Origin of the sequence: Tenacibaculum litoreum (assembly GCF_964513915.1) — a bacterium.
Classification (GTDB): Bacteria; Bacteroidota; Bacteroidia; order Flavobacteriales; family Flavobacteriaceae; genus Polaribacter; species Polaribacter litoreum.
Map to the genome: position 1 here is coordinate 230,255 of NZ_CAZEQS010000004.1, position 52,246 is coordinate 282,500.

Below are 52,246 nucleotides of genomic sequence, written 5' to 3' on the forward strand. Positions count from 1 at the left end.
GGTTTAATTCAATCTCTATTTCAGGATACCATATGCAAGAAGCTGGTGCTACTGCAGAAATTGAATTAGCTTATACTCTAGCTGACGGATTAGAATACATCAAAAAAGGGCTAGAAGCAGGAATGGATATTGACACCTTTGCTCCTCGCTTATCTTTCTTCTGGGCTATTGGAATGAATCATTTTATGGAAATTGCCAAAATGCGCGCAGGAAGAATGTTATGGGCAAAACTAGTAAAGCAATTCAACCCAAAAAACCCAAAATCATTAGCATTAAGAACCCACTGTCAAACCAGTGGATGGAGCTTAACTGAACAGGACCCTTTTAACAATGTAGCCCGTACTGCAATTGAAGCTATGGCCGCTGCTTTTGGAGGAACACAAAGTTTACATACCAATGCCTTAGACGAAGCAATTGCCTTACCTACCGACTTTTCAGCACGTATTGCTCGTAACACACAAATATACTTACAACAAGAAACCCATATTACAAAAACTGTAGATCCTTGGGCGGGTAGTTATCATGTAGAAAAACTTACTGAAGAAATTGCCAATAAAGCATGGGAGCTAATCCAAGAAGTTGAAGAATTAGGAGGAATGACTAAAGCCATTGAAAAAGGAATTCCTAAAATGCGTATAGAAGAAGCCGCTGCTAAAAAACAAGCAAAAATTGATAGTGGTCAAGATATTATTGTTGGTGTTAACAAATACCAATTAGATCAAGAGGATCCTTTACATATTTTAGAAGTAGATAACGAAGCCGTTCGTCAATCTCAAATCGACAGATTAAACGACTTAAAATCAAAAAGAAATCAAACTGAAGTAGATAAAACTTTACGTGATTTAACTGAATCTGCTAAAACGGGTGAAGGAAATTTATTAGATTTAGCTGTAAAAGCTGCAAGAAACAGAGCTACTTTAGGTGAAATTTCTGACGCTCTTGAAACCATTTTTGGACGTCATAAAGCAGTACATAAAACCATATCTGGCGTGTATAGTAAAGAAATAAAAGACGACGAATTATTTAAAAAAGCCACTGAATTAGCCGACAAGTTTGCTGAATTAGAAGGACGTCGTCCTCGTATTATGATTGCTAAATTAGGACAAGACGGTCACGATCGTGGGGCCAAAGTAGTTGCTACTGGTTATGCCGACTTAGGTTTTGATGTAGATATAGGACCTTTATTTCAAACACCACAAGAAGCTACCAAACAAGCTATAGAAAACGACGTACATATTTTAGGAATTTCCTCATTAGCTGCGGGACACAAAACCTTGGTTCCTCAAGTTATCGCCGAACTTAAAAAATATGGTCGTGAAGACATTATGGTGATTGTAGGAGGAGTAATTCCTGCACAGGATTACCAATTCTTATTTGATGCAGGCGCTGTAGGTGTTTTTGGCCCTGGAACTAAAATTGCACAAGCTGCTATTGATATGCTAACCATTTTAATTGATAGTACCGAAGAATAACGGTTATGAAAATAAAATTCATTGATAGAAAAACAGGTAAAATAATTACCGAAACCCCTCCTGGAGAAGGATATTTAAAATTGCTATACAACAATCCGTTTGGTAAAATGGCTTTATTGCCGTTAGTTAAACGTAAATTTTTATCATCTTGGTATGGTAAACTCATGAACAAACCCAGTTCTATTAATAAAATAAATAGTTTTGTTAGAGAGCTTCAAATTGACATGAATGAGGCAGAAAGACCTTCTGAGGACTATATTTCTTTCAATGATTTTTTCTATCGAAAATTAAAGTCAGATGCTCGCCCTATTGAAGAAGGCTTCGTTTCTCCTGGTGACGGAAAAATGTTAGCATTTAAAAACATTTCTGACATTCATAACTTCTTTATTAAAGGAAGAAAATTCACCTTAGAAGAATTTTTAGGTAATAAAGAACTAGCCACAAAACATAAAGACGATTCTTTAATTATACTTCGATTAGCCCCTAACGATTATCATAGATATCATTTTCCATACGACGGAACTCCTTCCGATGTAACAAAAATTAAAGGACGCTATTTTTCAGTATCTCCTTACGCTTTAGCTGCTAACTTTACTAAAGTATTTTGTGAAAACAAGAGAGAATACTGCACTTTAAAAACACACGATAAGGGAGATATTATTATTGCTCCAGTAGGCGCCACCATGGTTGGAAGTATTATTGAAACTTACACACCAAACACTGAAGTAAAAAAAGGCGACGAAATGGGTTACTTTGCTTTTGGAGGTTCAACTATTGTATTGTTAGTTAATAGTTCTAAAATCACTATTGATGAAGATATTTTAACCAACACCAAAAACAAGATGGAAACCTTTGTTAAAATGGGAGAGCGAATTGGAAATTAACCTTCATAAATTTAACATTTTACCTTTTAAAAATGATTGATTTCATAAGGTGATTAGAGCTTTAATCCGTAAATTTGCGTCGTTTTATACTTAGCAGATTTACTGATGAAAAAAATCTTAGATACCCTCTACTCTACCCGTTTAATGGCTGTTTTATTTTTTGCTTTTGCCATTGCCATGGGAGTTGCCACTTTTATTGAAAACGATTACGGAACACAAACTTCTAAAGCACTAGTCTACAACACTTGGTGGTTTGAGTTAATAATGGTGTTTTTTGTTATCAATTTTTTCGGAAATATTTTTAGGTATAGGTTGTATAAAAAAGAAAAATGGTCTGTATTATTATTTCACGTATCCTTTCTTTTAATCTTAATTGGCGCTGGTATCACTCGTTACATTAGCTATGAAGGTTTAATGGTTATTGATGAAGGAGAAACAACCAATCAATTCTACTCAGAACATACTTATTTAAATGTAATTATTGATAATAGTAAATTTCAAAAAAACACTGCTAACAAATTACTTTTATCTGCTTGGGGTAAAAACTCAGTAACTTTTGAAGAAAACTTCCAACCTGAAAAAGGAGGTAAAAACCATGAAGTTACTTTTAATTTAGTAGACTATATTCCTTGGTCTGAAACAAAAATGGTTTTAGACGAAAACGGAACAGAACATTTATTCTTTGTAGAAAGTTCTGACGGAAGCAGACATGAGCACTACATTAAAAAAGGGACTATAGAAAACATTCACAACATTTTAGTAGGTTTTGAAGCCCCTAATAAAGAAGCAGCTTCAATTAACTTCTTTTACGAAGACGGTAGCCTAAAAATGATTTCTAAAAATGATGGAGATTGGTTTAGAATGGCTGATCAAAAGAAAGGCTTAATAGTTAAAGATAGCGCCCAACATTTTCAACTCTTAACACTTCATAACGTAAACGGATTACAATTTGTAGTTCCAAAATCTCCAGAAAAAGGAGAAATAAAAACTGTACGAGGTGAAAAAGATGATAAAAAATATGACACTGTAGTTTTTGATGTTACTACAAACGGAGAAACTAAGCGTGTTGAGTTTTACGGTGGGAAATTTAACGTTGACAACCAACAACAATTTAGTATTGGTGACTTAAACTTTAGAGCTTGGTATGGTTCAAAATTGCTGCAAGCTCCTTTTAGCATAAAACTAAATGACTTTCAGTTAGAAAAATACCCTGGTTCGGAAAGTGCTGCTGCTTACGCTAGTGAAGTTACTGTAATAGCACCTGATGAAACTTTTGACTACAGGATTTTTATGAATCATATTTTAGATTATCAAGGATATAAATTTTTCCAATCAAGTTATAAAATTGAAGGAGAGCATGAACAAACACATCTATCTGTAAACCATGATTTTTGGGGAACTTGGATTACCTATATCGGTTACTTTTTATTATTCTTTGGTTTAACCGCTGCTTTGTTTGTAAAAGGCACTCGTTTTTATGATTTAAAACAATCATTAGTCAAAATTCGAAATAAAAAAGCCAAATTATCAGTAATCGCTTTATTTATTTCTTTAGCGGGCTTTAGTCAACACAAACAACATGAACCTAAACAAATTACTGAAGCTCAAATTGACTCTATTTTAATCGCTAACAAAGTAGACAATAAACACGCTGATTTATTCAGTTCTTTAGTTATACAAGATGCTGGCGGACGTATGAAACCTGCTCATACCTTTGCTTCGGAATTAGTTAGAAAAGTGGCACATGTGGATAAATTTAAAGACATGGATCCTAGCCAAATTTTACTTTCTATTACAGAAAACCCAATGCTTTGGCTTAATGTTCCTTTTGTTTATCTAGAGGATGGGAATACACAAGTTAGAGAAATTCTGGGAGTTCCTGAAGATGCTGAATATGCTCGCTTTATCGATTTCTATAATAAAGATGGCTCTTCAAAAATTAGCAAATTAGTAGTTGAAGCTGAAAAGAAAAAAATTCAAAACAAGTTTGAAAAAGACATTATAAAAATTGAACGTAGAGTATGGTTGTTATCTCAAGCTTTAGGAGGCGGTATGTTACGTATCTACCCTATTCCAAATGATGAAAACAACAAATGGGTATCTCAACCTGAAACATTACAAGCTAATTTCAAAGGGACTGATTCTGTATTTGTGCGTCAATCATTACCTGTGTATTTACAATTATTACAAGCTTCAAAGAAATCAGGAAACTATACAGAAACTAATAAAGTTTTAGACGGAATTAAGAAGTTTCAACGAAAATTTGGATCAGAAGTTATTCCTGCAAAAGACAAAATTGATTTAGAAATAGCATATAATAAATTAAACATTTTTGTTAAGCTTTCTAAATACTATGGATATGTAAGCTTACTTTTAATTGTATTCGTATTCTTACAGATTTTCAACAACAAAACATGGGTTAACAATATTGTAAAAGTCTTAATAGGAATTGTAATTTTCTTATTTGTCTTTCACGTCCTTGGGCTAACTGCTCGTTGGTATATTAGTGGAAATGCTCCTTGGAGTAATGCTTATGAGTCTATTATTTTTGTTGGCTTAGCTACCATGTTATTTGGGTTAATTCTTGGAAAGAAATCGTCTTTAACTATTGCTGCAACAACATTTTTAGTTTCTGTTATATTAATGTTTGCACATCAAAACTGGTTAGACCCTGAAATTGCCAACTTACAGCCTGTACTAAACTCTTGGTGGTTATATGTTCATGTATCTGTAATTGTTGCTAGTTATGGTCCATTCGCGATGGGAATGATTTTAGGTATTTTCTCTTTATTCTTAATCATATTCACCAATAAAAAGAATAAAAAGAAAATGGACTTACATATTAAAGAGTTAACTGTTATTAATGAAATGGCTTTAACCGTTGGTTTGGTAATGCTTACCATTGGCAACTTTTTAGGTGGTATGTGGGCTAATGAAAGTTGGGGTCGCTACTGGGGTTGGGATCCTAAAGAAACTTGGGCATTAATTTCTATTATGATATATGCTTTTGTGTTACACATGCGTTTGATTCCAGGTTTAAGAGGACGTTTTACTTTTAATTTATGGTCAATCTTAGCTTTCGCATCAATTATGATGACATATTTTGGAGTAAACTTCTACTTATCAGGATTACACTCTTACGCTAGTGGCGATAAAGTAATTACACCTACTTCAGTATATTATTCTATAGCTTTTGTTGCTCTTTTAGGAACACTAGCTTGGATAAAGAACAAAAAGTATTACAAAAAATAAGTTGACAGTTTTTCTGTTAAAAAAATGTATTTTTGCAAACCGATAAAAAGAAAAGACAATTATGTTCAATAAAAATATAAAATTAGTTTTAGCAGCTTTAGTAACTATATGGTCTGTGTATGAGTTTACACAAGGACACATCATGAATGGAATATCAATACTACTACTTGCTGGACTATTTGTTTTATTTTATTTTAAAAACGAGTTTATTCTTTTGGCTTTTTTACAACTTCGTAAACAAAACTTTGCAGGAGCTCAAAAGTGGTTAGGGTATATTAAAAATCCTTCTGCTGCATTAACAAAAAAGCAAGAAGGTTATTATAACTACTTACACGGAATTATGTTATCTCAAACGAACATAACTCAGGCTGAAAAGTATTTGAAAAAAGCTGTTAAGTTAGGCTTAGCTATGGACCATGATTTAGCCATGGCTAAATTACAATTAGCAGGGATAGCTATGACTAAACGTAGAAAAAGAGAAGCTACAAATTTAATGGCAGAAGCTAAAAAGCTAGATAAACATGGAATGCTTAAAGAGCAGATGCAGATGATGAAACAACAAATGAAGAAGATTTAACACTTCTATTTAAAATTTCTTTAATATCATTTAATCCTATATTTGGCTTATAAAAAACAAAAAATGATTTTAATTGCCGATGGTGGCTCTACTAAAGCTGATTGGATTGCTCTTGACAATACTAAAAAAGAACTTTTTAGAACAACTACACTTGGATTAAACCCATCGGTTCTTACTGAAGACGAAATGCTTAGCACAATTAATAGTGCTAATGATTTATTAAAAGTACAAAACAATGCTTTACAGGTTCATTTTTATGGAGCTGGTTGTGGAAGTCCTAAAGCTGCAGAAAGTTTACAAAATGTTCTAAAATCCGTCTTCAAAAAAGCTACAGTCTCTGTTTCAGAAGATACTTTAGCTGCTATTTATGCTAGTACTGGTAAAAACCCTGGAATTGTCTGTATTTTAGGAACAGGCTCTAACAGTTGTTATTATGATGGAAAAAATATGATTACTACAGCCCCGTCATTAGGCTACACTATTATGGATGAAGCAAGTGGTAATTATTTTGGCAAACTGTTGTTGCGTGATTTTTACTACAAAAAAATGCCTAAAAAAATAGCTTCAGCATTCAAAACTTCTTTTGATCTTGATACTGATGTTGTAAAAATGAATTTGTATAAAAAACCTTATCCTAATATGTATTTGGCTTCTTTTGCTAAATTCATGTTAGAGTATAAAGATGAGAAGTATGTTAGAAAAATAATAAAAAAAGGAATCCAAGATTTTTTTAAATACCGCATTCTTCCTTTTAAAAAGGATAACCAAACACCAATTTATTTTATTGGATCAATTGCTTATTACTTTCAAGATATATTAGACAAAGTCGCCTCAAAAAACAATTTATCTATTACTGATGTAATTAAACGTCCTATTGATAATTTAGTTGACTTTCATCGAAATAATTCTTTTTAAAAAAACTCTACAACTCTTTCTAAAGCCATACCTCTAGAGCCTTTTACTAAAATTGTACTACTCTCTATTTGGTTGTTCTTTATATATTCTTCAAACTCATAAAAGTCCTTAAACTTTTTATGCTTGGTAATTGTTTTATGAAAATTCTCACCTATAAGGAAAGCTTGGTCTAAATCTAATTCTTCTATCAAATTTACGATACTCTGATGCTCTTTTGAGCTATATTCTCCTAGCTCAAACATATCCCCTAGAATTACTGTTTTATTGTTAGCTTGTAGCTTACTAAAGCTCTCTAAGGCTGCTTTCATACTTGTAGGATTAGCATTGTACGCATCTAGAATTATTTTATTAGTATATGTATTAATTACCTGAGACCTGTTGTTAGAAGGAATGTAACTCTCAATTGCCCTTTTTATTTGCTCTGATGATATATTAAAATAACTCCCAATTGTTATTGCTGCAGATATGTTAGCATAATTATAGACTCCTATTAAATTACTTAATATCTCTATATTATTATATGACAACTTTACAAATGGATTAGCCTCTATAAACGTTATACTTTCTTCAAAAGTAATTTTTTCAATCCCTTTTGTTTTAGTTATCTGCTTTTCATCATTAGGATTAACAAATACTTTTTTGTTTTGAGTTCTTAGATAATCATATAATTCTGATTTAGCCTTTACCACACCTTCTAAAGAACCAAAACCTTCTAAATGAGCACTTCCGAAATTTGTTATATATCCATAATCAGGGTTTGCTATTTCAGACAAAAGCTCTATTTCTTTTGCATGATTAGCTCCCATTTCAACAATACCTATTTCTGTATCTTTACTCATCGAAAGCAAAGTCAATGGTACCCCAATATGATTATTCAGGTTACCTTGAGTGGCAGTAGTCTTATACTTTGTTGAAAGAACAGCATTTATTAATTCTTTTGTCGTCGTTTTTCCATTGCTACCTGTCAAAGCGATAACTGGTATTTGTAACTGGTTCCTATGATAATTTGCTAATTCTTGAAGTGTTTCTAGAACATCTTCAACCAAAATTAGTTTTCCTGAAGTTTTATACTCCGCTTCATCAATTACTGCATAACTAGCGCCTTTATCAACAGCTTCTTCAGCAAATTTATTTCCATTAAAGTTTTCTCCTTTTAAAGCAAAAAAAAGTGTGTTTTTTCTAATATTTCTAGTATCTGTATCTACTAAACCATGAGTGATATACAGTTTGTATAAATCTTCTATCTTCATATTGTAAAAATAAAAAACCTCATTGAGATTCAATGAGGTTCTAATATAATTTTAAGTTCAATTATTATTTCACTTTATCTGGTGTAGCAGTTTTTCTTTTGTTTAAAACCATTGGTCCCATTTTATCAGTAGCACATCTAAACCCTATATAGTTAGTTGCCATATATTCTGGGAAATACCTTCTTTGTGCAGGGTCTAACCAGTACTCTCTATCTGCCCAAGAACCACCTTTATAAACTCTCGACTTATCACTAATTAATGTAGTTCTTCTCTTGTCATCATATTTATAGTTATTGACAACGTTTCCTAAAGTATCAACCTCTGCTTCAGGTTTTTGAGGTGAATTATACATTCTCGTAGTACGATCTAATTGGTCTTTATCTAATCCGTAGAACTTAGAAGAAGCTTGATCACCATCACCTAAACTTGAATTATTCGCCAAGTTATAGTTTCTTCTCATGTAAGTATCTTCTTTTGTAATTGGAATATACTTAACACTTCCTGGTAAATCTTTAGGCACTATTCTACCATTTTCTAAAGTATCATACTGAACTTCTCCATCACCTACTATAACAACTTTACCTTCTTCGTTAATTAGTTTTTTAGTAAAAATATTACCTCTAAAATAATTAAAATCATTAGCTTCTGAATCGATAATTGGTCTATATACATCCTGCACCCATTCAGATACATTACCTGACATATCATATAATCCAAAGGCATTTGGAGGATAACTTCTTACAGCATTAGGAATATCTGATCCATCACTACTCCATCCAGCAATACCACTATAATCTCCTTTACCTTGCTTAAAGTTAGCTAACTGATCTCCTCTTCTTCTCTTGTCTCTATCACGAGTATATTTTCCACTCCACGCATATTTTTTTCTACCTCTAATGTTATTATACTCACGGTTTTCAAAAATAGATTTTGCAGCATATTCCCACTCTACCTCTGTTGGCAATCTAAACTTTTGAGATAAAATACCATCAGAAGAGGTTACCTGTCTTCCTGTAAAAGCCCCTTTTTCTGGTTTAGGCTCTCCTTTAGATCTTGGTACTGGGATACCTTTTTTATAGATTGTAGAATCTCCATCAAAAATGGCATAAGGGTCTGTTAAATATGTATCAGTATCAAAGTTATTTTCACCTTTAAAGCTTATTGAATCTTCCTTAAAGATATTTTTAATAACTCCTTTGTCCATTAATATCTTTAAGTTAACAGCATTAGTACGCCACTTACAATATTTGTTGGCTTGTATCCAACTAACTCCAACAACAGGATATTCTGCATATGAAGGATGTCTTAAATAACTTTCAGACAACAAGTTTGTATTACCTAAACCTTTTCTCCATACTAGTGTATCTGGTAATACTGATGGATAAATATTTTTAAACTGTGGGTCTTCTGGAGGGAATACATCTTTAGTATATTGCATAAACAATCCATATTCTGCATTGGTCACCTCTGTTTCATCCATGTAAAAAGTACGAACATGCATTTTTTGTGGAGTTGTATTCCAATCAAACATAACATCATCTTGCACTAATCCCATAGTAAAGGTACCTCCTTCAATATGAACCATTCCTGGCGGCACATTTTTTCCTTCTTTGTACTCTCCCTTCAAATAACCTCCATAATTAGGATCATTAAAGTTCCAACCAGTTAATGAAGACTTACCCGATCTAGCTCCATTACTCTTACAAGAAGTAATTAATAAACCAGTGATCGCTAATAAACTAAATAATTTCAACGTACTTTTCATGTATTTTTAACTGTTTTTTAAGGGTGTCGCAATTTACAATATTTCTAATTTCTTACAACTAATTTATCTATAAATTCACATTTAGTAACCTTGTCTATGCAAGATTACAAACGACAGTTTTTGTACTTTATTATTACGAATCTAAGAAAAAGATTAAAATATAGGCTGTTAAAGTTTAATATTTTTAGTGTGTAAAATAATTTTCTCCTTAATTCTGAGAACACATATAATATTATCTTAGTAATACCGTTACCTTATTAAACTAATAAAGTTAGTATTACAAAGAAGTCTAAAAAAAGCTGTTAGTTATAAACTCCCCCAAGAAAAATTATATATTTGCTAAACAATTAATCAAATTTTACATGAAAAAATTATCAATCGTATTATTTTTTGTGTGCTTTACCCTTCAAAATAAAGCGCAAGCCCAAACATCAATAAATACCACGGCAATGCCTTTTTTATTGATTACACCTGATGCTCGTGCTGGTGGTATGGGAGATATCGGAGTTGCTACGTCTTCAGACGCCTTTTCTATCTTTCACAACCCTGCAAAAACTGCATTTAATCAAAACAAAATAAGCATAGGACTTAACTATACGCCTTGGCTTAGAAACTTAACTGACGATATTTTTGTTGGTGGAGGTTCTTATGTTAATAGGTATAGTGAAAAATCAGCTTGGGGAGTTGATTTAAAGTATTTCTCTCTTGGAGAAGTAGCTTTAACTAATGACAGTGGTGTTTCTAACGGTACAGAAAACCCTAATGAATTAGCTATTACTGGTATTTATTCATTAAAGTTAAGTGAAACTTTTTCTATGGGGATTGGTTTAAAGTACATCCACTCTAATTACAAAATAAGAAGTAACGATTCCAATTTAGAAGCTGTTAATTCTTTTGCTGTTGATGTTTCTGGTTATTACCAATCTAAGGAGAAAAACTTTGGAAGCTTTAACGGACGCTACAGATTAGGTTTTAACATCGCTAACATAGGTCCAAAAGTAGAGTATAGCCCTGGTGTTCCAAATTTTATTCCTACCAATGCTAAAATTGGTGGTGGTTTTGATTTTATCTTTGATGACAAAAACATTTTAGGGCTTAACTTAGAATTTACAAAATTATTAATTCCATCTAGCCCTAACTCAGAAAGAGGTTGGTTTGAAGGAATGTTTACATCTTTAGGAGACAGAAGTTTCAGTGAAGAATTACAAGAAACCACATGGGCTTTAGGCGCTGAATATTTATATAACAATGCCTTTGCTTTAAGAGCTGGTTATTTTCACGAAAGTGAAGAAAAAGGTCAACGCCAGTACTTTACTTTAGGTACAGGATTTACTGCTAGAGCCTTTACTTTAGATTTATCATATTTAATAAACACAGCGGCTGTAAATAACCCGTTAGAAAATACATTACGTTTTTCTTTATCATTTGATTTGGGAGAACTATATGAAGTATATTAAAAAATAGTATTTTTTTTTATAAATTCGTATCAGAATATAAAAGCAGTCTTACCGACTGCTTTTTTTGACTAATTTATTTACGATGAAGAAAATTGACGTAACCACTACAGCAACTCTATTTGATAATATTTCACAATTATCAACCGAAGATGCTTTTTTAATAGAAAAAGCTGTTGAAGCAAGACAAAAAGCTTACGCTCCTTACTCTAAATTCAATGTTGGAGCTGCTGTATTACTTGATAATGGTGAGATTGTCTTAGGCAACAATCAAGAAAGTGCTGCCTACCCTTCTGGTATGTGTGCAGAACGAGTTGCCATTTGGAAAGCTGGTTCTGATTTCCCAAATATGAAGGTAAAAAAAATAGCTATAACTGCAGCTTCTGAAAACTCCACAGTAGATAAACCTGTTGGTCCTTGTGGTGCATGCCGTCAAACATTATCAGAATACGAAATAAACCAACAACAACCTATTGAGATTATTTTTATGGGTGAAGTTGGCAAAATTATAAAAACTGAATCACTGCTTTCTTTATTACCTTTTTCTTTTGATAGTTCTTATTTATAACACTAACAACATAAAAACTAAAAAAAAGGCTTTATTTTTGAAATACTCCAAAATAACCTTTATTTTTTAAGAATATCATAATTTTACAAAATTGACTATAAATAAAGAGGTTATAGTCAATAAAAATGTTTTATTTGTAATTATTCAACCCTAAAAAATTAGCACAGCCAATGAAGTCATCAGTAATTACAGGAACAGGTTCTTTCATCCCGTCAATCACAAAAGAGAATTATAAATTTGACGAAAATGTATTTTTAAATGCAGATGGAACTACTATTAACAACACCAATCCTGTTATTATTGAAAAGTTTAAATCGATAACTGGTATTGAAGAGCGCCGCTACGCTAAGCCAGAATATAAAGCGTCTGACCTTGGCTATTTTGCGGCTAAAAAAGCAATTGAAGATGCTAATATTAATCCAGAAGAATTAGATTACATCATTTTTGCTCATAATTTTGGAGATGTTAAAAAAGATGCTATTCAAAGTGACATTCTTCCAAGTTTAGCTACTCGTGTAAAACATTTACTCCAAATTGAAAACCCAAATTGTGTAGCATACGATATTTTATTTGGTTGCCCAGGTTGGATTGAAGGAGTCATTCAAGCTCAAGCTTTTATAAAAGCAGGTATTGCTAAAAAATGTTTAGTAATAGGTGGTGAAACTCTATCAAGAGTTATAGATATAAATGATCGTGACTCTATGATTTATAGTGACGGTGCTGGTGCTTCTATCGTTGAAGCTACTGATAAAAGAGACAGTGGAATTTTGAGCCATGCTTCACAAACTTTCACTAAAGAAGAAGCTTATTATCTATTCTTCGGAAATTCTAATGATAAAAGTAAGGATAATGATGTACGTTATATAAAAATGCATGGGCGAAAAATTTATGAATTTGCGCTAAATAATGTTCCAAAAGCAATGCAAAATGCTTTAGATAAAAGTGGTGTAGCTATTGATGATGTAAAAAAAATATTTATTCATCAGGCCAATGAAAAAATGGATGAAGCCATTATTAAACGCTTTTATCGTTTGTACAAAAAACCAATTCCTGAAGGTGTGATGCCTATGAGTATTCATAAATTAGGAAATAGCTCAGTAGCAACAGTACCTACTCTACTCGATTTAGTTTTAAAAGGTAATATTGAAAACCAAGAAGTAAAAAAAGGCGATGTTATTATACTTGCCTCTGTTGGTGCAGGAATGAACATCAATGCAATTGTGTACAAGTATTAATAGTTTGTTAAGCAGAAGAATTTCTTGCTAAATATTCTCGCAAATCTAAAATGTAAGTACTATTTTTGCGCATGCAACAACACAACGTACTTATATTAGATTTCGGATCGCAATACACACAGTTAATTGCGCGCCGCGTAAGAGAATTAAACATTTATTGTGAAATTCACCCTTACAACAAAATACCACAAAACTTAAACGATTTCAAAGCTGTAATCCTTTCTGGAAGTCCATCATCGGTTCGTTCAGAAAAGGCTCCTCATCCAGATTTATCTGAAATAAGAGGTAAGAAACCATTATTAGCAGTGTGCTATGGTGCACAATATCTAGCTCATTTTTCTGGTGGTTTAGTAGCTCCTTCCAACACTCGTGAATATGGTAGAGCTAACCTTTCTTTTATTAAAGAAGGAGAGGAATTCTTTAAAAATATTTCAGAAGGAAGTCAAGTTTGGATGAGTCATTCTGATACAATTAAAGAGTTACCAACTAACGGAACTTTGTTAGCAAGTACTCATGATGTAGAAAATGCAGCATATAAAATTGAGGGCGAAACTACCTATGCTATTCAATTTCACCCAGAAGTATATCATTCTACTGATGGGAAACAATTATTACAAAACTTTTTAGTTAATATAGCAGGAGTAGCCCAAACTTGGACACCAGATTCATTCGTTGACGAAACGGTTGCTGAGTTAAAAGCAAAAATAGGTAATGATAAAGTTGTTTTAGGATTATCAGGAGGAGTAGATTCTACTGTAGCTGCAGTTTTACTACACAAAGCTATAGGAAGTAATTTACACTGTATTTTTGTTAACAACGGATTGTTACGTAAAAATGAGTTTACTGACGTATTAAAGCAATACGAAGGTATGGGATTAAACGTTAAAGGTGTAGATGCTTCGGCACGTTTTTTGGGAGAATTAGCGGGATTAAGTGACCCAGAAGCGAAACGTAAAGCTATTGGTAAAGTTTTTATTGATGTTTTTGATGATGAAGCACATCAAATAGAAGATGCTAAATGGCTAGCTCAAGGAACGATTTATCCTGATGTGATTGAATCAGTTTCTGTAAACGGTGGCCCTTCAGCTACTATAAAAAGTCATCACAACGTAGGTGGATTACCTGATTTTATGAAATTGAAAGTAGTAGAGCCTTTACGTATGATTTTTAAAGATGAAGTACGTCGTGTAGGTGCTTCTATGGGGATCGATAAAGAGTTATTAGGTCGTCACCCATTTCCAGGCCCTGGTTTAGCTATTAGGATTTTAGGAGATATCACCGCAGAAAAAGTTCGTATTTTACAAGAAGTGGATGCTGTATTCATCAACGGATTAAAAGAAAGCGGATTATACGATAAAGTATGGCAAGCAGGTGCTATTTTGTTGCCTGTAAACTCTGTTGGAGTTATGGGAGATGAAAGAACTTATGAAAAGGTAGTTGCCTTGAGAGCAGTAGAAAGTACTGATGGTATGACTGCTGATTGGGTTAATTTACCTTATGAGTTTTTACAAAAAACATCTAATAAAATAATAAATAATGTAAAAGGTGTAAATAGAGTTGTATATGACATTAGCTCTAAACCACCAGCAACAATTGAATGGGAATAAAAATCCATCATTAATATAAAAAAAGAGTAGATGAAGAAATTACAATTTTTACTATTAGTTTGTATTTTAACTTTTACCGTTTCTTGCGGTCAGCAAAAACGTTACGTTTCGTACAAAACCCAAGAAGGTGAGACGATGCGAGACATTGCAGACCGTTTGGACATGAGAACGAAAGATTTATTACGCTTAAATCCTGATGTTGGAAGACGTCCTGAAGCTAACACAGTAATTGTTATACCTAATCCTAAAATTAAAAATAGTACTTCTCCATCTACTACTTCTTCTCCTGAAGAAGAAACCGTAGATACTACTGACACTGATAAGGATAAAGACACAACTCCTGAAACTGAAGATGACAATACTGAATTTCAACAAACAATTATTGAATATGAAACTCACGAAGTTCAAAAAGGAGAAACTGTTTATCGTATTACAAAACAATATGGTATTACCAAAGATGACTTAATCAGATTCAATCCTGAATACACTAATATTCAAAGTAATAATTTAAGTATTGGTCAAATATTAAAGGTTAAAGAGATCAAGAAAACCATTACCATTGATAAAGAGGAAGTCTTAGAAAAGTTCTTAACACATACTGTAAAGAGCAAAGAAACTATGTACAGTTTAACTCGTTTTTACAATGTATCTAAAGAGGATTTATTGCGTTTGAACCCTGAATATCCAGATTTAGCTGATAACAAATTATCAATAGGCCAATTATTAAAAATCAAGCCTATTGAAGAGGTTAGTAAAAAAGAGAACTATACTTTTTATAAAGACTCTATTGAAATTGACACCTCTATAAACCTTGCTATTTTGCTTCCGTTTAAAACGGATGAATACAATACTAAATCGAGTAAAGATATTTTTGAAGGAAACCAATTAGCAAACATGGTTACTGATTTTTATTTAGGAGCTGAAATCGCTATTGACTCTATTAAAAAACAAGGGGTATTAGTAAATGTTAATGTTTTTGACACAGGAAATAGAGGGAAAGATATCGCCACCATTTTAAAGAATAAAAAACTAGAAAATACTGATGTTGTTATTGGTCCTTTTTACTCTGACAAAGCAGAAGTTGTTGCTCGTGATGTAAATGCTCCTGTTGTTTTCCCTCATTACTCTAATAAACAAAGTAAATTTTCTTCATCTAAATTAGTAAAAACTTCTCCTGAAAAAGACAATTACACTGGATATTTAGCATCTTATTTAAAAGATAGTTATAAAGATCAAGAAATTTTTATTGTAAGTGATGAAAAAAAGGATACTAACATAAGTGTTTCGAAAATTATTTCTGAGCTAAAAAAACATGATAGTATTAATAACATACATGTTTTGAAACCAGAAAAAGGCTATATAAAAAGAGAACGTTTTACAAGTAAAATGTCTTCTAAAAGACATAACTGGGTAATCCTAGCTTCAGAAGACAATGTAGTAGTTGCTGATGCATTAAATAGTATGATTAGCTTACCTGACGAAACTAAAGTTCAAGTATTTGCTACTAGCAAAGGTGACGCTTATGATAAGATTGATAATAATAAGCTTGCCAGTATCAATTTCACTTATGTTTCTAACACTTATTCAGACGAAGATGCCATAGAAACGAAGGATTTCAACAACAAATATTTACAAAAAAACAATACTATTCCTTCAGACTATGCTATTAAAGGTTTTGATATAACATATGATGTTTTAATGCGTTTAGCTTCAGGAAATGAACTTACAGACACCTTTAAAAAAGGAGTTTCTTTACGTGTTGAAAATAAATTTGATTATCATAAAAAAATGTTTGGAAGCAGTGGAAATCAAGGTTTATTTATTGTTAAATACAATAAAGATTTAAGTTTAAGTAGACTTAGATAAATCTTAATCCTATAATAAAAAAAGCCAAAACTAAAAGTTTTGGCTTTTTTTATTACTCATACATTTCTTTATAATATTTTTGGTATTCTCCACTTGTAACATTATTAACCCAATCTTTATTTTCTAAATACCATTTAACAGTTTTTTCTATTCCTTCTTCAAACTGCAAAGAAGGTTCCCATCCTAACTCATTTTTAAGCTTTGATGCGTCTATTGCATAACGAAAATCATGACCTGCTCTGTCTTTTACATAAGTAATTAGTTTTTCTGATGCTCCTTCTTCTCTCCCTAACAATCTATCTACTACTTTTATCAAAACTTTAATCAAATCAATATTTTTCCATTCATTAAAACCTCCAATGTTATACGTATCCCCAGTTATCCCTTTATGAAAAATAATATCAATTGCCTTGGCATGATCTTCTACATACAACCAATCTCTTACATTTTGTCCTTTACCATACACAGGTAAAGGTTTATTATTAGAAATATTATTGATAAATAACGGAATTAATTTTTCAGGAAACTGATGTGATCCATAATTATTTGAACAGTTAGAAACTACGATTGGTAATCCATAGGTATTATGATATGCCCTTACAAAATGATCTGAAGAAGCTTTTGATGCTGAATAAGGAGAATTCGGATCATACGCTGTTGTTTCTATAAAGAAGCCTTCTTTTCCTAAAGAACCATATACCTCATCTGTAGAAATATGATAAAATAATTTTTCTTCAAAATTACCTTTCCAACTATCTTTAGCTGCTTCTAATAAATTTAAAGTTCCATAAACATTTGTTTTAACAAACGATAAGGGATCAGTGATAGAACGATCCACATGTGATTCTGCCGCTAAATGAATAACTCCATCAATTCTATAAGTTGAAAACAATTCTTTTACCAAGTCTTCATCACAAATATTCCCCTTAATAAAGGTATAATTCGGTTGACCTTCAACATCTTTTAAGTTCTCTAGATTCCCTGCATAGGTTAATGCATCTAAATTTAAAATATGATAATCAGAATAGTTATTCACAAACAGACGAACAACGTGTGAACCAATAAAACCAGCTCCACCAGTAATTAATATATGCTTCATAAAAGTTTACACTTATAAACCTTTCAAAGTTACTAATAAATAAACGGAGTATCTAAATCTTTAAAAGTAGATAGTAGTTTGTCTTTAGAAGAAAGTATCGCTTCTTCAGGAGCTATCTTCCAATCAATATTTAATGTAGTATCATTCCATATAATTCCTGAATCATATTCAGGGGCGTACCAATTATCAACTTTGTAAGCAAAAATAGCATCCTTAGATAGGGTTACGAATCCATGTGCAAAACCTCTTGGTATAAATAACTGTTTTTTATTCTCTTCGGATAATTCAACAGTAACATGCTTACCGTATGTAGGAGACTTTTTTCTGGTATCTACCACTACATCCAGCACTTTTCCTTGAATACAGCGTACTAATTTTGCTTGTGCAAAGGGAGGTTGTTGAAAATGCAAACCTCGTAAAACTCCATAAGTTGATTTTGACTCATTGTCTTGAACAAAATTTATGTGCCCAATATTATTTTCAAATTCTTTTTGATTGAAAGATTCAAAAAAATACCCTCTTTGATCTCCAAAAACTTTTGGTTCAATAACAACGACTTCAGGAATTTCAGTCTTCTTAAAAATCATTATTTCTCTTTTGCTAAGTTTAATAAGTATTCTCCGTAGCTATTTTTTTTCAAAGGTTCTGCTAAATTTCTAACTTGTTCTTTATTAATATACCCCATATAGAGCGCTATTTCTTCTATACATGCTACTTTTAAACCTTGACGTTTTTCAATAGTTTCAATAAATTGACTTGCTTCTAATAAAGAATCATGCGTCCCGGTATCTAACCAAGCAAAACCACGTCCCATCAATTCAACTTTTAGTTGTTCGTTATCTAAATAATACTGGTTTACAGAAGTAATTTCCAACTCTCCTCTTCCTGAAGGCTTTACATTTTTGGCTACTTGAATTACATCATTGGGATAAAAATACAAACCAACTACCGCATAATTAGATTTTGGAATCTCAGGTTTTTCTATAATAGAAATAGCATTTCCATTAACATCAAAATCTACCACTCCATAGCGTTCTGGGTCTTTTACATTGTAGCCAAAAACAGTGGCTTTTTTTTCTTCTTTTATATTATCAATTGCGGATTGTAACATTTCAGGTAATCCATGACCATAAAAAATATTATCTCCTAAAACAAGACAAACATCATCACCTCCAATGAATTCTTCACCAATGATGAACGCTTGCGCTAATCCGTCTGGAGAAGATTGTTCGGCATAACTTAAATGAATCCCCAAGTCATTACCATCTCCTAATAACTTTCGAAAACTTGGTATATCATCTGGGGTAGAAATAATCAAAATATCTCGAATGCCAGCCAACATCAATACTGATAACGGATAATAAATCATCGGTTTATCATATACCGGTAGTAATTGTTTAGATACTCCTTTCGTTATTGGATATAATCGTGTTCCCGAACCTCCTGCTAATATGATACCTTTCATTTATTAAACGTTTATAAGTACGCTAATTTATAGAAAAAATAAAGCTCAGGAAAACCTGAGCTTTGAATTCTAAATTATTACTGTTTTTGCTGCCATTTCCATGCGGAAAGTAATGTTTCTTCTAGTTTTTCTTGAGGCTCCCATCCTAAAACTTCATTAGCTTTAGTTGTATCTGCATACGCTGCTGTGATATCTCCTTCTCTTCTTGCTACTATTTTGTAATTCAACGATTGTTTAGTAACCTCTTCAAAAGTTTTTATAATCTCCATCACAGAACTTCCTTTACCAGTTCCCACATTGAAAAACTCAAAATTTTCTTCATTTTGTTTTTTCAACAATCGTTGTAAAGCTTTTACATGCGCTTTTGCTAAATCTACAACATGAATATAATCACGAATGGCAGTTCCATCTAGTGTTGGATAATCATCTCCAAAAACTGATAGTTCTTTTCTAATTCCAGCTGCTGTTTGTGTGATAAATGGAATTAAATTTTGAGGAACTCCCAATGGTAACTCTCCTATTTTTATAGACTCATGAGCTCCTATAGGATTAAAATATCGTAAAGCTATGGCATTCATATCATAAGCCTTACAACTATCTTTAATAATCTCTTCTCCTATTTGCTTAGTATTACCATAAGGAGATTCAGCAATCTTTACGGGGGCATCTTCTGTAATAGGTAATTCATCTGCTTGTCCATAAACCGTACATGACGAACTAAAAATAAAATGATCAATACTCCTTTCTTTCATTTCTTGTAATAAGTAAACTAGAGCATTGATATTATTCTCGTAATAGTCTAGAGGCTTTTGAACACTTTCTCCTACAGCCTTAAAAGCCGCAAAATGTATTACTCCATCAATTACATTCTCATTAAAAAAGCTATGCACTGCTTTTTTATCTCGTAAGTCTATCTGATAAAAGTCTGGTTTAACATTGGAAATCTCAGTAATTTGCTCTAATACTTCTATTTTAGAGTTTGATAAATCATCTATAATTATCACCTCAAAACCTGCATTTTGCAGTTCTACCACTACATGTGAACCGATAAACCCTAAACCTCCTGTTACTAGTATTTTTTTCATTAATCCTACTTAGATTACAATATATAGTTTGTCAACTTATTTGATATTTTCTACCTTTTGTTTTAATGCATATTTAAAACAAATACAAATTTTTAACCATATAATATTACTAATGACTATTCATAGTTAAAACAATCTTTATTGTCTTTATTAAAATCTGAATATCTAACCTCCAAGAATACTTCTTTATGTAATATAAGTCATACTCTAATTTTTCAAGGTTTTCTTCAGGAGTTGCTTTGGGTAAATGTATTTGAGCCCAACCTGAAACACCAGGCCGTATCATATGTCTTAAGTTAAAAAAAGGATTTTCTTCACTATATTCTTCAACATATTTAGGTTGTTCTGGTCTTGGACCTATTAAACTCATATCTCCTTTTAAAATATTAAATAACTGAGGTAATTCATCTATTTTAGAAAATCGTAAAAACTTACCTACTGGAGTAATTCTATTATCGTTAGCTACCGTATACCCTCCATTGTTGGTCTTCATGGTTCTTATTTTATAAATTTTAAAAGGTCTCCCTCCTCTACCTACTCTTATCTGAGAGTAAAGCATCGTTCCTCTTGAAGTAAACTTGGTAAGAAAACAACCAATTATTGTTAGCGGTAAAGCAATAGGAAAAAGCAATAGGAAAAATAAAATATCAAAGCCCCTTTTAAAAAACAATAATCTACGCTTACGCTTTAAACTAAAAATCTCATCGGAAAAATATTGGTTGTCCTGTGTCTTTATAATTGGTACCCTTTTATTTATGCATTCATAAAAGTCTTCTGAATCGTGAATTTCAACACCTGATAACCTCAATTTAATTAATTCATTAACTTGTTTCTTAGAAAGTTCATTTAATTGTGAATTTTCAAAAACTACAACTTTTATATAGTTTTCTTTTATATAGTTTGTGAATGTTATTTCAGATGCTTCTAACTCTTTATAAAAAACAATCTCATATTTATCTGCAATTTTACTGCTAGACAACAGCTTATCTAGTGACTTGCTAACATTAACAAACAGACATTTTTCCTTTTTTCTTTTTATCATTATTTCATCTTAACAAGTGAACACTTAAAAAGAGAGGTGTTAAACCTCTAATATGTAATCACCTTTTCAATTCACTACGCAATATTAAGGATTTTTTAAGAAAAACACACCTTTTTTACACCTCTACAATCTGATTTACTTCAAATATTTTTACAAAAGCTAATAACTGAATAGTGAAGAAAATAATACAATAATTTAATTAGATTAATTTCACTACTCTCTCTTACCTTCCTTTTTCTTGATAATTTTTAAAAACTCAAAACATCGTTTGGTACAGGAATAATCAAAACATCTTGAATCCCATCTAACATTAACACCTATAACAGATAATAAATCATAAGATTTCCTTATACAAAAGTAGCAATTTAAATTCTCCTTTAATTAACAAACGGTATCTAATATTATTCCTCATTAACCAGCCAGTATAATTTTTTTTACAGGTTTAATTTCTAACTTTATTGTAGAAATATGCTCCTATTACTGGTGGCATTAGCCTTATTAATAATTTTGTTAATATTTTAGGAAGCTGTATATACTTCCTGTAATGATTCATCAAGGATATAGACACCTTAAATTCATTAAAAAAATTAGAAACTGAATTCCTTTTTGTTAAATAGTCTTTAGTTATTCTAAAGTACAGTAAAGGAGAACTTATATTAGCTATAACAATTTCTTTTTTTAAAGCTCTTGCCCATAATTCATAATCTTGAGCTTTGATAAACGACTCATTATAGACTCCTACTTTATCAAAAAAAACCTTTTTAAAAGCTACTGTAGGGTGATTTAAAGGACTTCTGGATATCGAATAGTTTACTATCTCTTTATTGCTAATAGGCATTTTTTTTTCTCGAATCTTTGATCCATTTTCATCTATTTCTATTAAGTTACTACCTACGATAAGAGCTTCACTAGAAGCTAAAAAATTAACTTGTTCGGTTACTCTGTTAACTGTACAAACATCATCGCTATCCATCCTAAAAACGTATACCTCGTCTTCTAAAACTTCAATAAGACGATTTAATGTAAATGCTAATCCTTTATTTTCAGTATTACGAACAATTTTATAAAATTTTGACTGATTTTTCAGGATATATTCATTCAGCTCGTCAGTGAGTTCACCGTCAACTCCTAAATAAATATTAATATTATCAAACCCATAATTTTGATTAATAATAGAATCTATAGATTCTTTAAAAAAAACAGGATTATCTTTTTTATACACTGTTATTATGAACGCTATTTTTTCCATTTTATAATTCCATCATATATAAATGTCTTTTTCCTTCATGAACACTGTCAAAAAAAACTTTTTTACCATCAAAACTAAATCTAGGGTGTAAATCACAACGTGTTTCACCATAGTAATTAAAACTTTCGACAAACTCACCTAACTGCTCTAATTGACTAGTTTCGTAATCAAATAAATAAAGTGATTTCATCCTTGATTTATCAGGATAAGTATCGAAAATAATTTTTGAGCCGTAACAATGAGGATGTCCATCACCAAACTTGTCAATAACATTTTCTCCCACTATTTCTTTTTTGGTTGTTAATATGTCTATCTTATAATATTTATCTCCCGATGTTTTATCCCGAAGATAAGCTAAAATATGTGTATTATCATACCAAAAGCAATGACTAACCATATCATCATCGGCAACTAGCTGAATTTCTGAACCATCGACATTAGCTATATAAAGAGAGTCAAATCGTCTACCATCCTTTAAAAACCATCGGTGCATAAACATTATCTTTTTACCGTTTGGGGAAATCATTATATGATTAAACTTATGCTTTGCTCCTTTCATTGTTTCTTTAAAATTCAACTGAATAATGGTTTCAATCGAAAGGATTAACTTTGAAGTATTAGTTATTAAATCAATAAAACACAAACCATCACTTGTATTATTAGCCCAATCTATTTTACTTCCTAAATTGCTATAACTATAATCTGCTCTTGCAATATTTAAACGTTCAAAATTTAAACTAATAGCAAATTTATCTTCGTAACAATCATAAATAGGATAATTAATAACCTTTGTTTCTTTTGTTTTTATATCGTAAATTTTAGCGATATACTTTTTTTGACTATTATCAAAATCATTATAAATAAATTTATAATCTCCTATCCACATCAACTTTGTACCTTGTTGCCAATTATAAGTACTACTTTTACCAACTTCTTTATAACAGTCTTTATTAACATCATACACAACTATATCAACAGGAAATTTTATATTTGGCATTGATGTAGTCTCACTATTTGTACTTTGAAAAATAATATATTCATTTGTTTTATTTATGGGCGACTTATCATAGTACCCAAAATAAGATTCTTTATTTTCTAAGTTTAATTTTCTAATAGATTTATTAGTCTTAAATGTATATGGTTTCTTGTATCTTAAAAAATTAATTTTTTGATACATTTTTTTCACACCAGTCTTTATATCTGGAAACTTAGTTAAAAAAAGTGCTATTTTTCTTTCAAATCCACTGTATTGAGCCATAAACTAACTATCCTTTTAAATATTTTCTTAATAGAAAAATGTTCTTTGCACTTAAAAAAGACATTAAGTAAAAAACTAAATTTTTTAATGAAAATTTGAGTTTTAGTACTTCTAAATACTTCTCTCTAGCTATTTTTGTATTATTAACTTTAATTGCTTGAGCTGCTAAAAACCTCAATTGAAGAATCTTCCTATTTAACTGCTCTGATTCTGTCAATAATTTCTCAACTTCTTTTTGATATTTATTGTTAAGCAATGAAATACCTTCTTCATAATTCTTTATATCCGAACTTATTCTTTTCTCATCAAAATCATTATAAGCAACAGCCAATACATCATCTACAAAATCAACCTTGTGTTTTCTTGATAACCTAATCCATAAATCATATTCTTCTCTTGCAGGAAACTTTGTATCAAAATAACATTCTTCTTTGGATACAAGATTTAGATTTATCATTGGAATTATAGTCCCTCCTACATAGTTTTCAATTATTAAATCCTTATAAATATTCCCTTTTATAGAAGGTGCTGTAATATAATCAATATTCAGTGATGAAATTTCAATCTTTAATTTTCCATATACCAACCCTATTTCCTTATCTGAATAAAACTTTTCTAACTGAAGTTCTAGTTTTTTTTCATACCATTCATCATCGTCATCTAAAAAAACAATATAGTTACCCCTTGATTTTTTTATACCAAGATTTCTCGAATACGTTGCTCCTTGATGTTCTTCATTATGAATATATTGAAAGCGGCCATCAGCAAAGGAATCTACCAATTCTTTAGTGCTTTCATTCCCAATGTCATCAACAACTAATACTTCAAAATTCTTATAAGTTTGATTTTTGATAGAACCTAAAGCTCTTCCTAACAAATTATCTCTATTATGAGTTGGTACAATTACAGAAATTAATTCATTTTTCATAACTATCATACTTAAAACTTTTATACTTTTTTTCATAAATCCAAGCTATAAGATACGCTACTAATATTATAAACGCATACTTATTATAGCCCAAAGACATTGCCTTAGCTTCTAAAGCTAACATATAAAGAAGTAAAAAAACTATAAACAATTTATTGTTAAAATCTACTTTTTTATTAAACAAGATACTTACCGAGCTGATATAAAAATGATAACCTACAACTAAAAGTACCCAAAACACGCCACCAAATAACAGGTTTCGAAGATACCCTACATCTGTTAACATATAATATTTTCCACTTATAGGGTCAGTGAACAAGCCATCGCCTACAAAAAAAGTTGTAGGTGAAATTGGAATCGACCACATTTCCATTAGCTTATTAGTAGAGCCTGTTTGTGCAACACCTGATGATTCATATTTATAGTAAAACTCAAACACAAAAGGAAAGACACGCTCTACTAATAATTCTGAAAAATCAGGAAATAAAAAATAAACAATTATTAAACAAAAAATTAATATGGCAATAGCAAAAAAACAGTTTCTTATTTTATTCAATATCTTTCCTTGTGAAAAAAGATAGTAAACTACTCCTAAAACTGCTCCTAAAAAAGCAGATCTACCCGCAAAAAAAGTGCCAAGTACTAGGGTTAAACCTAATATTATTGCAAAAAAAGTTACTCTCTTGTTTACGATATACAACTTAACAAAAAACAAAAATGCCAAACCAAACCCTACGGCTAGTCCCCAACCTGGAGAACCTGTAAGCGCTAAACCTCTCACTCCCTCATAACCTTCATACATTAATTCTTTTACCTCTGGTTTATACGTTAAATGTACCAGTGCAGCAAAAGCTGGAACAATAAATGCAACTATTTCTACTATAGATTGTAAAAAAAAAGCCCATACAATTAAATACCCAATATATTCAGTATAGTTCTCTCCTTGATATTCGTAAAAAATATAGCTAATAACAAAAATAATCATCACTATTTGTATCATTTGTGATATGAGGTTCTTAATATAAGAAAGATCATAAGTAGAGTGAATTAAAGAAATAATCATATTAACGGTAATCAATACAAAAATCCACACAAAAATCAGTGCTATTTTCTTATTTACAAATAATTTGAAGCTATCATTTATAAATTTGGGTTTTAAAAAAGCTCCTAAAAACAGGACTATCACTACTGCTAACACAGAACTATTAATAGGTGGTACTATATAAAATCCGTGTAGCAATAAAAACATCAAAAAGACATCTATATTTTTTATAGAATATAAACTTTTCATAATGATTTATACCCTTTTAATTTGTGTAAAATATATTGTGATTCATTGAATAATTTTCTCGCTACTATTTTGAATATATCTTTACTTAACAACTTCTCGTAAAATGTCTTGCTTTTTAAATATGCCCTATCTTGTTCTATATGGCTATTTACTAACTCCTTTGGATGCGACAAGATATTCTTATAATAAATTTTTATATCAGTACCTTTAAAAAACACATCCCATTTATCAGCCAACGTTAGATTTTTTCCCTGATGATCTACAATCGCCTTTGCGCTTTTTTTTGTAACTAAATAACAACAAGTTCTAAAAACATGACGATAAGAAAAGGGACTTACTTCTACTAAACCATCCATTTTAGATATTCTCCCAAACTGATATTTTCGCCCACTCAACCCTTCTTGTCCTCCACAAATTAGCAAAGTGTTAGAAGAAATATTCTGTGCTAAAGAAAAAATCTTATCAATATTATTATCGTTTCCCATTACATCATCTTCCAAAATTAACGCATATTCATTATCACTCTCTAAAAATTCTTTTAACGCCTTAATATGGCTCAGTGTACAACCAAGCTCTGCTGGCGATAGTAATTTATTTGTTGTATGGTAAGTATTAATAATTGAATTATAATAAGATTTAGCCGTAATTTTACGACCATCAACAGCAGAAACCTTAATAATTTTAGGGTAATATAGTGGGAAAGACTTTTCCAAAGTCTCTCTTCGTTGGATATCTTCATCCAATGAAACTAAATATATGGATGTTTTATTTTTTTCTTTAAATTTTTGCATTCATTTCTTTTTTCTTACTTTTTTATATATACGTCTAGCCAATGCTTCTAATTTTAGAATCTTCAATAGATTCTTAACTCTTGGTTTTAATCTTACTTTTTCATAATATAAAGTTTGCTTAATATGATAAAAAAGTTCCTTAACAGTATTTTTTTCTATCATCGCATCCATTATTTTACAATCATTTTGATCTTTTTCTTCATCCCTATTTATTTTCATCTTATAAAGTTGGTAAAAAGATAAAAACTTCAACTCTTTAAAATAAAAATAATTTTTTGGGTTATAGATAAGACTAAGTTTATCTTCTTCATGGTATTTTAGAGAACCTTCATGATAATCAAATTCAGAAACATCATGTTTAATTTTATTATTATCATTTATTAAATAATCAACATCACTACATTCCCTTAAACCATATATAGACATAATAATTCCAGAGTCCAAGACAACATCTGTAGGAGTTAAATTATTCTTATACAAAAAGTTCTTAAATTTATCTATTTTTTTATGTGTTAAAATGTATCTATTAGGCTTTGCATAATTTAAAAAATGTATACTGTTATCATTTAAAACCATTCTAGCAGCTGCAACTGCTTCTTCTTTTGTGTCGGTTATATGAATTGAATGCTTCCCTACATTAAAAATATTTCTTATACTATCTTTTATTTTTAATACCTCTTTCAGGTTTTCTGCCTGAAATACTATAATTCTGACAGGGTTAAAATTTGGAAAACATTCCTTTAATTTTCCTTGAGAGCCGCTAAAATTATTCTCTATATTCCCCAACCATTTTTCTCCAAAATATACCTTAGAAATTAAATTATGCGCACCGTTTCGGGTAAGTGTTATTTTTTTTCTATAAACAATATTAGGTATTACTTTTTCTATTTCCTTTTCAAATCCTTCTGCTATAGGCCACAAAAAAGCAATAAAAGTATTTTCTGCATATTCTACAAACTTTGTAGCTGCTATATCAAGCATTTTTTTAGAAACATTTCTATTATAAAAGAATTTATAGTCATACACTTGATTAGGTAAATCTATATTTATACACTCAACATCTTTATCTAAAAAAATAGAACTTGCAACTCTATGTGCTCCATTTAAAATAGAACCATTTTCAGATAAAGGAATAAGTGACTTTGATCCATCATACCCATTTTCTTTGATATCTTTAAATGTTTTATCAAAATCAGATATAAACCTGTCTATACCTATTTTATCTTCATTTCCATATTCTGTATATTTACCAAGGCTAAAAGCTCGAATATGTTCCTTATAAACTTCTTTAGAAAAATCTAAATCATTACTCAACATTTCAAGATATAGTAGCTTAAACCCTAAATCAAACCTCGTATACGTCAATAAATCTTTAGCTCTTATTTTTTTTATATGAAAATAGTCTTCAACTAAATCATCTATAAAATGCTTTTCAATCAAATTAGTTAAATCTAATTTCTTAATTATTTTACTCATAATTTTTATCTTTTAAAAAAACACTTAACACCCAATAAAAACAAAGAGATTTGGTTTTCTGTATAAATATTAGTCTAGTAGATTTACTAAAATAATCAAACAAATAATTTGAAAATGCGAGAGAAATCAAACTTGCAATTGCTGCTCCGTTAATTCCATAAATCGGGATCAATACATAATTTAAAGGGAAATTAAACATCACTCCTAAAATATGTCTTTTCATGGTAATCTTTTGTTGTCCTGAATTCACAAGATATTTACCACTTACAATTGCTAAACCAATAGCAACCACAATCCAAAATTGCACAACTAAAACCGAAGATGCGGACGTATAAAGCTTCCCATAAACTATTAGTATAATAGGAGAGGCAAATGATGTAACTATAATAGCTAATAATACCATTAATGAAGTAACAATATAGTATATTTGTTGAAATCTTCTATTATACAAATCTTCATTAGAAGTTCTTAATTTTATTATTGACGGAACAATAGAAAACGTAATAATTGTTGGCAAAAAACTTGCTATTTCACTTAACCTTGAGGCTGCTGCATAATAACCAACCTCACTATTTCCTAAAAATTGCCCAATCATAATTTGATCTGTTTTTGTGTAAACAATCCAAGCAAAACTTGAAATTATTAAAGGCCAACTTTGAGATAGTAAGGATTTAGCTTTAACTAAATCAAATTTTGAATTATTAAAAGATTTCCCTGTCTTTTTGAAAACATAAAGCATACCAAAAAAAACAAAAACAGACTCCAACGTAAATAAATATACAAATATTTCAAATCTTGCTTTGTTATAGATTAGAATGATTTTTAATATAGAGAAAAGTAAAAAAACGCTATTCTCGACTATTACAGTATATTTTGAGTTAATTTGTGATTCAAACCAATATTTAATTATATCACTTGAGGTGAAGAATAATCTCAAACCAAGTATAGCTACCAAATATTTACTCAATTCATCATTAGGCTTTAACATGAAGATAGTAACAACCAGTAAGATATATGAAATAAGGCCACCAAATAATCTCAAATAAAATGACGTTGTTAAGGTTTCTAATTTATTATTATTTTCAACCAACTCCTTAACAACTATTGCATTTAACCCTAAAGAAGCCAAAGCTAAAAAAAGGGCAACCAATGATGTTATATAATTATATAATCCAAAATTACTGGGACCTAAATACCTCGCTAGTAAGACAATTACAATTACACCAACTCCCATTCTGAATAATTTATCAAAAAATAACCATAAGATATTTTTTACGATTTTTGATACTAAAGGATTATTTATAGATTGGTATATATTTTTTATTTTACTAATCACTTATTATTACTCTTATTTTTTCTATTAAAACATTTATTTCATTCAACACTAAAATTTGTAGTTCTTTTCCATCAATAACAATTAGTCTTCAGCTAGATCTTTCTATTTATAAATACCCTGCATTGCTTAAAAATGTTTTTACTCCATAAATTAAAACACTATAAAGTAAATGAATATATCCTTTTGTAACATTTCCTTTTTTAGTGTTAACAAAGCTTTTATCACTATTTTTTTAAGTACTTTTTTAACTGTATCGATTTCCTCTTGTCTTATTATGTAATATTAGACATAGTAACCATTTATATTAGCTAGTTCACTTTTATCTACACGTTGTAAAATATTCTTTCTTTCATTTTGCTTATTATATTATTTAGGTGTGTGCTTTATGAAATTCATAAACGTGTTAGCATATATTATTACTATAATTTCTCTCTAATTTTTTTAATCCATTTTCTAAAAAAAACTATAGCTATACCGACAAACACTCCTAATATTCCCCAAACAACTATAATTAAAATACGTTTAGGTTTTGATTTTTCTACAGGTACACTCACAGGCTCTATCACAGTAAATACTGGAGTATTTTCTTTTACTTTAATTTTTTGAGTTTCTAGTTGTTTAGATAGTTCTGAATATAAATTAAAAGCTAAATTATAATCTGACTCTATTCTTCTAAGGTACGATTGAGATCGTGAGGTAATTAACCCTTGGTTTCTATCTTTATAACTAGCTAATGCGGCTTGTTTATTCTCAAAATCTAACTTCACCTCATTATATCGTTGTTGGATAAAATTAAGCTCTTGCTCTGCTTTTTCTATCTTAAAGTTTGTAATAGCTTCTTGTAAAATCGCTTGTGCTTTTTTAGTCATTTGCGCAGCTGCTAAGGCTTCTGGCATTGAAAACGATATTTTAACAAAACCATCTTTTTTATTATTATCAATTACTAACTGTTCTTGTATTTTATTAAATAGTATACTTTCATTTTTAGTAATCCGGTATATTGAATCGTTACCAACTTCTGTTATTCCTTCATTATCACTTTTAATAAATGTAATAATCTTCCCTGGCAACCCTATAGTATATTCTTTAATAGTTTTTAGTAAATTAAATTTTGTGTGTTTGTCATAGTATTCTTGATAGGTAACTATCTTTTCAACATTCGAAAGTTTTAATCGTGTATTTAAAAGGTCTCTTTGGAAGGTCACACTTTGAGCTATTTTTGGATATAAAGTAGGGGGTATACTTTCTGTTCCTCCTCCACCTAAATTAATTCCTGCTATGGCAGCTAAACCACCTAAACTACCTCCAACTTTTGAGTCACTCGTTTGAGGTACTAAGGTAGTATAGGCCGTATATTCTTTAGCTGAAAAAACTGCTATGAATAAACCTATTAGTCCAAAAACTATAAGAAATTTGGCTACTATCTTTCTACCTTCCCAAACGGTTTTAAATACCTCTAATAAATCTATCTCCTCTTGAGAATCTTGTTTAACTTTACTTTCCATAATTTTAAAAAATTATTTCTTCTCTGTTAACGTTTTCACCAACACTCCTAATGTTGCTAACCCTGTTGTAATAGCTATTACTTGCTGAGTAGTTACTTTACTTTTAACTTCTGGCTTTTTGGGCACTAGTATAACAGCCCCAGGTTTAACATCTGGGTATGATTTAAAAAACAAAAACTTTTTTGTTGTTCTAATATCTCCATTTGCATACACTATATATGTCCTACTCTTTTTTGCATTTGCAGAAAATCCTCCTGAGTTTTCTATGTAATGTTTAAATGATTTACCTTTTTCATATCTCACCAATGATGGTGACAATACCTCTCCTTCAACCTTTACAGTTTGTCTTTCAGAAGGAATAAACAACTCATCTCCTTCTTCTAAAATTATATCATATTTTGATTTTTTCCCTCCTGATGCTAAGATTTTTTGTAACTCTATTCCAATCTTAAAATCTTTCTTCTTCTTTAAACGCTCTTCAACATTACCAGATAATGAATCTCTTTGGGCAAAGTCAGCTATAAAGTCTGATTGCTTTTCATCTTCCTCTTCGTTGTTCTTTCTAGTTAAAAAGGCTCCTTCTTCATAAGCATATTTTGTTAAACCTCCAGCTTGTTCTATTAAATCAGAAATTCTTTGATTTTTTTGACCAATTGAATACTCTCCTTCAAAATTAACTTCTCCAGTAATAGTTACTCTTTTTTGTTCTGTATATCCTTTTAAATATCTTACAGAAACAATATCAAACGGTTTTAACACAAAATTATCTAAATGATCGGTACCTAGATTTTTACTTGCACTTAAATCAAAATTTTCACTAACAGTTTCAAAACTTCCATCTTTCAATCTTCTAGATACATCAATCATACTTGCATCTGCTCCATCTTTTAATCCTCCCGCCAATACTATTAAATCCTCAACACGCATTCCTTTCATATAGTCAAACTCTCCTTCTTTATTCACTGCTCCGTTAATAGTAATAAATTCTTTTTCTTTCAACTCTTCTTTCGTGAAAATGTAAATACTATCACTTTCCTTTAAAAGTATATGCTCTTTATTTTCCATTGCCTTTCTCGGAGAAAAGGATAATGTTTCCTTATCACTCTTATCGTGTGTTCTTACAATTATTCCTCTATCTAAAAAGGCTTCTTTGGTTACCCCTTCAGCTTTAAGTAACAAGTTAGAAGCTGTCATTCCTTCTTTGTATTCATAGTTACCAGGTTGAAAAACAGCCCCACCTACACTTACTCTATTCAAAAACTCATCTACTATTTCGTTTACTTTGATATAATCTCCATCTTTAATTTTCACTGAATCAAAATTATCTTGTGAAACCTCCACAATCTCTTTTTGAACCCCTTTAATTCTCTCTATAACAATTTTTTGTCTATATGCATTTGAGGTGAAACCACTACAATAATTTAATAAGTCTTTTACACTTTCTTCTGCTTTCATCTCAAAAATACCAGGTCTTTTGATAGCTCCTTCAATAGTAATTTTACTTTCATAAGGTCTTACTATTATCACATCCTGATCTTGAACCGTTATATTGCCTTCTTCTGAACCATTTACTAGAAACTGATAAAAATCAAAGTCAGCTTCCTTCACTCCTCTCCTAAAAAGTTGAATTCTTCTAAAAGTACCATTCTTTGTTGGTCCTCCTGCAGCATACAAGGCATTTAATACCGTAGACAAAGCACTAACAGAATATGATCCAGGCACCTTTACTTCTCCTACAATATTTACTTGTACGTTTCTTACTTCTTTTATAGAAACAGCAATATTGACCTTATTATAACTATTTGAAGAAGCTCCTATTCCCGCATAGATTCTTTTCAAGTAATTTTTTATTTTAGATTTTGCAGCACTAACAGGCAACCCTATTAATTGAATATAGCCAACACCTTCTACATTTATAGCTCCTTGTTTGTTTACTTTTTTCTCATAATTTACCTCTGCTGCTCCCCAAAGATCAATTGAAATTACATCTCCCGCTCCTATTATATAGTTTTCTGGTGTAGCTATATTTAAATTTGGTGTAAACGAAATATTTGGATTATTAAAAAAACCATATCCGAAGAGTTCTTCTTTATTTTCTTCATTATTTTCTTCTCCTGTCAATCCAAAAAGAAGTTGAGTACTGTCAGCTTCTTCCAAACTATCTTCTTGACTCTCTTCCTCTTTATTTAGTGGTTTACTTTTAAGCTTTTTTATTCTTTCTCTAAGCTTTTGAGCTTGTAATTCGGACATTCCTCTAGTTTTTGCTATTGCTAAAGCTTGATCTAAAGTATATCCTTCTTGTTTTATTTTCTCCCAGTATTTAGCTACTTGGTCATCAGATAAATCATCAACTTGTATTTGACTCATTTGATTCTGAATATTTTGGGCTTGTCCCTCAGTACTAGCTAACACCAAAAAAGTGGCTAGAAATATTTGCAGTAAAACTCTTTTAAATAACATTTTAACTTTCAATGTAAAAATCTTTAAACCAATTAATAAATTCTTTTATTCCTGTACTTAAACTTGTATTAGGACTGTAATTATAATCTTTAATTAACCCATCAACATTTGCCCAAGTTTTTTTCACATCCCCCATCTGCATGGGTAACATTTCTTTAGTAGCTTCTTTTCCTATACTCGTTTCTATCTGAGTAATAAACTCTAATAATTTTACAGAATCATTATTTCCTATGTTATAAACTTTATACAAGTCTCTTTCTTCAACAGGCTTTTCTATTACTCTTTTGACTCCTTCAACTATATCATCTATATAAGTAAAATCGCGCTCCATATCACCATTGTTGAACACTTTAATTGGACGATCATTTGAAATGGCATCTGCAAATAGTATCGGTGCCATATCTGGTCTTCCCCAAGGCCCGTATACCGTAAAAAAACGTAATCCTGTTGTTGGTATTTTATATAAATGACTGTAGGTATGTGCCATCAATTCGTTACTCTTTTTTGTTGCAGCGTACAAACTCACAGGATTATCGACTATATCTTCTTCTGAAAAAGGCACCTTTTTATTCATTCCATAAACACTTGAACTACTTGCATACACTAAATGTTTAATCTCATGATGCCTACAACATTCCAAAATATTCAGGAAACCAACAATGTTACTTTGAATATAAGCATTAGGGTTTTCAATACTATAACGAACCCCTGCTTGTGCAGCTAGATTACATACAACATCAAAGCTTTCAGTAGTAAATAACTGAAACAATTCTTTTTTATCTTCTAAGTTTAGTCTGATAAACTTGAATTTTTCATTAGTACTACTAGTTATTTCTTTGTAGTATATCTCAGCGCTTTTTCTTTCAACTCCTAACTTTTTTAATCGAGCATACTTTAAATTGACATCATAATAATCGTTGATATTATCTATCCCTACAACTACGTGTCCTAATTCTAATAGTTTTTGACTTAAATGAAATCCAATAAAGCCTGCTGCTCCTGTAACTAAAATTTTCATTAGTTTTTTCCTATTTGATAATATTCAAATCCTTTTTCTTCCAATCCATAGGTAGTATATTGATTTCTTCCATCAAAAATAACTGGTGCTTTCAGTTGTTTTTCAATCTCAGAGAAATCTGGTGAACGGAACTCTTTCCATTCTGTCAATAAAATCAACGCATCTGCATTATCTAGTACCTCGTACTTTGCATTTTTATAGTCAATATTCTCTACATCTTTTAAATAAAAGTGTTGTGCCTCTTCCATAGCCTTAGGATCATATGCTTGTACTTTAGCCCCTCTCTTTACTAGTTCTTTTACCACATAAATTGCTGGTGCTTCACGCATATCATCCGTCCCTGGCTTAAATGCCAATCCCCAAAGACCAAAAGTTTTTCCTGATAAATCTTCTCCAAATTTATTGATGATTTTATCAGCTATCACAAACTTCTGACGATTGTTAACTTCTTCAACTGACGTAATCAATTTTGCTTCATACCCATTTTCTTCAGCTATCTTCTTTAAGGCCTTTACATCTTTTGGGAAGCAAGAACCTCCATACCCTGCTCCTGGGTAAATAAAACTATAACCAATTCTTGAGTCTGAACCAATTCCTGCTCGAACATTATTTACGTCAGCTCCAACTCGCTCGCAGATATTTGCCATTTCGTTCATGAAGGATATCTTTGTTGCCAGCATTGCATTTGCTGCATATTTTGTCATTTCTGCTGAACGAACATCCATAGCAATAAAACGTTCATGTGACATAGTAAAAGGTGTATACAATTGACGCATTTTGTCAAAAGCATAATCAGATTCTGCTCCTATTACCACTCTATCAGGTTTCATAAAATCATTGATAGCATCTCCTTCTTTTAAAAACTCAGGATTAGACACTACATCGAATTCAAGCGTTGCGTTTCTTTTATCTAACTCTGCTTGTATTGTTGCTTTCACTTTATCAGCTGTTCCTACTGGTACAGTAGACTTATCAACAACAATCAATCTGTTATTCATCTTCTGACCTATCTCTTTAGCTACAGCTAACACATACTGTAAATCTGCAGACCCATCTTCCCCCATTGGAGTTCCAACTGCTATAAAAACTATTTCAGATTCATTAATTGCTCCTTCTAATTCATTAGTAAAGAATAAGTTCTGCTTTTCTACATTTTTCAACACCATTTTTTCTAAGCCTGGTTCATAGATGGGAATGATTCCTTGATGAAGCTTATTTATTTTTTCTTGATCAATATCAACACAAATCACCTTGTTCCCCATCTCTGAAAAACATGTTCCTGATACTAATCCTACATATCCTGTTCCAATAACAGTTACTTTCATTTCTTTTTATTTTTTGTACAAATATATATATTACAAAAGATAATGCTTCTCTCCAGTATTTATTAATTTAGAATTACGAATATCATGTACTATTTCAATTGATTGTCTTGCTTCTCGTAAACCAAAACCATTACCCTTTAATATCTCTTGATAGCTTGTAGTATGAAGATCTGTAAAACCTGAACTAAATTCAATTTCTTCTCCGTTCACAGTTATAGAACGATAGGTGCGCTGCCCCTTTTCTCGAATTTGCTTTGGCAAGGTGGTTTCATCAATTGATAAAAACCAACGCACACGTGCTTTTTCAAATTCTAAATAACCAGAAGCTTTATGTTTTTCTCTGAGATGTACTTTATTCTCTTGTATATTTCCAAAAATCAATGAGAGCATATCAAAAAAGTGAACTCCAATGTTTGTTGCAATCCCTCCTGACTTACTTTCGTCCCCTTTCCAAGAAATATCATACCAATTTCCTCTTGAGGTTATATAAGTTAGGTCTACATCGTACTTTTCTTCCTTTTTCTCTCTTTCAATTTTATTTTTTAATGCTATAATACTAGGATGTAATCGTAACTGAAGTATCGTATTTATTTTATTACCCGTTTCTTTTTCAATCGCTTCTAAGGCATCTACATTCCAAGGGTTTAACACCAAAGGTTTTTCACAAATGGCATCTGCACCTCTACGTAATGCCATACGTATATGTGAATCGTGTAAATAATTCGGCGTACAAATACTTACATAATCCAACTGAATATTCTGTTGTCGTTTTAACTTTTCAATATGTCGATCAAAACGTTCAAATTCCACAAAAAAATCTGCTTGAGGAAAATAACTATCTATAATTCCTACACTATCATTTTTATCTAATGCAGCAATCAACATATTACTAGTATCTTTGATGGCTTTTAAGTGGCGTGGAGCAATATAACCAGCTGCCCCTATGAGTGCAAAATTCTTCACTATAAACTTTTATCTACTACTTTTTTTGACAATATCCCTTTAACATCATACACCACAGCCTCCTTTTTCTTTAAAGAAATAACATCTAACTTTTTATATTCATCATGCGCTACTGTTAATACAATAGCGTCATACTTTTTCCTTGGTAATTCATTTATTGATTGTAATCCATATTCTTTTTGAACTTCATCAACATTTGCCCAAGGATCATAAACTGTCACTTTTGCTCCATACTCTTTTAGCGAACGGACCACATCTACCACTTTAGTATTACGAACATCTGGGCAATTTTCTTTAAACGTAATACCTAAAACTAAGACATCGGCACTTTTTATTTTGATATCATGACTTATCATTAATTTAATCACTTGGGAAGCTACATACTCGCCCATCCCGTCATTCATCCTTCTTCCTGCTAAAATAATCCCAGGGTGGTACCCTAATTCTTCAGCTCTCTGCACTAGATAATATGGATCTACTCCTATACAATGCCCCCCTACTAACCCTGGTTTAAATGGTAAAAAGTTCCATTTGGTTCCAGCAGCTTCTAGAACTTCCTGAGTATCAATATTCATAAAACCAAAAATCTTTGCTAATTCATTCATAAAAGCAATATTGATATCTCTCTGAGAGTTTTCAATTACCTTTGAAGCTTCCGCTACTTTTATACTAGAAACTAAATGAGTACCTGCTATAACAACCGAACCATATAAATCATCAACAAACTTAGCTACTTTGGGAGTTGAACCAGAAGTTACTTTTAAAATCTTTTCAATGGTATTCTTTTTATCTCCAGGATTAATTCTCTCTGGAGAATACCCTGCAAAAAAATCTTTATTAAACTCTAGACCTGAAGTCTCCATCAACACAGGAACACACACTTCTTCTGTAACTCCTGGATACACTGTCGACTCATATATAACAACATCATTCTTCTTTAAAACCCTTCCTACAGTTTCACTTGCATGTATCAACGGCGTCAATACAGCTCTATTGTTTTTATCCACAGGTGTAGGAACTGTTACTATGAAAACAGTACAATCTTTAATATCATCAACCTCATAAGTACAAAACAAACCTTTCTCTTCTGTTTTTTCACTTTGTATTACAGATAACAACTCTTCTGAATCTACTTCCTTAGTAATATCAATGCTTTTATTAAGCTCTTGTACTCTTGTTTTATTTATATCAAAACCAACCACAGAATACTTTGTCGCAAATAACCTCGCTAATGGCAATCCTACATACCCTAATCCAATTATTGCTATTTTCTTATCCACTACGTAGTCTTTTAAAGATTTTTCAAGTTCACAAAACTACAAAAAATAGTATGAACAAGAGAGTATAAAACAAAAAAGTCTCATCTAAAAAGATGAGACTTTACAGTGGGCGCGAAGGGATTCGAACCCCTGACCCCTTGGGTGTAAACCAAGTGCTCTGAACCAACTGAGCTACGCGCCCGTTTGCAATTAAACTTCTGTAAGAGTTGTGGGCGCGAAGGGATTCGAACCCCTGACCCCTTGGGTGTAAACCAAGTGCTCTGAACCAACTGAGCTACGCGCCCTTACTTGTTAATTGCGGGTGCAAATATATAACAGTTTTAGAGATTGACAATAACTTTTTTTATTTTTTTTCTATAAAATTTCTGCTACTACAAATGTGCTCCCTCCTACATAAATCACATCTTCTTTAGAAGCAAGTGCTCTTGATTTTTCAAAAGCCTCATTTACAGAACAAAACACTTCTCCTCTCAAACCAAACACTTTTGCTTGTTCTTGTAATTCTTCTGCTGATAACCCTCGAGGAATATTTGGTTTACAGAAGTAATATTTTGCTTTTTCAGGAAACATTGGTAAAATTTCATTCAAATCCTTGTCTGAAACAACCCCTAAAACAATATGTAATTGCTTATAATTTTCTTTTTTTAATTGTTTCAATGTATAAAATAGCCCCTCTTTATTATGTGCTGTATCACAAACCACTTTGGGATATTCTTGCAACACCTGCCAACGCCCTTTTAAATTGGTGTTTTTTACCACATTCAACACCCCCCTTTTAATATTTTCTTCAGTAATTGTAAATCCTTTTAATTGCTGAATAGCTATTACCGCCGTTGTTACATTGTTTTTTTGATAGTCTCCTAATAAATCAGTTCTATAATTTTTTTCTTCATCAGAAGCAAAAACAATTGGAGCATTACACTCTTCCGCTTTAGTAATAAAAACTTTTTCCGTTTCTTTTTGACGTTCGCCTATGACAACTGAAATATTCTTTTTAATTATTCCAGCTTTTTCAAATGCTATTTCAGGTAATGTTTCTCCTAAAAACTGTGTATGATCTAATCCTATATTAGTAATTACAGAAACTTCTGGCATAATAATATTTGTCGAATCTAATCTTCCTCCCAAACCGACTTCAATGATAGCAATATCTACTTTTTGGTTCGCAAATTCTTCTAACGCCATCCCTACAGTCATTTCAAAAAAAGATAAACCTTGTTCCTCTAGAAAAACCTTATTCTTTTCTATAAATGTAACTACCGACTCTTTTGTTATCTCTTCTCCATTGATTCGAATTCGTTCAGTAAAGTTTTTTAAATGAGGTGAGGTATACAATCCTACTTTATAACCTGCTTCTTGTAATATCGAGGCAATCATATGACTAGTAGACCCCTTACCATTAGTTCCTCCAACATGAATGGTTTTAAACTTTTTTTGTGGATTATCTAGCTCATCACATAATGCAATGATATTGGTTAGATCTTTTTTAAATGCTGTTTGTCCTTGACGTTGATACATTGGTAACTGGGCAAACATCCAATCTAATACTTGTTGATAAGTCATCTTTATATCTTAGTGTAAAAAATAGGTGTATTTACTTTGAAAGAGAAAACTTGTAGATAATTGTTCCTCGTTGTTTTGATGGTGCGTTTCCGTCTGCATTCCATTTTGTTTTTAAAGCTGCTTTTTTTGCTGCATCGTATAAACATGATGCTGAATTCGTAGTTCCTTTAGCTCCAGGAGTTGCTTTGGTTACTTGCCCACTTTGATTTACTTCAATAATTACCACCACTGTGCCTTCCTCTTGACAATCTGGTTTTTGAATAGGTTTTGACAAAGCTTTTCTTCCTGCTAGGTTATAATTACCTCCTGAACCACTTCCAGAATTTCCATAATATTTATCTGAATTAGGGTCTCCTTTTTCATTTCCTTTTACACCTGATTGTTTATCATCTCCTTCTCCTGTATTTGCACCATCTTTTGAAGTTCCGTTTAATAAACTATTTAACGCATCTGTTGTTTCTTTTGATGGTTTAGGCTTCGGTTTTTCTTTTGGTTTTTCTTCTTTCGGAGTTTCTTTTACAGCTTCTTTCTTTTCAACTTTTTTTTCAACCACTGGAACTTCTTCAGCCGTATCATTTGTAATAATTTCTTCTTTTATTGTCTCCTCTGGTGTTTCTTCTATTTGTTCTTCAACAACTTCTTCTTGTTGTGAAGTTTCTTGCGCTTTTGTTTTTTCAACAGGCTCCCCACTTCCTACTTCAGAAGTACCAAAATTAATCGCTAGACCATATTCAATAGGTGGATCGAGATATTTCATTCCGTAATTGAATATCCCAATAATGAATAATATCAGAATAATTGCTGTAATAACAGCCGATCTACGTTTATGTTGTGTATCTAAAACTTTCATTTATTTGCCTTTAACGGCCAAAATCATTTTTAACTTGTTTCTATTCGCAATATCAATAACCTGCATTACATTTTTATACTGCACATTTTGATCACCTCGAATAACCACTGTCTTCTTTTTGTCTACACCTACTTTAGTTAACAACTCTCTTTCTAAATTTACGTTACTAACTTTTGTTTTATCTATATAAAATGACGCATCATTTGTTATGGTTACTGCTATTGATGTATTATTTTCGGTTTTACCTCCAGCTTTTGGTAACAGTACATCAATGGCACTTACCGTAACAAGTGTAGATGTTAACATAAAAAATATCAATAACAAAAAAACAATATCAGTCATTGATGACATATTGAAATTTGGATTGACTTTATTTCTTCCTCGTAAATTCATTATACTGGTTCGTTTAATAAATCTAAAAACTCTACAGATTTTGCTTCCATTTGATAAACAACCTTATCAGTACGAACTACTAAATGATTGTAAGCTATATATGCAATAATCCCTACAATTAATCCCGCAACTGTAGTTGTCATAGCTGTATACAAACCATCCGATAACATTTTAATATCTATTTGTCCTCCTGAGTTTGCTATTTCATGAATCGCAACAATCATTCCAATTACAGTCCCTAAAAAACCTATCATTGGAGCAGCTCCTGCTATTGTTGCCAATACTGATACATTTCTTTCTAGCTTATAAACCTCTAGTTTTCCTGCATTTTCTATTGCTGTATTAATATCTTCAAGAGGTTTTCCTATTCTAGAAATTCCTTTTCCTATTAATCTGGCTGTTGGTGTTACTGTATTATCACAAAGTGATTTAGCACTATCTATTCTTCCATTGGTTACATGATCTCTAATTTGATCCATAAAATTAACATCAACTTTTGATGCTTCTTTAATAGCAAAAAAACGTTCAAAATAAATATAAAGAGCTACGGCTAATAACACGAATAACAAAGCGATAATGATTTGACCGCCTACACCTCCATCCATAATTAAATTATAGATTGATAAAGTTTTTTCTTGAGGTACTTCCTCTACCAACTCCTGAGTTTCTTGAAATAATAGCATGAATACTAAATTAGGATTTATATTATGTTTTCGCTATTTAACTAACGATTTGTTTTGTTTAAAATTGTTTGATATAAAAAGTCTTCCTTACTTTTAAGAATGAAGGAAGACTTTTACTTTTATTATACTTGATTACTCAAAAACAGCATTTTTGTAATCATAAAGACTAATAATTTTACACTAGTTCTTTTAATGCTATTTCAAAAGCTGTTTCACTTATTTGAGTTTTTGCTGCACTTTTAGCATGTGCTCTTTGTAACGCTTTTTTAATAGTATTTGAAGTATCTTCAAAAATAGCTTGATCTGTCATTTCTACTCTACGCTCCATAAAGTATGCAAATACTCTTGCCATACCACAGTTTGAAATAAAGTCTGGAATCAAACTCACTTTTTTATCAGTATCTTCCATAATAGATCCAAAGAAAATTTCTTTATCTGCAAACGGAACATTTGCTCCACATGAGATAACTTCTAACCCTGAGTTTATCATGCTATTAATTTGGTCTTGAGTAACTAGCCTTGAAGCTGCACATGGTGCAAAAATTTCACATGGCAAGTCCCAAATACGTTCGTTAATTTCTTCAAAAGGAATCATGTTTTCAGAAACTAAAGTATTACCATCTTTGTTTAAGAACATTTCTTGAATTTCTTCAAAAGAGAACCCTTCTTCTTTAATAACTCCACCAACACGATCAATTATACCTACTACTTTAGCTCCCATTTGTGCTAAATAATAAGCTGCTGCTGAACCTACATTTCCAAAACCTTGTACTACTGCTCGCTTTCCTTCTACTGTTCCTCCATAAATATCATAGTAATGACGAACTGCCTCAGCAACACCATACCCTGTAATCATATCAGCTACTGTATATTTTCTGGAAATATCTGGCGATAGGTTTTCATCTTCTAACACCTTGATAACTCCATGACGTAACTGACCAATACGATTAATTTTATCAGCTTCAGTAGGCTTAAAATGTCCGTTAAAAACCCCTTCTTGCGGATGCCAAACACCACTATCTTCTGTAATCGGAATTACTTCATGGATTTCATCAACATTTAAGTCTCCTCCTGTTCCGTAATAGTTTTTTAATAATGGAGCAACAGCTTTATACCAACGCTCTAAAACTCCTTTTTTACGAGGGTCTTGCGGATCAAAATTAATTCCTGATTTTGCCCCTCCAATTGCTGGACCCGATACAGTAAATTTCACTTCCATGGTTTTAGCAAGTGACATTACTTCGTATTTATCTAATCCTTTACGCATACGTGTACCACCACCAGCAGCACCTCCTCTTAATGAATTAATAACTGTCCAACCTTCTGCTTCTGTTTCAGGGTCTTTCCAATTAAATACTATTTCCGGTTGCTTTTCTTCGTATTGCTTTAATAATTCTTTCATTGTTTAATGTTATAATAGATGATTTTCAACTTTACCTGTTTCTTTTTCATATTCAAAAAATTCGTTGTAATTATTCCCCTGTGGGGAAGCTAAAGTTGATTCATTATAATATAGGTTTTAATGTGTAGTTGTTACCGAACAAATTTATCATAAAAAACAACATTACTCAAATACTTTAAATTATTTCTGCGGATAAAAGTTTTTGCCTGAAGAATGATCCTTCTTTGCCCCAGTAACTGATTGTAAACAGTTTATTTTGTTTTGGACCTTTAACACTCCTAACAACGCAAAAATCAAAGCTTCTTTGTAATCAATAAGTTCTGTACTTGCTTGCTTAATTTTTGTCTGTGCAAAAAACTCTATTCTCTTCATTAAAAACGTATTGAACGCTCCTCCTCCTGTTACTAAAATAGTAGCCTCTTTTTTAACAACATTACCTATTTGCATCGCTACATGTTCTACAAAAGTTCTCAAAACAGTATGAATATCTACCTCATATTGATTTATTAAAGGAAATATATTCTCGTGTACCCATTCCAGTCCCAACGATTTAGGAGGGATATCTTGATAAAAAGAAAGCTCATTCAATCTCCTTAATAATTCAACATTAATTTTTCCCTCTGAAGCTATTTTTCCTTCATTATCATATTCTAAACCTATTTTACGTGTATAATAATTTAGTACAATATTTACAGGGCAGATATCAAAAGCTATTCTTCGTTTATTTTCTTCATAAGAAATGTTAGCAAAACCTCCTAAGTTTAAACAGTAATCGTAATCAGCAAATAATAGTCTATCTCCAATAGGTACTAAAGGAGCTCCTTGTCCTCCTAACGCTACATCTTGAGTTCTAAAATCACAAACAACTTCTTTCTTGGTTATATTCGATATTTCTTGACCATTGCCTATTTGTAACGTTATTCCTACTTCTGGCTGATGTAAGATAGTGTGTCCGTGAGAAGCTATGAAATCTAATTTAGAAATACGGTGTTCTCTTATAAAATCATTTAATGTCTTTCCTAGAAATTTACCATAATCAACATCTAAAATTTGTAAATCTTTCTTATCATAATTTATAGCCTCTTGCAGTTTATTTTTCCATTCATTAGAATATGATACCGTGTCTGCTTGTATAATTTTAAAATCTCCGTATAAGTTTTCATGCATTTTTATATATGCCAAATCTATTCCATCTAAAGAAGTTCCAGACATTAATCCAATACAATAAATATAGTTGTCTCGCATAAAGTAAAAATAGTAAGTCTATTGAAAAATTGCTATTAAAAAAGTATCTTTGAGCACATTTTTTACGAATTTAACAAAATATAAAATAGATAATGGATTTTAATCTTACAGAAGAGCATTTAATGATTCGTGATGCTGCACGTGATTTTGCTCAAACCGAATTATTGCCAGGAGTTATAGAAAGAGATGAAAAACAAGAGTTTCCTAATGAACTAGTTCGCAAAATGGGTGAGTTAGGGTTTATGGGAGTAATGGTAGATCCTAAATACGGAGGAAGCGGGATGGATGCTGTTTCTTACGTATTAATTATGGAAGAGCTATCTAAAATTGATGCTTCTGCTTCAGTAATGGTTTCTGTAAACAATTCATTAGTATGTTATGGTTTAGAAGCTTATGGTACTGAAGAACAAAAACAAAAATACTTAACAAAATTAGCTACTGGTGAGCAAATAGGAGCTTTTTGTTTAAGTGAACCTGAAGCTGGTTCTGATGCTACTTCACAAGCAACTACTGCTATAGACAAAGGAGATTACTATTTATTGAATGGTACTAAAAACTGGATTACTAACGGTGGACGTGCTGACACCTATTTAGTTATTGCACAAACTGATAGAGCTAAAGGTCATAGAGGAATCAATGCTTTTATTGTTGAAAAAGGTATGGAAGGTTTCCACGTTGGACCAAAAGAAGATAAACTAGGAATCCGTGGTTCTGATACTCACACGTTGCAGTTTAACGATGTAAAAGTTCCTAAAGAAAACCGCATTGGTGAAGATGGATTCGGATTCAAATTCGCAATGAAAACTTTATCTGGCGGACGTATCGGTATTGCTGCTCAAGCATTAGGTATTGCTGCTGGAGCATATGAGTTAGCATTAAAATACTCTAAAGAGCGTAAAGCTTTCGGTACTGAAATCTGCAATCACCAAGCTATCGCATTCAAATTAGCTGATATGTATACAGAAATTGCTGCTGCTCGTTACTTAGTAATGGCTGCTGCTTGCAAGAAAGATGCTGGTGAAAACTACGATCGCGAAGGTGCTATGGCTAAATTATACGCTTCTAAAGTAGCTATGGAACAAACTGTTGAAGCAGTTCAAATTCACGGAGGTAATGGTTTTGTAAAAGAATACCATGTTGAACGTTTAATGCGTGATGCTAAAATTACTCAAATTTATGAAGGAACTTCAGAAATTCAGAAAATTGTAATCTCAAGAAGTTTAATTAGAGATTAATTCTAATTAAACATATATCATAAAAATAAAGCTTGTCAATTGACAAGCTTTATTTTTTAAATTCTACTTTATGCAGATGTAGTCCAGAAGCTGGTGCGATGGTTTTCATAAAATCTATATCACTATTTTCAGGTCTTAAACTTTTTTTGATAAATTCCAAATCATAATTCCCTTTACCTAATTCAGCCAAGGCTCCCATAATTAAACGGATTTGATTACGTAAAAAACCACTTCCTCTAATAATTAAAACGTAGCTTTTCTCTGGAAAAAAAGAAGCTGACAACTCAGTATTTTCTTCAATCTTACATACATCAATCATACGTTCAACTTTGGTTTCTGCTGACGGCTTGGTGCAATAATGTTTAAAATTATGAAAACCTTCAAACAGTCGGGCACCTTCTTTCATCGATTCTACATTTAGCTCATCTAAATATCCTGTTAAAAAAGGAGCGCAATAGGGATGATTTTTCTCTCCAAAAGAAAAGTAATAGTGATACTCTTTAATTTTTGGATGTTGAATAATATTGAACTCTTCATTATGAAGTTGCTCTACAGCTAACACTCGAATATCAGAAGGTGAATTGCGATTAAAGTCTTCAACAAAAAAAGGTTCATCTAATATTTCATCAATAAACAACTGAAAATAATAGTCAGTCGATGAAACTTTTGCATCCGTTCTCCCAACCCCTACCGACTTACATCGAATTCCTTTACAAACAAATTTTAGTGTCTTATCAACAAAAAAGTGAACTGTTTTTAAATTGGGTTGTTTTTGCCAACCGTGTAAACGAAATCCTAAATATTGAAACTGTACTAAATAAGCATACTTATAATTCATACTATAATAACTCGTATGATTGTTTTGCTATTTCCAACTCTTCATTTGTTGGAATTACCAACACTTTAACTTTGGAAGTCTCTTTATGTATTTCAGTGAACTGTTTAGCTCGAATAGCATTCTTTTCAGTATCCAATTCGATTCCTAAATACTCCATATCTTTACAAACTAATCTTCTAATCACATCAGAATTTTCACCAATACCCGCTGTAAATACAATTGCATCCAAACCATTCATTGCAGCAACATATGACCCTATATATTTTTTTATTCTATAAGCATTCATATCTAAAGCTAACTGACAATTTTTATCTCCTTTTGCTGCCGCTGCTTCGATATCTCGTAAATCACTAAAACCAGTTAAACCTAACATTCCGCTTTCTTTTTGTAACATGTCGTTTATATAATCCGCATCATACCCTAAGTTGTTTATCAAATAGAAAATCAAAGAATGATCAATATCTCCAGAACGCGTCCCCATAATTAAACCCGTAACAGGACCAAACCCTAAACTGTGATCAATACTCTTTCCATTTTCAACCGCAGTAACACTACATCCGTTACCTAAATGAATTGTAATAATTTTTGAATGTTCTTTCTGAAGATATTCGTTAGCTTTTTCTGACACATATTTATGACTAGTTCCATGAAAACCATATAAACGAATTCTATGTTCATCTAAGAATTTATTAGGAATCGCATATTTATAAGCTACAACAGGTATCGTTTGATGAAATGCTGTGTCAAAAACGGCTACTTGTTGTGCATTTTTAAAAATAGATTCAGAAACTGTAATTCCCTCCAAATTTGCTGGGTTATGTAGCGGAGCTAATGAAAATAACGATTCTATTTTCTTTTTAACCTCTTCAGTGACTATAGCTGTTTTTGTAAATGTACTTCCTCCATGAACTACTCGATGTCCAACAACTTTAATTTCATCAGTAGAGGAAATTATACCCACATCTTTATCTAACAATAAATCAACTACTCTTTCTAAACCAGATTTATGATTTGCAATTACTACCTCTTCTTCTACTTTATTATCGTTAGATCTATAGTGAACTTTTCCTATTTCTAAACCAATTCTTTCTATCAATCCTGAACAAAGTACCTCTTTCTGAGGCATTTCAAACAATTGATATTTTATTGAGGAACTTCCTGAATTTATTACTAAAACTTTCATGTTTTTATATTAATAAGCAAGCTATTCTTGCGCTTGAATTGCAGTTAAAATTACGGTGTTAAAAATATCATCAACAGTACAACCTCTACTTAAATCATTTACAGGTTTGTTCAACCCTTGTAGCATTGGTCCGATTGCCAAAGCTCCTGTTTCACGCTGTACAGCTTTATAAGTATTATTTCCGGTATTTAAATCAGGGAAAATTAACACATTTGCTTGACCTGCAACTTCTGAATTTGGTAATTTCTTTTTTCCTACGGAAGGATCAACCGCTGCGTCATATTGAATTGGTCCCTCTACTTTTAAATCTGGACGCTTTTCCTTCACAATTTCAGTAGCTCTTCTAACAGTATCTACATCTTCTCCCTTTCCTGAAGTACCTGATGAATATGATAACATAGCTATTTTAGGATCTATACCAAAAGCAATACTAGAATCTGCTGATGAAATTGCAATTTCTGCTAATTCTTCTGCTGTCGGGTTCGGATTAATAGCACAATCTCCAAATACAGAAACTCTATCCTCTAAACACATGAAGAAAATTGATGAAACTACTGAAAATCCTGGTTTCGTTTTTACAAACTGTAAAGCTGGTTTTATAGTATGTTGAGTAGTATGTGCTGCTCCAGAAACCATTCCGTCAGCTAACCCTTTGTATACCATCATAGTTCCGAAATAAGAAACATCTGCCATCAAGTCTTCCGCCATCGCAGGGCTTAATCCTTTGTGTTTTCTCAATTCATATAACGTGTTGGAAAATTCTGCAAAGTATTCAGATTCTATTGGATTGATAATCTCTGTTTTATCAAAATCAAAAGGAATGTTTAATCGTTTTACCGAAGCTTCTACATTTACTCTTTTTCCTAATATTGTTAACTTAACAACACCTGTTTTTTGTAGTTGAGAAGCAGCTATCAAAATCCTATCATCGTTTCCTTCTGGTAATACAATGTGTTTGTGTACTTCTTTAGCTTTTTTTAATAAGTTATATTGAAACATTCTTGGAGTTAACGCTTCTGAACCTTTATAACTAACCAATTTTTCATTCAAACTTGCAACATCAACATGCTTCTCAAACATATTGATAGACATTTTTATCTTACTAATATTCTCAGCATAAATGTGAGAACGAACGGCACCTAATCTTGATGCAATACTAAATGTTCCATCCTTTACCCAGAGAATAGGTACTATCTTTTCCAACCCTTCTATTAATTTAATAATAGAAGAATTTAATTCCATTCCACCAGTAAGAATAATCCCCGATATAGATGGGTAATTACTAGAAATATTAGCTTGTAACGTTCCTAGCAAAATATCTGATCTGTCTGCTGGAGTTACTACAACACTATCATCAGTCAAATGATGTAAAAAATGTGATAATTGCATTGCCCCAACTTTAATATCACCAGTTGTATTATTTAGAAACTCTTCTCCAAATAAAACTTTTCCTTCAATCTCCATTAAAAACTCCTTAATCGTTGGATTATTTAATTTTTGATCTATTGGAATAGCATTAATAGAAACTGATTTAGGTAAGTTAGCACCAACTTCTTCTACTATAATTGGAATGTTTTTTTCTTGGACTTTGTTTGCCACAACTGCAATGACCTGTACATCTTTATTTATAAAAGAATCATAGGTTAATCGTAAGCTTTGTATAAAGTCCTCAAGTGATTTATTTACTCCTCCTGAAACGATAATTACAGGCGATCCAATATTCTTCGCTATAAGAACATTCAAATCCATCTCTATAACAGCTCCATGATCAGAAAAATCAGTTCCTTCTATAATTACAAAATCATTTTCCTCTTCTAGTTTCTTATACTTTTCAATGATTTTGTTAATTACTTCATCTTCTTCGTCATCATTCAACATTCTAATTAATTCTGACCTGGTAAAAGCATGACAATCTTCATAGCTACTTTTTAAATTAAAATAATTAAGAACTGTATTTATATGATTATCCTTCTTATTTCCTATTGGATTGTCTATTATAGGTCTAAAATAACCCACTTTAGGTTTTTTACGAAGTAATAGCTGCATCAATCCCAAACTCAACATAGATTTCCCTGAGTTGGCATCACTTGCCGCTATATAAATTGATTTATTCATATTCTTGCTTTTAAGGCAAAATTACTTCTTTTAAAATTATAAAAATAACGGGCAAAGGATTAAAAACTACGAGATACAGAAAACCTCAAAATTTAGGTATAAAAAAAACCTCAATCTAATAAAAGATTGAGGTTTAAAAGAAAGGCAACGACCTACTCTCCCACCAGTGGCAGTACCATCGGCGCTAATGGGCTTAACTTCTCTGTTCGGAATGGTAAGAGGTGAGCCCCATTGCGATAATCACCTTAAATCGTTTCAGTATATTTCAACTGTATAAGTTAACATATTAGTAAAATCATATCATAAATTATCAAAGAGTTTGCTCCCGGCCACTAGGACCGGGATACGTACATAAGCCTATGGGTTATTAGTACTACTCAGCTACATACATTACTGCACTTACACTTATAGCCTATCAACGTGGTGATCTTCCACGACCCTTTAAAGAAATCTCATCTTGTGGTGGGTTTCGCGCTTATATGCTTTCAGCGCTTATCCCTTCCCGACGTAGCTACTCTGCAGTGCCCCTGGCGAGACAACAGATACACTAGAGGTCAGTCCAACTCGGTCCTCTCGTACTAAAGTCAGATCCACTCAAATTTCTAACGCCCACAGCAGATAGAGACCGAACTGTCTCACGACGTTCTGAACCCAGCTCGCGTGCCACTTTAATGGGCGAACAGCCCAACCCTTGGGACCTTCTCCAGCCCCAGGATGTGACGAGCCGACATCGAGGTGCCAAACCCCCCCGTCGATGTGAGCTCTTGGGGGAGATCAGCCTGTTATCCCCGGAGTACCTTTTATCCTTTGAGCGATGGCCCTTCCATGCGGAACCACCGGATCACTATGCTCTACTTTCGTACCTGATCGACCTGTATGTCTCTCAGTCAAGCTCCCTTATGCCATTGCACTCTACGCACGGTTACCAAGCGTGCTGAGGGAACCTTTAGAAGCCTCCGTTACTCTTTTGGAGGCGACCACCCCAGTCAAACTACCCACCACGCACTGTTCTCATTGCTGAGTTAGGCTCTAGATAAGCAAAGGGTGGTATTTCAAGGATGACTCCACAACGCCTAGCGACGCTGCTTCAAAGTCTCCCACCTATCCTACACATTACTTATCCAAAGTCAATACGAAGCTATAGTAAAGGTTCACGGGGTCTTTTCGTCCCGCTGCGGGTAATCGGCATCTTCACCGATACTACAATTTCACCGAGCTCATGGCTGAGACAGTATCCAGATCGTTGCACCATTCGTGCAGGTCGGAACTTACCCGACAAGGAATTTCGCTACCTTAGGACCGTTATAGTTACGGCCGCCGTTTACTGGGGCTTCATTTGATTGCTTCGCCGAAGCTAACAACTCCACTTAACCTTCCAGCACCGGGCAGGTGTCAGGCCTTATACATCATCTTTCAATTTAGCAAAGCCCTGTGTTTTTGATAAACAGTCGCCTGGATCTTTTCACTGCGGCCCTACCGGAGTAGGGCGACTCTTCTCCCGAAGTTACGAGTCTATTTTGCCTAGTTCCTTAGCCATGAATCTCTCGAGCACCTTAGAATTCTCATCCCAACTACCTGTGTCGGTTTACGGTACGGGTTCTTATAATCTGAAGCTTAGAGGTTTTTCTTGGAAGTTTTTAGGCACACTATCCACGCATCCGAAGACTTGTGGTACTATCACACTTCAGCTAAACCGGCGGATTTGCCTACCAGTCTAATACCTAAATGTTTCAACGAACTATTCCGTCAGTTCGCGGTGCTTTCACTACTCCGTCACCCCATCGCAATTATAAGAAGTACAGGAATATTAACCTGTTGTCCATCGACTACTCCCTTCGGATTCGCCTTAGGTCCCGACTAACCCTCAGCTGATTAGCATCGCTGAGGAAACCTTAGTCTTTCGGTGAGGGGGTTTCTCGCCCCCTTTATCGTTACTTATGCCTACATTTTCTTTTCTATACGTTCCAGCATGCCTCACAGCACACCTTCAGCACATATAGAATGCTCCCCTACCACTTTAATAAGTCCATAGCTTCGGTAATATGTTTATGCCCGATTATTATCCATGCTCGACCGCTCGACTAGTGAGCTGTTACGCACTCTTTAAATGAATGGCTGCTTCCAAGCCAACATCCTAGCTGTCTGGGCAGTCAAACCTCGTTTTTTCAACTTAACATATATTTGGGGACCTTAGCTGATGGTCTGGGTTCTTTCCCTCTCGGACATGGACCTTAGCACCCATGCCCTCACTGCTGAGAAACATTTTATAGCATTCGGAGTTTGTCAGGAATTGGTAGGCGGTGAAGCCCCCGCATCCAATCAG

40 protein-coding genes, 2 tRNA genes and 2 rRNA genes (2 of these 44 cut by a window edge) are annotated in these 52,246 nt (G+C 32.1%); 11 read left to right on the forward strand and 33 right to left on the reverse strand.

From position 1 onward, the window contains the following. The 5 genes from scpA to ACKTTR_RS12605 all read left to right on the forward strand — a co-directional run. On the forward strand, positions 1–1,472 hold the 3' portion of the coding sequence (gene scpA / locus ACKTTR_RS12585) for a methylmalonyl-CoA mutase (RefSeq protein WP_408028177.1). 592 nt of this gene lie to the left of the window's left edge; 1,472 of the gene's 2,064 nt are visible here — the last part of the coding sequence; its start codon lies off the left edge, out of view; it ends in the stop codon at positions 1,470–1,472. Between the two features lie 5 nt (positions 1,473–1,477). After that, a complete protein-coding gene (locus ACKTTR_RS12590; protein WP_408028178.1) occupies positions 1,478–2,356 on the forward strand; it encodes a phosphatidylserine decarboxylase in 879 nt (292 codons plus the stop codon). Positions 2,357–2,461: 105 nt separating this feature from the next. Beyond that, positions 2,462–5,608, forward strand: a complete 3,147-nt coding sequence (ccsA, locus tag ACKTTR_RS12595; RefSeq protein ID WP_408028179.1) for a cytochrome c biogenesis protein CcsA — start codon at positions 2,462–2,464, stop codon at positions 5,606–5,608. A 61-nt stretch (positions 5,609–5,669) separates the two neighbouring features. Then, the gene (locus ACKTTR_RS12600; RefSeq protein WP_408028180.1) at positions 5,670–6,185 is read left to right on the forward strand and encodes a DUF2892 domain-containing protein; all 516 of its coding nucleotides are present in this window, start codon (positions 5,670–5,672) and stop codon (positions 6,183–6,185) included. Between the two features lie 63 nt (positions 6,186–6,248). Then, the gene (locus ACKTTR_RS12605) at positions 6,249–7,100 is read left to right on the forward strand and encodes an N-acetylglucosamine kinase (protein WP_408028181.1); all 852 of its coding nucleotides are present in this window, start codon (positions 6,249–6,251) and stop codon (positions 7,098–7,100) included. Here ACKTTR_RS12605 and ACKTTR_RS12610 read toward each other — a convergent pair. Both ACKTTR_RS12610 and gldJ read right to left on the reverse strand, forming a co-directional pair. Continuing rightward, positions 7,097–8,350: a UDP-N-acetylmuramoyl-tripeptide--D-alanyl-D-alanine ligase gene (locus tag ACKTTR_RS12610; protein ID WP_408028182.1), complete on the reverse strand. Its 1,254-nt coding sequence runs from the start codon at positions 8,348–8,350 to the stop codon at positions 7,097–7,099. The genes ACKTTR_RS12605 and ACKTTR_RS12610 overlap by 4 nt on opposite strands. Before the next feature lie 64 nt (positions 8,351–8,414). Then, the gene (gene gldJ, locus ACKTTR_RS12615) at positions 8,415–10,115 is read right to left on the reverse strand and encodes a gliding motility lipoprotein GldJ (RefSeq protein ID WP_408028183.1); all 1,701 of its coding nucleotides are present in this window, start codon (positions 10,113–10,115) and stop codon (positions 8,415–8,417) included. A gap of 362 nt (positions 10,116–10,477) precedes the next feature. Between gldJ and porV the strand changes: the two genes are divergently transcribed. The 5 genes from porV to ACKTTR_RS12640 all read left to right on the forward strand — a co-directional run bounded on the left by porV (position 10,478) and on the right by ACKTTR_RS12640 (position 16,845). Beyond that, positions 10,478–11,572 carry a type IX secretion system outer membrane channel protein PorV gene (gene porV / locus ACKTTR_RS12620; RefSeq protein WP_408028184.1) on the forward strand — a complete coding sequence of 365 codons (1,095 nt, stop codon included), beginning with the start codon at positions 10,478–10,480 and terminating at the stop codon, positions 11,570–11,572. Positions 11,573–11,654: 82 nt separating this feature from the next. Then, positions 11,655–12,137 (forward strand): cytidine deaminase, encoded by a 483-nt coding sequence (cdd, locus tag ACKTTR_RS12625; protein ID WP_408028185.1) that lies wholly within the window; start codon positions 11,655–11,657, stop codon positions 12,135–12,137. A gap of 170 nt (positions 12,138–12,307) precedes the next feature. Further along, complete coding sequence (locus ACKTTR_RS12630; protein WP_408028186.1) at positions 12,308–13,372, forward strand: 3-oxoacyl-ACP synthase III family protein; 1,065 nt, start codon at positions 12,308–12,310, stop codon at positions 13,370–13,372. Between the two features lie 71 nt (positions 13,373–13,443). Continuing rightward, the gene (gene guaA, locus ACKTTR_RS12635; protein ID WP_408028187.1) at positions 13,444–14,979 is read left to right on the forward strand and encodes a glutamine-hydrolyzing GMP synthase; all 1,536 of its coding nucleotides are present in this window, start codon (positions 13,444–13,446) and stop codon (positions 14,977–14,979) included. Between the two features lie 30 nt (positions 14,980–15,009). After that, complete coding sequence (locus tag ACKTTR_RS12640) at positions 15,010–16,845, forward strand: amino acid ABC transporter substrate-binding protein (RefSeq protein ID WP_408028188.1); 1,836 nt, start codon at positions 15,010–15,012, stop codon at positions 16,843–16,845. Between the two features lie 52 nt (positions 16,846–16,897). On the opposite strand, the gene rfbB is transcribed toward ACKTTR_RS12640, so the two are convergent. The 26 genes from rfbB to ACKTTR_RS12770 all read right to left on the reverse strand — a co-directional run bounded on the left by rfbB (position 16,898) and on the right by ACKTTR_RS12770 (position 44,552). Next, the gene (gene rfbB / locus ACKTTR_RS12645) at positions 16,898–17,944 is read right to left on the reverse strand and encodes a dTDP-glucose 4,6-dehydratase (protein WP_408028189.1); all 1,047 of its coding nucleotides are present in this window, start codon (positions 17,942–17,944) and stop codon (positions 16,898–16,900) included. Positions 17,945–17,976: 32 nt separating this feature from the next. Further along, complete coding sequence (gene rfbC / locus ACKTTR_RS12650) at positions 17,977–18,531, reverse strand: dTDP-4-dehydrorhamnose 3,5-epimerase (protein WP_408028190.1); 555 nt, start codon at positions 18,529–18,531, stop codon at positions 17,977–17,979. Next, the gene (gene rfbA / locus ACKTTR_RS12655; protein ID WP_408028191.1) at positions 18,531–19,409 is read right to left on the reverse strand and encodes a glucose-1-phosphate thymidylyltransferase RfbA; all 879 of its coding nucleotides are present in this window, start codon (positions 19,407–19,409) and stop codon (positions 18,531–18,533) included. Before rfbA ends, rfbC begins: the two co-directional genes overlap by 1 nt. Positions 19,410–19,486: 77 nt before the next feature. Next, positions 19,487–20,494: a UDP-glucose 4-epimerase GalE gene (gene galE / locus ACKTTR_RS12660; protein ID WP_408028192.1), complete on the reverse strand. Its 1,008-nt coding sequence runs from the start codon at positions 20,492–20,494 to the stop codon at positions 19,487–19,489. Between the two features lie 109 nt (positions 20,495–20,603). After that, entirely contained in the window at positions 20,604–21,536 is a 933-nt protein-coding gene (locus ACKTTR_RS12665; protein WP_408028193.1) for a sugar transferase, read from the reverse strand. A gap of 442 nt (positions 21,537–21,978) precedes the next feature. After that, entirely contained in the window at positions 21,979–22,785 is an 807-nt protein-coding gene (locus ACKTTR_RS12670; RefSeq protein WP_408028194.1) for a glycosyltransferase, read from the reverse strand. Position 22,786: 1 nt separating this feature from the next. Then, positions 22,787–24,043, reverse strand: a complete 1,257-nt coding sequence (locus ACKTTR_RS12675) for a TolB family protein (protein ID WP_408028195.1) — start codon at positions 24,041–24,043, stop codon at positions 22,787–22,789. Positions 24,044–24,050: 7 nt separating this feature from the next. Beyond that, a complete protein-coding gene (locus tag ACKTTR_RS12680; protein ID WP_408028196.1) occupies positions 24,051–24,980 on the reverse strand; it encodes a glycosyltransferase family 2 protein in 930 nt (309 codons plus the stop codon). Beyond that, complete coding sequence (locus ACKTTR_RS12685; protein ID WP_408028197.1) at positions 24,961–26,262, reverse strand: hypothetical protein; 1,302 nt, start codon at positions 26,260–26,262, stop codon at positions 24,961–24,963. The genes ACKTTR_RS12680 and ACKTTR_RS12685 overlap by 20 nt, the downstream gene beginning before the upstream one ends. Then, positions 26,259–27,053 carry a glycosyltransferase family 25 protein gene (locus ACKTTR_RS12690; RefSeq protein ID WP_408028198.1) on the reverse strand — a complete coding sequence of 265 codons (795 nt, stop codon included), beginning with the start codon at positions 27,051–27,053 and terminating at the stop codon, positions 26,259–26,261. Before ACKTTR_RS12690 ends, ACKTTR_RS12685 begins: the two co-directional genes overlap by 4 nt. After that, positions 27,054–28,529, reverse strand: coding sequence for a hypothetical protein (locus ACKTTR_RS12695; protein ID WP_408028199.1), 1,476 nt, complete (start codon positions 28,527–28,529; stop codon positions 27,054–27,056). Further along, entirely contained in the window at positions 28,522–29,865 is a 1,344-nt protein-coding gene (locus tag ACKTTR_RS12700; protein ID WP_408028200.1) for a flippase, read from the reverse strand. Before ACKTTR_RS12700 ends, ACKTTR_RS12695 begins: the two co-directional genes overlap by 8 nt. Before the next feature lie 419 nt (positions 29,866–30,284). Then, positions 30,285–31,370, reverse strand: a complete 1,086-nt coding sequence (locus ACKTTR_RS12705) for a GNVR domain-containing protein (protein ID WP_408028201.1) — start codon at positions 31,368–31,370, stop codon at positions 30,285–30,287. 12 nt (positions 31,371–31,382) lie between these two features. Then, positions 31,383–33,737 (reverse strand): SLBB domain-containing protein, encoded by a 2,355-nt coding sequence (locus tag ACKTTR_RS12710; RefSeq protein ID WP_408028202.1) that lies wholly within the window; start codon positions 33,735–33,737, stop codon positions 31,383–31,385. A gap of 94 nt (positions 33,738–33,831) precedes the next feature. Beyond that, positions 33,832–34,848, reverse strand: a complete 1,017-nt coding sequence (locus ACKTTR_RS12715) for an NAD-dependent epimerase (protein WP_408028203.1) — start codon at positions 34,846–34,848, stop codon at positions 33,832–33,834. Next, entirely contained in the window at positions 34,848–36,173 is a 1,326-nt protein-coding gene (locus ACKTTR_RS12720; protein ID WP_408028204.1) for a UDP-glucose dehydrogenase family protein, read from the reverse strand. The genes ACKTTR_RS12715 and ACKTTR_RS12720 overlap by 1 nt, the downstream gene beginning before the upstream one ends. 30 nt (positions 36,174–36,203) lie before the next feature. Further along, positions 36,204–37,136, reverse strand: a complete 933-nt coding sequence (locus ACKTTR_RS12725; RefSeq protein ID WP_408028205.1) for a Gfo/Idh/MocA family oxidoreductase — start codon at positions 37,134–37,136, stop codon at positions 36,204–36,206. Continuing rightward, positions 37,136–38,416, reverse strand: coding sequence for a nucleotide sugar dehydrogenase (locus tag ACKTTR_RS12730; RefSeq protein ID WP_408028206.1), 1,281 nt, complete (start codon positions 38,414–38,416; stop codon positions 37,136–37,138). Before ACKTTR_RS12730 ends, ACKTTR_RS12725 begins: the two co-directional genes overlap by 1 nt. A 106-nt stretch (positions 38,417–38,522) precedes the next feature. After that, positions 38,523–38,597 (reverse strand) — tRNA-Val (locus tag ACKTTR_RS12735). 28 nt (positions 38,598–38,625) lie between these two features. Further along, positions 38,626–38,700: transfer RNA gene (locus tag ACKTTR_RS12740), tRNA-Val, on the reverse strand. Positions 38,701–38,770: 70 nt separating this feature from the next. Further along, entirely contained in the window at positions 38,771–39,979 is a 1,209-nt protein-coding gene (locus ACKTTR_RS12745; RefSeq protein WP_408028207.1) for a bifunctional folylpolyglutamate synthase/dihydrofolate synthase, read from the reverse strand. A 31-nt stretch (positions 39,980–40,010) separates the two neighbouring features. Further along, on the reverse strand, positions 40,011–40,829 hold the full coding sequence (locus tag ACKTTR_RS12750) for an energy transducer TonB (protein WP_408028208.1): 819 nt from the start codon (positions 40,827–40,829) through the stop codon (positions 40,011–40,013). Next, entirely contained in the window at positions 40,830–41,222 is a 393-nt protein-coding gene (locus ACKTTR_RS12755) for an ExbD/TolR family protein (protein WP_408028209.1), read from the reverse strand. Further along, entirely contained in the window at positions 41,222–41,905 is a 684-nt protein-coding gene (locus ACKTTR_RS12760) for a MotA/TolQ/ExbB proton channel family protein (RefSeq protein WP_047790255.1), read from the reverse strand. Before ACKTTR_RS12760 ends, ACKTTR_RS12755 begins: the two co-directional genes overlap by 1 nt. A gap of 175 nt (positions 41,906–42,080) precedes the next feature. Beyond that, a complete protein-coding gene (locus ACKTTR_RS12765; protein ID WP_408028210.1) occupies positions 42,081–43,307 on the reverse strand; it encodes a Glu/Leu/Phe/Val dehydrogenase dimerization domain-containing protein in 1,227 nt (408 codons plus the stop codon). A 180-nt stretch (positions 43,308–43,487) separates the two neighbouring features. After that, positions 43,488–44,552: an anhydro-N-acetylmuramic acid kinase gene (locus ACKTTR_RS12770; protein WP_408028211.1), complete on the reverse strand. Its 1,065-nt coding sequence runs from the start codon at positions 44,550–44,552 to the stop codon at positions 43,488–43,490. 92 nt (positions 44,553–44,644) lie between these two features. Here ACKTTR_RS12770 and ACKTTR_RS12775 point away from each other — a divergent pair, with 92 nt between their 5' ends. Continuing rightward, on the forward strand, positions 44,645–45,787 hold the full coding sequence (locus ACKTTR_RS12775) for an acyl-CoA dehydrogenase (protein ID WP_408028212.1): 1,143 nt from the start codon (positions 44,645–44,647) through the stop codon (positions 45,785–45,787). A gap of 49 nt (positions 45,788–45,836) precedes the next feature. Here ACKTTR_RS12775 and ACKTTR_RS12780 read toward each other — a convergent pair whose 3' ends face one another. The 5 genes from ACKTTR_RS12780 to ACKTTR_RS12800 form a co-directional block, all read right to left on the reverse strand. Beyond that, positions 45,837–46,625: a tRNA pseudouridine synthase A gene (locus ACKTTR_RS12780; RefSeq protein ID WP_408028213.1), complete on the reverse strand. Its 789-nt coding sequence runs from the start codon at positions 46,623–46,625 to the stop codon at positions 45,837–45,839. A 1-nt stretch (position 46,626) separates the two neighbouring features. Further along, on the reverse strand, positions 46,627–47,808 hold the full coding sequence (locus ACKTTR_RS12785; RefSeq protein WP_408028214.1) for an acetate/propionate family kinase: 1,182 nt from the start codon (positions 47,806–47,808) through the stop codon (positions 46,627–46,629). 21 nt (positions 47,809–47,829) lie between these two features. Then, entirely contained in the window at positions 47,830–49,923 is a 2,094-nt protein-coding gene (pta, locus tag ACKTTR_RS12790; RefSeq protein WP_408028215.1) for a phosphate acetyltransferase, read from the reverse strand. A 139-nt stretch (positions 49,924–50,062) separates the two neighbouring features. Continuing rightward, positions 50,063–50,171, reverse strand: a 5S ribosomal RNA gene (gene rrf / locus ACKTTR_RS12795). Between the two features lie 99 nt (positions 50,172–50,270). Then, a 23S ribosomal RNA gene (locus tag ACKTTR_RS12800) occupies positions 50,271–52,246 on the reverse strand (it continues 896 nt past the right edge of the window).

Bases quoted from the DNA above. Each gene is read 5' to 3' on its own strand.
- cdd (WP_408028185.1), top strand. From the start codon at position 11,655: ATGAAGAAAATTGACGTAACCACTACAGCAACTCTATTTGATAATATT.
- ACKTTR_RS12705 (WP_408028201.1), bottom strand. From the start codon at position 31,370: ATGGAAAGTAAAGTTAAACAAGATTCTCAAGAGGAGATAGATTTATTA.
- ACKTTR_RS12630 (WP_408028186.1), top strand. From the start codon at position 12,308: ATGAAGTCATCAGTAATTACAGGAACAGGTTCTTTCATCCCGTCAATC.
- ACKTTR_RS12605 (WP_408028181.1), top strand. From the start codon at position 6,249: ATGATTTTAATTGCCGATGGTGGCTCTACTAAAGCTGATTGGATTGCT.
- ACKTTR_RS12780 (WP_408028213.1), bottom strand. From the start codon at position 46,625: ATGAATTATAAGTATGCTTATTTAGTACAGTTTCAATATTTAGGATTT.
- ACKTTR_RS12665 (WP_408028193.1), bottom strand. From the start codon at position 21,536: ATGATAAAAAGAAAAAAGGAAAAATGTCTGTTTGTTAATGTTAGCAAG.
- ACKTTR_RS12760 (WP_047790255.1), bottom strand. From the start codon at position 41,905: ATGCTATTATTTCAAGAAACTCAGGAGTTGGTAGAGGAAGTACCTCAA.
- pta (WP_408028215.1), bottom strand. From the start codon at position 49,923: ATGAATAAATCAATTTATATAGCGGCAAGTGATGCCAACTCAGGGAAA.
- ACKTTR_RS12670 (WP_408028194.1), bottom strand. From the start codon at position 22,785: ATGGAAAAAATAGCGTTCATAATAACAGTGTATAAAAAAGATAATCCT.
- ACKTTR_RS12600 (WP_408028180.1), top strand. From the start codon at position 5,670: ATGTTCAATAAAAATATAAAATTAGTTTTAGCAGCTTTAGTAACTATA.
- ACKTTR_RS12785 (WP_408028214.1), bottom strand. From the start codon at position 47,808: ATGAAAGTTTTAGTAATAAATTCAGGAAGTTCCTCAATAAAATATCAA.
- ACKTTR_RS12640 (WP_408028188.1), top strand. From the start codon at position 15,010: ATGAAGAAATTACAATTTTTACTATTAGTTTGTATTTTAACTTTTACC.
- rfbA (WP_408028191.1), bottom strand. From the start codon at position 19,409: ATGAAAGGTATCATATTAGCAGGAGGTTCGGGAACACGATTATATCCA.
- rfbC (WP_408028190.1), bottom strand. From the start codon at position 18,531: ATGATTTTTAAGAAGACTGAAATTCCTGAAGTCGTTGTTATTGAACCA.
- ACKTTR_RS12775 (WP_408028212.1), top strand. From the start codon at position 44,645: ATGGATTTTAATCTTACAGAAGAGCATTTAATGATTCGTGATGCTGCA.
- ACKTTR_RS12675 (WP_408028195.1), bottom strand. From the start codon at position 24,043: ATGGCTCAATACAGTGGATTTGAAAGAAAAATAGCACTTTTTTTAACT.
- ACKTTR_RS12750 (WP_408028208.1), bottom strand. From the start codon at position 40,829: ATGAAAGTTTTAGATACACAACATAAACGTAGATCGGCTGTTATTACA.
- ACKTTR_RS12695 (WP_408028199.1), bottom strand. From the start codon at position 28,529: ATGAGTAAAATAATTAAGAAATTAGATTTAACTAATTTGATTGAAAAG.
- ACKTTR_RS12770 (WP_408028211.1), bottom strand. From the start codon at position 44,552: ATGCGAGACAACTATATTTATTGTATTGGATTAATGTCTGGAACTTCT.
- ACKTTR_RS12685 (WP_408028197.1), bottom strand. From the start codon at position 26,262: ATGAAAAGTTTATATTCTATAAAAAATATAGATGTCTTTTTGATGTTT.
- ccsA (WP_408028179.1), top strand. From the start codon at position 2,462: ATGAAAAAAATCTTAGATACCCTCTACTCTACCCGTTTAATGGCTGTT.
- ACKTTR_RS12715 (WP_408028203.1), bottom strand. From the start codon at position 34,848: ATGAAAATTTTAGTTACAGGAGCAGCAGGCTTTATTGGATTTCATTTA.
- ACKTTR_RS12710 (WP_408028202.1), bottom strand. From the start codon at position 33,737: ATGAGTCAAATACAAGTTGATGATTTATCTGATGACCAAGTAGCTAAA.
- ACKTTR_RS12690 (WP_408028198.1), bottom strand. From the start codon at position 27,053: ATGCAAAAATTTAAAGAAAAAAATAAAACATCCATATATTTAGTTTCA.
- gldJ (WP_408028183.1), bottom strand. From the start codon at position 10,115: ATGAAAAGTACGTTGAAATTATTTAGTTTATTAGCGATCACTGGTTTA.
- ACKTTR_RS12590 (WP_408028178.1), top strand. From the start codon at position 1,478: ATGAAAATAAAATTCATTGATAGAAAAACAGGTAAAATAATTACCGAA.
- ACKTTR_RS12720 (WP_408028204.1), bottom strand. From the start codon at position 36,173: ATGAAAGTAACTGTTATTGGAACAGGATATGTAGGATTAGTATCAGGA.
- guaA (WP_408028187.1), top strand. From the start codon at position 13,444: ATGCAACAACACAACGTACTTATATTAGATTTCGGATCGCAATACACA.
- ACKTTR_RS12680 (WP_408028196.1), bottom strand. From the start codon at position 24,980: ATGATAGTTATGAAAAATGAATTAATTTCTGTAATTGTACCAACTCAT.
- ACKTTR_RS12765 (WP_408028210.1), bottom strand. From the start codon at position 43,307: ATGAAAGAATTATTAAAGCAATACGAAGAAAAGCAACCGGAAATAGTA.
- ACKTTR_RS12745 (WP_408028207.1), bottom strand. From the start codon at position 39,979: ATGACTTATCAACAAGTATTAGATTGGATGTTTGCCCAGTTACCAATG.
- rfbB (WP_408028189.1), bottom strand. From the start codon at position 17,944: ATGAAGCATATATTAATTACTGGTGGAGCTGGTTTTATTGGTTCACAC.
- porV (WP_408028184.1), top strand. From the start codon at position 10,478: ATGAAAAAATTATCAATCGTATTATTTTTTGTGTGCTTTACCCTTCAA.
- ACKTTR_RS12755 (WP_408028209.1), bottom strand. From the start codon at position 41,222: ATGAATTTACGAGGAAGAAATAAAGTCAATCCAAATTTCAATATGTCA.
- ACKTTR_RS12610 (WP_408028182.1), bottom strand. From the start codon at position 8,350: ATGAAGATAGAAGATTTATACAAACTGTATATCACTCATGGTTTAGTA.
- galE (WP_408028192.1), bottom strand. From the start codon at position 20,494: ATGAAAAAAATACTAGTAACAGGAGGTTTAGGGTTTATCGGTTCACAT.